A 56,049-nucleotide genomic window follows, 5' to 3' on the forward strand; every position below is an offset into this window, starting at 1 on the left:
TGAGGCCGCGCGCCTGGTACGGGGCGAGATGCGGATTGGGCGCGGCCGGGGTGGTATTGGCGTCAGGCATGGATGTGGACTCCGCTCACTGTCAGAGGAGCGCGGGCTGTGGACCTCCGCGCACCCCGCCGGTGGAAGGCGGGGTCGGCGGGTATTGCTCACCTTGCCGGCGAAATCAAGGCGGCCACGCGCGGCGGGATGCTAATCACTTCTATCCTGAGATGGCGAAGGCGTATGGCGTGAGGTCAATGTTTTGGCCCGCCTTTGGCAGGTTGAGCGCGACCTGATCGCCGCTGTTTTGCAGCTTGATGTGCCAATAGTGCCTATCCTCCAATTCCGTCTTGTTTAAACCATCGAGATGGGTCTCGACGAATGCGAGCGGAAGCGCATAAGCCACATCTTGGTCAACGCAGCCCAAAATGACATATCCGTTTTTGCCGCCCCTTAGAAACTCCAGGCTATGGGGGTGCAACGCGTACCAGTAAGGAAGGCTTGGTCGCGACTTATACCGCTTGGAGATCATGCAGACTGCTCGGAGGCCTGTGGCGGCGTCCTCAAACGCAGATCTCGTGACGGCCTCGACATTGCTGCCGCGGTCAGTAAAGAATCGTTTGATGATTGCTGACCTTTTGCCTTCAAGCTCTTCCTTCGCGGTAAATTGCGGAATGAACTTGCGCCCGTCGGCGGGCTTGCTCTTGGCGCCGGGGACTTCGTCTATTTCTTGAAGGGACTGGGCCTTCTGATCCGTTTCCTGCTGGGTCTCGAAAACAAGATCAATGATTTCATCAACCCGCGTATATTCGATTGGCAGTAAGACCTGCTTTATCTTTGCGTGCAACTGATCATCGTCGAGCTCTTCTTTGACGTACATCAGCTTCACTAACGCATCGACGCTTACTAGCCGGACGTTCCAAGCATATCGGCTACCGCGAACCTGCGCTTCCAGATCCCCGGTGTCCTGTCTTCCCACCACAATCAACGTGAATAGACGTGCCGGAGGAAGATTTCGCTCGGCTTGAAGCTTTCTTGAATAGCCAGCGGGCGTCTCAAGGCTAATGCGGTAGGTGTCTGTCGTCTTTACTTCAATCACCAACCAATTTTGGCCATCGCTCCATAGGCCATCAAACCCGATGTCCTTTGTCGTACCAGAATACCGTCCGCTCTCTACCTGATAGCCGAGGCGCCGGCCAATTTCGTTGATGACGTCTTGTAAGACCTGTCCGCTCTTATCGAATTTGTTTTCAAGGCAATACGTAGCAAACTCGTCCAGCTTCGTGCTGCTCTGGTCCTTCAAAAAGGTGCGCAATTGATCAGAGCATTCGCTGTTATCTCGAAGTTTCCCGTCGCCAAAGAACGAAACCAATTGGTCGATGGTCTTGGTCGCGAGCACCTCCGGCGTAAGACTTAGCGTGACTGATCCTCCCATCGAAATCGCTCCCCCGACACTCTCGATAACTATGGCATGACCGTTCCAAGGGGTCGATGGACCCGGATTAGCGGCGGTGCAGTCAGCGATGCGTTGGCTTCCGTGACTTCTAACTAGGCCTTGCTCTGATCGCGATAACGACAAGCATCAAGTTCCGTTGCTTGATCAGTGACTTAGCCCGGATTGATACCGGTGTGGGCCCCAGATGCTGTCGACCGGCGTCGCGAAGGCGGTCTGGGCCAGCGGCGGGAGGCCGTACATGGCGAGGATGGTCCGAAGCACGCTGTAGTGATCGATCCGCTGGTGGTAGCGGCCGGGCACCACGCCGTCGCCGGCAAAGATCGTGGCGATGCGGTTTCTCGCACGGTCGTTGTCCTCATCGAACGTCAGGATGAACAGGCTGTTGTGCGACCGGCTCCATTCGACGTAGCGACCGAGGTTGTCGCGCAGCCAGCGGTCGCCCTGGCCGATCGAGCCGTCGTGCATGTCGTCCCGCTCATCGGGAACGACGAAACTCACCGTCGGCAGCTGGTCGAAGTCGCGCGGGAATTCGCGGAAGCTCCGCTCCACGTCGGCCGAGCGGCGGAACGATTCCCACGGATTGTGCTTTCTCGGCGATCCGTCCTCGACATAGCCGGCAAAACTCTTGCCCCGCTCCTTCAGCCTGTCGGCAAGGGTGACGGCGTCGAACTCGTGATCCTGGTCGTCGGTGACGCCCTGAGTCGAGCCGCTGAACAGCGCGAGGTAGTTCGGCTGGCTCGGATGCATGAGCGCGAAGCTGCGGGTGAACAGCGCGCCGCGCCGGGCGAGGTCGTGGATGAACGGCGCTTCCGCGCCGTCCATGATCTGCGGGTAGCTGTGGTTCTCGAGCACGGCGAGCACGATGTGATCGGGCGTCGCCGCCGGAGCCAGCGGACGGGCGAGCGTGCGCGGCGACAGCACGACCGCTGTGACCGTCGCGACCGCCACCAGACCGCCCAGCCAGCTCAGTAGGAAAAAGGGCATCCCCAATCCGGCGCCGACAAATCGGCGATATCGGGGCAGTGGTATCCGCTCAGAACCGCAGCCTCTTGCCCACGGCGAGCGGCACCAGCCGGGCGTCCCCGAATTCCGTGCACAGCGCGGCCATGGCGCGCCAGCCGGTGCAGTGGCCGGCGGCAATGACCTCGAGACCGAAGCCGTGCAGCGCCTTCACGGTCTGCGGAATGATGCGCTCGTTGATGCCGCTCAGATGCAGGCCGCCCAACACGGCATGCAGTTTCACGTCGGGGAAGCATTTGCGCGCGTGGGTCAGGACATTGACGACGCCGGCATGGCTGCAGGCCGTCAGCACGACCACTCCCTTGCCGCGCACATTGACGGCGAGAAAGCGCTCGTCCATTTGCAGCTCGTCCGGCTCCCAACCAGTGCCCTCCGCGGTGCGGCGGTGCTGACCGGGCAAGCCAGGCTCGAAGCCGCTCACGCGCGCGATTTCGCCGCTCACGAACGCCGTCTCGCCGGCGATCGTCTGCGCCTCGCGCGAGCACACGACGCGGCCGCCATTCGCCTCGAGCGCGGCCGCCGAAGGCACGTCCTCCATGAGCAGGAACGAACCGTTCGGCAGCTTCAGGGCGCGGCTGCGGAACATGTCGGGGTGCATGTAGCATGGAATCTCTCGGCCACCGTTGCGGTCGCGCACGAGTTGCAAGGCGCGCAGCATGGCGCCGGCATGATCCCAGTGGCCGTGGCTCAGCACCATGGCTTCGACCGGCCCGAGGTCGACGCCGAGCCGCGAGACATTCTGCTCGAACACGCGATCCTCGGGTCCGGTGTCGAACAGAACAGTGTGTACCTCGTCGCCGCTGCGAATCGTGAGCAGGCAGGAGAGGCCGTGCGCCGCGCAACAGAGGCACGCACCACCCAGAACCCAGGCAGCACCGCGCCGCCGCCCGAGCCCGGCGAGTTCGGTCTCGACGAAAGAGGGCACTGACGAGAGCGAGTCGGTGACGTTGTCGACCAGGACATGAATGTCGACCGACTCGACGGCGGCGAGGGTGGTCATGAGGTCGTCTCCCGATGGCACCGACGACGCTAGAGCCGCTCGCACGAGCAGGCAATGCGCGTCGCACGTTTCGAGACTGGCGATCCCATCGCCCTTGGCCTAGCGTGCGTTTCCCTCTGCCCGTAATGGTCGCCATCGCATGTCCGAGCTCCCGCCGATCGAATTCACCTTTCCTGAGCTGCGCCGGTGGGAGAAGGGCATCGCACCTTATGTCCACATCTTCGAGAGCGGCAAGCCCGGGCCGACGGTGATGGTGGCCGCGCTCACGCATGGCAACGAGGTGTCCGGCGCGGTAGTGGTCGATACCCTGCTGGAGAAGGGGTTGCGGCCGCGCAACGGCGCCCTGATCTTCTCCTTCAACAATATCGAGGCCTATCTGGGTTTCGATCCGCGCACACCCTTCAAGTCGCGCATGATCGACGAGGACTTCAACCGCACCTGGGGCCGGCTCGATCAGCCAGCCACCACGGTCGAGACGCGCCGGGCGCACGTGCTGAAGCCGTTCGTCGAGCGCGCCGACTTCCTGCTCGACCTCCATTCGATGCATGACGATGGCGTGCCGCTGATGCTGGCCGGCGCCCTCGACAAGGGCGTGGCCTTCGCAAGGAAGATCGGCGCGCCGGTCGATATCATCCGCGATGCCGGGCATGCGGCCGGCATGCGCATGCGCGATTACGGCGCGTTCGGCGATCCGGCCAGCCCGAAGAATGCACTGCTGATCGAGACCGGGCAGCATTGGCGCGCCTCGTCGGTCGTCGTCGCCAAGGATGTGACCGCCCGGTTCCTGGCCGAGACGGGGATCGTGGAGGCAGGCGACCTGCCGGCAGGCTGGCGGCAGCCTTCGCCGGCCGAGCAGCGCGTCGTCGAGGTGACGCATGCAATCGCGACAAGGCGCGGCAACTACAGGCCGGTGCGGCACTTCGAAGGCCAGGAGATGATCGCCAAAGCCGGCACGGTGCTTGGCCACGATGACGACCAGCCTGTCACGACACCCTACGACAACTGTGTGCTGGTGATGCCCTCGTCCAATCGCCCGCTGCGCGCCGGGGTCACCGTCGTCAGGCTGGGTCGGCTGGCGGCGTAGCGCTGTTCGGCTGCCGGCGCAGGAAGCGCAGATCGGCAAGATTGAGCACGCCCAGCAGCACGGCCAGGCCGCCATGGACCGCGGCTCCCAGCACACAAAGTCCAAGGAGCGCGGCGAAGCCCGTCAGATCCGGACGAGAAAGTGCGGGCTTGAGGGCGATCAGCGCGATCCAGAGCGTGGCGCCCATGCCGGCAGTGGCGGCGAGCGTGCGGAGGGACCGCGAGAGCAGCCGCCTGTCCGGCACCCACTGGCGCCGGCGCAGCAGGACGATCGCCAGCAGGACGGCGTTGAGCCATCCCGACAGCGACGAGGCCAGGGCGATGCCGACCTGGGCGAGTGCCGTGCCGTAGATGAAGGCCGCATTCATCGCCACGTTGGCGACGATGCACGCAATCGCGATGTAGAGCGGCGTGCGCGTATCCTCGCGCGCGAAGAAGCCGGGGGTCAGCGCCTTCACCAGCACGAACGGCGGAAGGCCGATGGCGTAGGCGGCGAGCGCCCCCGCTGCCCGCGACGTGTCAGCCGGCCCGAAGCGGCCATGCTCGAACAGCACGCGGATCATCGGCTCGGCCAACTGCCAGAGGGCGAGGGCCGAGGGCAGGCTGAACAACAGGCCGAACTCGATGGCGCGGTTCTGGTTGGCCATCGCCGCCTCGTTCTGGCCGGCGCGCAGCTGGCGCGCGAGCAGCGGCAGGAGCGCCGTGCCGATGGCGATGCCCACCACGCCGAGCGGAAGCTGGGCGATGCGGTCGGCATAATAGAGCGCCGCGATCGAGCCCGCGGGCAGCAGTGAGGCCCACACCACGTCCAGCATGACGCTGATCTGCTGCGCGCCGCCGCCGATCGCCACAGGCGTGGCGAGCTTCACCAGTTGGGCCACGCGCCGGGTGTAGCGCGGGCGCACGAACTTCATGCCGACACCATCGCGGCGGCAGGAGATCAGCAACCACAGCCACTGGAGGAAGCCGCCCAGGGCGACGCCGATCGAGGCGGCATAGCCGCTGTTGGGCAGAAACGGCGTCAGGCCGAGTACGGTACCGATCAGTGCAATGTTGAGCAGCACGGGAGTCACCGCGACCTCGGCGAAGCGGTCGATGCCGTTCAGCATCCCGCCATAGAGTGAGGCCAGCGAGATGAAGATCAGATAGGGGAAGGTGATGCGGCCGAACTGGACGGCAAGATCGAAGGTGAACGGATCGCCCGACAGGCCCGGCGCCAGCAGGGAGATGACTCCCGGCATGGCGAGGATCAAGAGCACCGAGAAGGGGACCAGGATGAGCAGCAGGCAGGCATGAGCCTGGCGGGCAAAGACGACCGCTTCCTCGCGCCCATGGCCCTGCAGCTCGCGCGCGAACAAGGGCACGAAGGCAGCCGAGAAGGCACCCTCGGCGAACAGGCGGCGAAACAGGTTCGGCAGCTTGAAGGCGACGATGAAGGCGTCCGCCACCGGACCCGATCCCAGCACGGCCGACAGGACGATGTCGCGCACGAAGCCCATGATGCGGCTCAGCAGCGTGAACCCGCCGACCGTGGTGATGGAGCGGCCCAGGCTCATGGAAGCGGGCCCTCGAAGGTTACTGCCACAATGCCGTCATCGTTCGCTGGCATGGTTCCTTTCGGTGGCGGCCGGCGATGTGATGGCCGGTTTAAACCGCTGCCACGGCCGGTCCCGAAGAGGGGCCGGTTTTTCGTTTCCGCTCCCCCTATGCCCTTGCCGCAGCGAGCTTCAACAGGGTCTCGCGATCCTGGGAGGCGAGCTTCTTGTAGTCGGCGACGATCTGCTCGAGTTCGGCTGCCGGCAACACGGCTTCGAGATCCGAAAAGCCCCGTGGCGCGCGTTGCTCGACGATGTCGAGCATGATGTCGATGCCCTTGCGCCGGTTGCTCTCGACGATGCGCGCCATGGGCGGCAGGCGACGCGCCTCGTAACGCCGAAGCGCTTGCTCGGGATCGTCGCCGGCCGCGAGTTCCTGGGCGATCGCCTCGCCGTCGATGATGGCCTGCGAGGCGCCGTTGGATCCGATCGGATACATGGGATGAGCGGCGTCGCCGAGGAGCGTGATCCGGCCGTGACTCCATCGTGGCAGCGGATCGCGGTCGACCATCGGAAACTCGTAGATCGCGTGCGCGGCCCGGATCACCTCGGGCACATCGAGCCATTCGAACTTCCAGTCGTCGAACCGCGGCAGGAAATCCTCGAGCTTGCCGGGTCGATTCCAGTCCTCCCGCGGCAGCATGGCCTGGTCGCCCATATGCAGATCGCAGATCCAGTTGATCAGGGATTCGTCGCGCGCGGCGTGCTTGCGACTGATCGGATAGCAGACGAATTTCTGCGTATGGTGGCCCGCCTGCACCATCGTGGCGCCGCCGAGAAAGGGCTTGCCCACGGTGACGCCGCGCCACATCAGGATGCCCTGCCACTTGGGCGGACCCTCGTCGGGATAGAAATGTGCGCGCACGGCGGAGTGGATGCCATCGGCGCCGATCAGGATGTCTGCCGCGGGCCGCTCGACCGTCTTGCCGTCGCGATCGACGAAGCGCGCAACCACCGTCTTGCCGGTTTGCTCGAAACCCGCGAGCCGGCGACCGAACCTGATCCGTTCGTCGCCCAGCATTCGCCGGCCAGCATCGAACAGGATCATCTGCAGCTCGCCGCGATGGATGGAGAATTGCGGCCATGGCAGGCCGGCATGACGTCCGCGCGGGTCGGCCCAGATCGTCTGGCCGTGGCGGTTCGCATAGCGCAGCTCGCGGGTTTCGATGCCGGTCGCGGCCAGTGCCGGTTCGAGCCCGAGGTCCGCAAGGATGCGCACTGCCCCGGCCTGAATGTTGATGCCGACGCCCAGCGGCCGAAGCTTGCTCACTGCTTCCAACACCTCGACCTCGAACCCGGCGCGATGCAGGCACATCGCTGCCGTCAGTCCGCCGATGCCGGCGCCCGCGACGATGATCTTCATGCGCCTTTAGGGGTCGCGGCTCAGGCCGCGATGGAGCAGCGCCGCCTGGTACTCGGCCCAGCGCTCCGCCTGGGTTTCGCCGAGTTCGTGCAGATACGACCAGCTATAGATGCCGGTATCGTGCTTGTCGTCGAACACGATGCGGATGGCATAGTTGCCGACCGGCTCGACGGCCGCAATCTTCACGTGGCGGCAACCGGAAACGATCTTCCTGGTCGCAGGGCCGCCATGGCCCATCACCTCCGCCGAGGGGCTCTCGACACGCAGATATTCGGCCGGCAGCGCATAGGACTTGCCATCGGAAAAATCGATCTCGAGACGGCCCTCGCCCCTGAACACACGCAGCTCGTCCGGCCAGGGCGCGCCGTCCGACTCGTAGGAGCCCTCGTCGGGTACCGACTTGGGGAACCGGTCGGCGTTCATGCGCCGTCCTTCAGGTGCCGCGCCTCGCTCACCAGCATGATCGGAATGCCATCGCGGATCGGATAGGCGAGGCCCGCCTTGCGGCTGATCAGCTCGCCGGCCTCGGCGTCGTATTCCAGCGGCCCATGGGTCGCCGGGCAGACGAGAATCTCCAGGAGCTTCGGGTCGACCCCGCTGCGGCGGGACGCAGATGGGCTCTCGGTCGTCATGATGCCTTCTTATACCACGCCATCAGTTGGCGCGCTGCGGCGTGGTTTCGGGCGGCTGCCCGAAGGCACCCATCTCGAGGAAGGCGACCAGAAGCTTGGCCCGCGCCGTCGTATCCGCCGCCTCCAGGAGCGCCTGCTTCTCGACCGGCCCGAACGGCAGAACCATGGAGAGCGACGTCACGAGATTGCGGTCGGCCGCCTGCTTCACGGCATCCCAGTCGGTCGAGAGATTGCGGCTGCGGAAGAACGCCGCCAAGGCTGCCATCAGCCGCTCGCGGTCGAGCTCGACCAGTTCATCGGCATGATCGAGATCGGCGCGGTAGGGCGCGAAGAGCGAGGAGACCCGGCGATACCCGCTCTGCGTCGGGTCGAGCTCGCGGCCGATCTCGAAGCGGCACACACCCGAGAGTGCCAGCAGCAGCCGGCCATCCTCGGTCTCGCTGAAGCTCGTGATGCGTCCGGCGCAGCCGATGCGATGGACCTTGGGTCGGCTGCCGTCGTCGGTCGGCAGGCCGTCGCCGGCGAAACCACCGGGCCGCGTAGGCTGCACCATGCCGATCAGGCGATGGCCGGCCAGCGCATCGAACACCATCGCCAGATAGCGCGGCTCGAAGACGTTGAGCGGCAGCTTGCCACCCGGCAAGAGCAGCACCCCGGAAAGCGGAAAGATCGGCAGCGTCTCGGGGAGCTGCTCGAAGCTTGGCTCGAACGGACTGCGGCCCGGCATCCGGTCGGAAGGGCGGTCGGTCATTTGCGCACCGGCCGCGCGTGCCCTACGAGAAAAGGATCGATGACAGCCGCTTGCGGCCGTCGACCGCCAGCGGATCGGTAAAGCCCAGCGCTTCGAAGAACTTCAGGAGCTGCTGGCGTGCCGCGCCCTCGTTCCAGTTGCGATCGAGCTTGATCATCGACAGGAGCTCGTCGACCGCTTCCTGCTTCTGGCCGCCGGCCCAATAAGCCATGGCCAGGTCGAGGCGGGCCTGGAAGTCCTTCGGATCAGCGGACACTTTGATCTTTAGATCGCCAATTGGACCCGCCTCCTTGGCTTTCTCGGCAAGATCGACGGCGGCCTGCACGGCGACGACGTCGGCACCTGTCCGCTCCTTGGCCGGAATCTGCGCCAGCAGCTCCTTGGCCTGGTCGGGATCACCGATCTGGATCTGGTAACGTGCCATGCCGGCGAGCGCAGCGACGTTGCCCGGCTCGGCGCCCAGAACTTCGCTGTAGATGCGAGCGGCGAGCTCGAAGTCGTTCTGCGCGATCGCGGCCTTGGCGTGATCGAGGAGCTCGGCGATCTCGTTGCCGCCGCCTTCGCCGGGCGCGCCGCCGGCCGCCTGGACGAGGCGATCGACGAACTGCTTCACCTGGCTCTCCGGCACCGCGCCCATGAAGCCATCGACGGGCCGGCCGCCGAAGAAGGCGTAGACCGCCGGAATCGACTGGATGCGAAGCTGCTGGGCCAGCATCTGATTCTGGTCGATGTTGATCTTGACCAGCTTGACCGCGCCGTTGGCTTCTTTCACCACCTTCTCGATGGCGGGCTGCAGCTGCTTGCACGGCCCGCACCAGGGTGCCCAGAAGTCGACGATGACCGGGACGGTGCGCGACGCCTCGAGCACATCCTTGGCGAATTTCGTCTGGTCGCTGTCCTTGATGAGGTCGGCGGGGGCAGCCTGCGGCGCGGCGCCCTTCAGCATCGTTTCCATGGGTTTCCTTGCGGCTCTACGGCGGGATTTTGCTATTCGGCCAGCAATGTGGCCCCCGCCCCCAATCGACGCAAGGGGCGCCTGGAGCCCCGGATTTTCAGCAGTCGTCCGCCTCGGCGACGATGCCGGCGACCTCGGCAGGTGTGAAGGCGAACGCCGCGCACGACCCGTTGCACCGCGGCGTCAGCTTCGGATTTGATACTTCATCAATTCGTGGCCGAGCCGGCCAGAAAGGAACAGGCCACACATCCGGTAGTCGCTCACGAGCGACCATAGCGGGGCCTGGAAGGTCGCAGGCTTGTTCTTCTCGATGAAGAAATGGCCGAACCAGGCTGGCCCGTAGCCGAAGAGCGGTACCGCGAGAAGCCACCACCAGTGGGCAGTCGCAACCGCCACGACCAATGCGGCGGCGGAAACAAGCGTCCCGAAGTAGTGGACCGCGCGCGTCGCGGGCCGCGCGTGCTCTCGCAGATAGAACGGCCAGAACTCGGCATAGGTCCGGAAATCGGCCATGGCGGATGTTATCCCAACGCTCCGGTTTTTTTGAGGGCAGCGATCTCGGCGTCGCTGTAGGCGAGCTCGCGCAGGATTTCGGCCGAATGCTGACCGACCGAAGGAGGCGGACCAGCGGTGCGAGGCGTGGCGAAGCCGAGCCGAATGGGATTGTTGACCGTGCGCGGCACCTCGGGGTTGGTGGTGTCGGAAAAGATTCCGGCATGGCGTGCCTGCTCGTCCTCGACCACATCGCCCAGCCGCTCGATCACGCCGAAGGGAATGCCCGTCCCGGCGAACACGCGCTCCCACTCGGCATAGGTTCTCAAGGCGAAGATCGGCGCGAGCTCTTTGAAGAGTTCAGCGGCCCGGCTTTTGCGCTCTTCACGATCGGCGAAGCGCGGATCGGCCAGCAAGTCCTCGCGCCCGATCAGCCTGCAGAACGGCGCCCACAGCCGGTCGTCGCGCACCATCAGGAGCTGCAGCCATCGATCGTCCCTGGTGCGGTAGAGATTGGTCAGCGCATTGCGCGGCTTGTCCGGTGACTGGCGCGGCGGCAGCCTGGCCCCGACCAGCGCACCGGCAGCCGACGTGCCGTTGGCCCAGACGCCATTGGCGTAAAGCGACGTGCCGACCCAGCCGCCCTTTCCGGTGCGGTCGCGTCGCCGCAGCCCGAGCAGGATCGCCGCCACCAGCGTCATCGCCGTCGCGCGATCACCCTGTGCCGGCAACGACAAGCCCGGCGGCCCGCCCTCGTAGCGGGCGGCGTCGAGGATGCCGGAGCGGCCGAAGTAGGCCGAGACATCGAAGCCCGGCCGGTCGCGGTCTGGCCCGCTCTCGCCGTAGCCCGTGAGCGAACAATAGACCAGCCGCGGGTTGATCGGCTCGATGTCCTCCCAGCGCAGGTTCAACCGCTCCCGGGCAGGCGTCGGGAAATTGACGATCATCACGTCGGCCCGCCCGACCAGACGCTTGAATACCGCACGCGCACTTTCGTTCTTGAGGTCGAGCGCGAGCGAACGCTTCAGCCTTCCGTCGAGCTGCCAGGGGAAATTCACCTGCTTCTCGGCGCGCGGATAGTTCGGACTCCGGTAGTTCTGGCGATGCGGATCGCCCTCGCCGGGCGGCTCGATCTTGATGACGTCGGCGCCGAAATCGGCCAGCGTTACCGCCGCTGCGGGTCCGGCGATGAACGAGCTGACATCGAGCACCATCAGTCCCGCAAGCGGCAGCGGCTCCGGTGCCTCGGAGGGTTGGTTCATCGGATCGCTCCGCTTGCCCGCAACTCGGCAATATCGTGCGCCGAGAACCCGGCCTCACGCAGGATCTCCTCGCTGTGCTGGCCGAGCGCAGGCGCGGGACGAGCGACTCGCTGCTCGGCGAAGCTGAGACGAACCGGATTGCTGAGCGTGCGCGGCATGCCGGGGATCGCGGTTTCGACGATGGCGCCGCAGGCCGTGGCCTGCGGATCGTCGGGCACGTCCTGGGGGCGGCTGATGACGCCGAACGTGATTTCCTGGGCGGCGAGCGCCTTCGACCAGTAGGCACAATCGCGCGCAGCGAAGGCTTCGCGCAGGATCGCGGCCAGCGGCGCCGAGTTCGTGCGCCGCTCTTGCAGCCCGGCGAAGCGTGGATCGTCCACGAGGTCTGGCCGGCCGAGTGCGGCGCAAAGCGAGCCCCAGACCTTGTCCTCGCGCACAATGGTGAGCTGCAGCCACCGATCGTCGGAGGTGCGATAGATGTTGCCGAGCGCCGAGCGCGGCCGGTCCGGCGGCGGTCGCGGCGGCAGGAAGGCACCGACCAGTGCCGCCTGCGCGATGACCCCGCACGACCAGAGCCCGTTGCCCAGGAGGGAAGTGCCGACCCACGATCCTTCCCCGGTCTTCATGCGATGGACGAGCGCTATCAGGATCGACGATACGAGCGTCATCGCGGTTGCACGGTCGCCCTGTGCCGGCCCCGGCACACCGGGCGGCCCGCCTTCGTAACGCTGCGCATCGAGCAGCCCGGAGCGCGCGAAGTAGGCCGTGGCATCGAAGCCGGGCCGGTCACGGTCGGGACCCGTCTCGCCGTAGCCGGTGAGCGAGGCGTAAATCAACCCGGGATTGACCGCCTTCACTGCCTCATAGGTGAGCCTTAGCTTGTCGCGCACCGGCGGCGGGAAGTTGCAGATCAGGATATCCGACGTCGTGATCAGCCTGTCGAGAGCGGCTCGCGCCTGCGACTTCTTGAGATCGAGGACCAGCGAGCGCTTGTTGCGTGAATCCATTTGCCATGGGTAGTTGACCTCGGCTTTCGGGTAGTTGCCGGAGTCGTTCATGATGGTCCGATTGGGGTCGCCGTCGGGGCCTTCGATCTTGATGACGTCGGCGCCCCAGTCGCCGAGGACGACGGCCGCCGCGGGCGCCGCGATGAAGGAGCTGACGTCCAGCACACGCAGACCCGCCAGCGGCAGGGATGACTCGGCCATTATCGATCCTCGAAACCGTTGGACTCCATGCCGCCGAGCCTCGACGCGGCGTCTGCGGTGGTCAAGCGCGGGTTGCCAAGGCGGAAGGCGACGCCTATCTCCTGCAGTTCTTCCAGTCAGGGGAATGCGCGTCGTCGCGCATGGTGCCATGGGTTTCAGAGTCGCCGTCGTCGGCGCGACCGGCAATGTCGGTCGCGAAATGCTGCAGATCCTGGCCGAGCGGAACTTCCCGGCCGACGATGTCGTGCCGCTCGCCTCGGCGCGGTCGGCCGGCCGTCAGGTGTCGTTTGGCGAGAACTCGGTGCTGAAGGTCCAGGACCTTGCGAGGTTCGACTTCAAGGGCATCGATATCGCCCTCAGCTCGCCGGGGGCCAAGGTCTCCGCCGAGCATAGCCCACGTGCCGCCAAGGCGGGCGCGGTCGTGATCGACAACACCTCCCATTGGCGGATGGATCCGGACGTGCCGCTGGTGGTGCCCGAGGTCAATCGCAGCGCCATTGCCGGTTACAAGCGCCGCGGCATCATCGCCAACCCGAACTGCTCCACCATCCAGTTGGTAACGGCGCTGAAGCCGATCCACGATGCGGCCAGGATCAAGCGCGTGGTGGTGGCCACCTATCAATCCACCTCCGGCGCCGGCAAGGAGGCGATGGACGAGCTGCTCAATCAGACCAAGAGCTTCTTCGTCAATCAGGACCTCGAGCCGAGGAAGTTCGCCAAGAACATCGCCTTCAACGTCATTCCCCAGATCGACGTCTTCATGGAAGACGGGTCGACCAAGGAGGAGTGGAAGATGGTGGTCGAGACCAAGAAGATCCTCGACCCCCGGATCAAGGTTCATGCCACCTGCGTGCGCGTGCCCACCTTCATCGGCCACGCCGAAGCCGTGAATATCGAGCTCGAGAACCCGCTCGACGACGTCGAGGCACGCCGCATCCTGGCGGCATCGCCGGGTGTGCTGGTGGTCGATCGCCGCGAAGCCGGCGGGTACGTATCGCCCAAGGAAGTCACCGGCCAGGACGCTGTGTTCGTGAGCCGCGTGCGGGTCGATCCGACGGTCGAGAACGGGCTGTCGCTCTGGTGCGTGAGCGACAACCTTCGCAAGGGCGCGGCGCTGAATGCCGTCCAGATCGCAGAGGAACTGATCAAGGGCTACATCTAGTAGTAGCGAAGTATCTTTCTCACTATAGGAAGTCTTCCAAATTTCGCCTTAAATATCAGATGCTTAACAATGGTGCTTGAGATACGATTGGAACGAATAGTTTCCGTTCGAGCAAGTGCCCGTGAGCGATCTATCGACCATCCATCCGTTGCGGCACGAATCCCGCGCCTCGACGATGCCGACCCCTTTGTTCGGCCGGGCGGTCGATACGTTTGTCCAGCAATTGCGTCTCGCCGGCCAGGCGCTTCGCGCCGGGCGGCTCGACGAGGCGATCTCCTCCTACTTCCGCTTGCTGGCGCTGCGTCCCTACCACGCCGAACTGCACAACAGCCTGGGCGTGGCATTGCGCCAGGCAGGCAAGCTCGAGGCAGCGGTCTCGCATCATCGCCTGTCGCTTGCCGGAGATCCGCAAAATCCGGCGCTTCACTCCAATCTCGGCAACGCGTTGCGGGCCGTGAACCGGCCGGAAGAGGCGGTGAAGCATCATTTCCGGTCAATCGCGCTCAATCGCGACTACGCCGACGGTTTCTTTAATCTGGCGCTTTGCCTGCGCGACCTCGGCCGGATCGAGGAGGCGGTCGGCTGCTTCACGCGGGCGCTTGCGCTCAACCCCGACAGCAAGCGCGCGCGCAGCGAGCTGGCGATCGCCTTGCTGATGCGCGGTGATCTGCGCGAAGGGTTCGCCACCTACGAGGCGCGCAAGCGTCTGCCCGAGACGCCGACGCCGGACTTCGCGCAACCTGCGTGGGACGGCGGTCCGATCCAGGGCAAGCGGATCCTGCTTTACGCCGAGCAGGGCCTGAGCGACGTGCTGCTGTTCGTGCGCTTTGCGCGTGAGCTCAAGCGCCGCGGCGCGAAGGTGTTCGCGCTGTGCCAGGTGCCGCTCAAGGACCTGCTCGCCAACGCCGACTATATCGACGATGTCGTCGCCGAAGGCGAGAACCTGCCTCCGTTCGACGTGCATGCCTCGATGGTGTCGTTGCCGCATCTCTGCGAGCCCGATTTCAACGCCGTGTCGCAGCCTTATCTCACCGCACCGTCGGACCGGCTCATCAAGCTCGGGCGGCTCGACAAGGCGCGGCTGCGCGTCGGCATCTACTGGGCGGCGAATGGTCTGAAGCCGCAGGACCAGTTGCGCTCGGTGCCGTTCGCGCAATTCCTCGCCTTCACCGGCGACCCGGAATTGCTCGTCTTCAGCCTGCAGGGGGGCGCCCGCCAGAAGGACATCCAGCAGTTCGGCGCCGGCGGCCTGATCCATGATGTCGGCCGCGGCATCTTCGACTTCGCCGAGGCGGCGAGCGCGCTGTCGCAGCTCGATCTCTTGATCTCGATCGATGCGCCGATCGCGCATCTTGCCGCGGCGATGGGACTCAAGACCTGGGTCCTGCTGCCGGCGCATCCGGATTGGCGCTGGCAACTCGGCGGGACTCGGGCGCCGTGGTATCCGACGGCCCGGCTGTTCCGCCAGCCAAGGGTCGGCGACTGGGAATCGGTGTTTGCCGTCGTGCGCGACGAAGTCGAGCTCCTGAAGCTGCAGATGCCGCTCGCGACGTCCGCCCGGTAACGCTTACGATCTGTCGGCTCGACCTCGCGTCGACCCTTGGTTAGGGTCCGCGCCATCCTTCTTCGCCGGATGCCAGGGGGCCGAATGATCGACGACCGATCGCTCGATACGCTTTTTCGCAATGCCCGCACGCACAACGGCTGGCAGCCCAGGCCGGTCTCGGACGACCAGCTCCGCGCGATCTACGATCTCATGAAATGGGGGCCGACATCGGCCAATTCGTCGCCGGCGCGCATTGTTTTCGTGCGCACCAGGGAAGGCAAGGAGAGGCTGCGCCCCGCGCTCAGCGCCGGCAACACGGAGAAGACGATGAGCGCTCCGGTAACGGCGATCGTCGCCTACGATACGCGCTTCTACGAACATCTGCCCAGGCTCTTCCCGCACAACCAGGCGGCGCCGAGCTGGTTCAGCGGTCCGCAGAACAAGGCGGTCGCCGAGACGACGGCGTTCCGCAACGGCTCGCTCCAAGGCGCCTATCTGATCATCGCGGCACGGACCCTCGGCCTCGACGTGGGCGCCATGAGCGGGTTCGACAACGCGAAGGTCGACGAGGCCTTCTTTCCCGACCGGCGCTTCAGGAGCAACTTCCTTTGCAATATCGGCTACGGCGATCCCACGAAGCTGTTCGACCGCAGCCCGCGGCTCTCCTTCGAGGAGGCCTGCGCGCTCGCCTGAACACTAAAGCCCGAGCGCATCCGCAATCTGCCGCCACGGCAGCGGCAGGAGCGAGACAAGCGCCACCACGCCGAACGCCAGGATGATGCCGCCGGAGACGCGGTTGAGCCACAACATGCCCGAGCGGCTGAACTGCGTGCGCAGAGACGCCGCGACCGAGCAGAGTATCGCCCACCAGGCGAGCGCGCCCGAAAAGACGCCCGCCACCAGCAACCCCGCGTCCGGAAGGCTGGAGCCGACGCCCGCCAGATTGCGGCCGGCGAATGCGGCGCCGAACGCCATCACCGTGAGCGGATTGAAGACCGTGATGAAGAAGCTCGAGCTGGTGTAGTGGAAGTGCGTGGCGATCCGATGCTCCAGGTCGTCGGCCACCGGATCGCCCACCGTGCGCGTGCGATGACGCATCGTCAGCAGGCCCATCACCACGAGGATGACGCCGCCGATACCGCGCAGCCAAACTTCGTGCCGTGCCACGAAGGTCTCGACGAAGGAGAGGCCGAAGGCCGCGACCGCGCCGAAGACGGCATCGCCCAGCGCCGCGCCGACGCCGGTGAGATAGCCTGCCACGGCGCCGACCGTGATCGCCCGGCGGATGCAAAGGGCGGCGGCCGGCCCGACCGGCAAGGCGATGACGAAACCAATCACCGCTCCCTCGATCGCAAGCGAGACGGGGTCGAAGGCGAAGCCGGGCACATGCATCGCGGGCTAGAGCTTCTCGGCCGTGAAGCGCCGCAGCGGTGCGACCATGCGATCCTGCGCCGCGACAAGCTGCAGCTCGCGCTCGCCCATCTCGCGCGTCGCCTCGAGCACGGCATAGACGGACGATGCTGCGCATCCCAGTGCCCCGGCGATATCGTCATTTGCCAGCCAATGCGCGGCGAACAAGGCCGAGACCATGTCGCCGGTGCCGTTGGGCATGACGTCGAAGCCGATCAGCGGCGTCACGACGCGCCATGCGGTATCGACAGTCACGGCGACCATCTCGATCTGATCGGGCGGCCCGTCCGCCCGGCGCAGGCTGGTGATGAGTGCAAGCCGCGGTCCCTTCAGCAGGCTGCGCGCGGCGGCAAGCGCCTCGACCATCGTGCCCACCTTGCGCCGAGTGAGATGCTCCAGCTCGAAATGGTTGGGCGTCACCAGATCGGCGGCAGGAATGGCGCGCTCGCGGAAGAAGACGTCGATGCCGGGCTTTACGTAGATGCCGGTATCGACGTCGCCCACTACCGGGTCGCAGCACCATATCGCCTTCGGATTGGCCGCGCGCACCCTCGCTGCCGTGTCGAGCACCACGTCGGCGAGTGCGGCATCGCCGACATACCCGGTCAGCAAGGCGTCGCACCGCGGCAGCAGCCCCAGGGCCTCGATGCCGTGCACGATGTCGGCGACCTGTTCGGCAGGCGCGGTGCGGCCACGCCAGGCGCCGTACCCCGTGTGGTTGGAGAACTCGACCGTGTTCACCGCCCAGACCTCGTGGCCCAATCGTTGCAGAGGGAAAGTTGCTGCCCGATTGCCGACATAGCCGTAGGCGACATGGCTCTGAAGCGAGAGAAAGCGCATGGCCAACGCCACCTTGCCACAAGGAGACCCCTCATTATAGTCCGCCGCGTCCACGAGGGGTCCTGAGATGTCGAGCACCGTTCGTCCGCGCCGCAGCGTGCTTTATATGCCGGGCGCGAACACCCGCGCGCTGGAAAAAGCGCGCACGCTGTCTGCCGATGCGCTGATCTTCGATCTCGAAGATGCCGTGGCGCCCGACGCGAAAGATGCGGCGCGCGCCAACGTGGTCGCGGCGGCGAAGAGCAGGACCTATGGCAAACGCGAGATCGCGATTCGCTGCAACGGGCTCACGACGCCCTGGGGCAAGACCGACGTGGCCGCAAGCGCCACCTCCGGCGCCGACGCGGTCCTGGTGCCGAAGGTCGAAAGTGCAGCCGATGTCGCAAGCATCGTCTCGCTGCTCGATGCATCCGGCGCGCCGCCATCGATGGCCGTGTGGGCGATGATGGAAACCCCCAGGGGCATCCTGCGGGCCGAGGAGATCGCGGGTTCCCACAAGCGGCTTCAGCTCTTCGTCATGGGCACCAACGATCTCGTCAAGGATATGCGCGCACGCCATACGCCAATGCGCCTGCCGATCGTAACGGCCCTCGGGCTCGGCATGCTGGCCGCGCGCGCCCACGGCCTCACCATTCTCGATGGCGTTTACAACGACATCCCGGACGCAGAGGGCTTCAGGGAGGCATGTCGGCAGGGGCTGGAGATGGGCTTCGACGGCAAGACGCTGATCCATCCGAGCCAGATCGAACCGTGCAACGAGATCTTTGCGCCATCGACCGCCGAGCTCGAGACGGCAAGGAGGATCGTCGCCGCCTTCAGGGCGGCGCAGGCCGAAGGAAAGGGCGTCGTCACCGTTGACGGCCGCATGATCGAGAACCTCCATGTCGAGCAGGCCGAGCGCGCGCTCGCGCTTGCCGCCGCCATCAAGGCACTGCAGGCAGCATGAGCAAGAGCAAGACCGAGGCGGGCAATTTCTTCGAGGACTTCAAGGTCGGGCAGGAGATCCGGCATGCGACGCCGCGCACGCTGACCGAGGGCGATGCCGCGCTGAATGTCGCGCTCTATGGTTCTCGCTTCGCCATCAACTCGTCCGATGAATTTGCGCGCGGCCTGGGGCTGCCGCGCGCACCGCTCGACGACATGCTCGTGTTCCATGTCGTCATCGGCAAGACGGTGCCCGACATTTCTGTGAATGCCGTCGCCAACCTGGGATATGCCGAGTTCCGCTGGGGCGTGCCGGTCTATCCTGGCGATACGCTGTCGGTGACCTCCAGGGTGCTGGGCTTGCGCGAAAACTCCAACCGCGCGAGTGGCGTGGTGTGGGTGCGATCGACCGGCGCCAATCAGCGCGGCGAGAGGGTGCTGGACTACATTCGCTGGGTGATGGTCCACAAGCGCGATCCCGCGGCTGCCGTGGCCGGGCCGGCCGTGCCGAAGACGGCGACCTCCGTCGCGCCGGCAGCTCTCGTCGTGCCGGCCGGGCTTTCGATCAAGGGGTACGACGACGTCGCGGCAGGCTCGTCGCATCGCTGGGAGGACTATGCGGTTGGCGAGCGCATCGATCATGTGAGCGGCATCACGCTCGAGGAGTCCGATCACATGCTGTCGACGCGGCTCTATCAGAACACCGCTCGCGTCCATTTCGATGCCGTCGCCGGCAAGAACACGCGCTTCGGCCGAAGGCTGGTCTATGGCGGCCACGTGATCTCGCTGGCGCGGGCGCTTTCGTTCAACGGCCTCGCCAACGGCTTTCGCGTCGCCGCCATCAATGCCGGCAGCCACGTCGCGCCGACCTTCGGCGGCGACACGATCTATGCCTGGTCCGAGATCCTTGAGCCTGCGGCGGTGCCTGGCCGTTCGGACGTCGGCGCGCTTCGGGTGCGCACCATCGCCGCCAGGGACTGTCCGTGCGATGGCTGGCCGGGCAAAGGCAGCGACGGCAAATATCACCCCGCCGTCGTGCTCGATCTCGACTACTGGCTGCTGATGCCGCGACGTCTTGCCTGAGCCTGCTCGGCCTGCGAATTTCGCTGGAGAATCCGGGGCTTACCGACCGCGCAAGGCTGACTTTCGTTGACTTGGGGGCGGCGGGCGTTAAAAAAGTTCCGCTGCCTGCCCAGATGAACGGGACAATAGAGGTTTTCACGCGATGAGCGTCGCCAATCGGCCGTCCAACCGTCCGCTCTCCCCCCATCTGCAGGTCTACCGTCTGCAGCTCACCTCGGGCCTGTCGATCCTGCATCGCGCCACAGGAATCGCGCTGTCGGTAGGCGCGCTCTATCTGGCGACCTGGGTGATCTATGCCGCTGGCAGTCCGCGCGGCTACGAGGTGTTTCAGGGGTTCAATGCCTCGATCATGGGCCGCATCCTGCTGGGAGGCTGGCTGTTCAGCGGCTTCTACCACCTGTGCAATGGCATCCGGCATCTGTTCTGGGATGCAGGCTACGGCTTCGAGCTCAGGGACACCTATCGCAGCGGCTGGACCGTTGTCGTCGTCTCGCTGATCGCCACGGTCCTGTCGTGGATCGTTGGCCTGCGGCTGGTCTGAGGGAGACACCGATGGACGATCGCAGAACGCCCCTCGCCCGCGCCCGCGGCCTCGGTTCGGCCAAGGACGGTCTCGGCCATTGGTGGGCGCAGCGGCTCACCGCCATCGCGCTCATTCCGCTGGTCGTGTGGTTCGCGGTTTCGCTCGTCATGCTGAGCGGCGCCGACTACGCCACGGCGCGCGCCTGGATCGGCTCGCCGCTGGTCATGGTGCTGCTGATCCTGACCATCGGCATCGGCCTGCATCATGGCCAGCTCGGCGTGCAGGTTGTGCTCGAGGACTATACCGACGGCGCCTGGCGGGTCGCCTTGATCGTGCTGGCGAAGTTCATCGCTGCGGTTTTTGGCCTCGCCGCGATCGTGGCCATCCTGCGTATCGGATTCGGAGGCTGAACATGGCCGAGAAGAGCAACGGCGCGGCGCCGGGCACAGTCAATATCGGCGATCGCGCCTATACCATCATCGATCACGAATACGACGTGGTGGTAGTCGGCGCCGGCGGCTCCGGCCTGCGCGCAACCTTCGGCATGGCATCGAAGGGTCTGAAAACCGCCTGCATCACCAAGGTTTTCCCCACCCGCAGCCATACCGTCTCGGCGCAGGGCGGCATCTCGGCCGCGCTCGGCAACATGGGCCCGGATGATTGGCGCTGGCACATGTACGACACCGTCAAGGGTTCGGACTGGCTGGGCGATCAGGACGCCATCGAATACATGTGTCGCGACGGCATTCCCGCGATCATCGAGCTCGAGCATTTCGGCGTGCCGTTCAGCCGCACGCTCGAGGGCAAGATCTACCAGCGGCCGTTCGGCGGCATGACGACGGAATATGGCAAGGGCATCGCCCAGCGTACCTGTGCGGCGGCCGACCGGACCGGCCATGCGATGCTGCACACGCTCTATCAGCAATCGCTCCGCAACCATGCCGAGTTCTTCGTCGAATACTTCGCGCTCGACCTCATCATGGACGAGGGCGTGTGCCGCGGCGTGATGGCCTGGAATCTCGACGATGGCACGATCCATCGCTTCCGCGCCCACCGGACCGTGCTCGCAACGGGCGGTTACGGCCGCGCCTATTTTACCGCCACCTCGGCCCATACCTGCACGGGGGATGGCGGCGCCATGGTGCTGCGCGCCGGGCTGCCGACGCAGGACATGGAGTTCGTGCAGTTCCATCCCACCGGGATCTATGGCGCGGGCTGCCTGATCACCGAGGGCGTGCGCGGCGAGGGCGGCTATGTGACCAACGGCAATGGCGAGCGCTTCATGGAACGCTATGCGCCCTCGGCCAAGGACCTCGCCTCGCGCGACGTTGTTTCACGATCGATGACCATCGAGATCCGCGAGGGTCGGGGCTGCGGCCCCAACAAGGACTATATCGAGCTGCATGTCGAGCATCTCGATCCGAAGGTGATCCATGAGCGCCTGCCGGGCATCGCCGAGACCGCGCGTATCTTTGCCGGCGTCGACGTGACGCGTCAGCCGATCCCGATCCTGCCGACATGCCACTACAACATGGGCGGCATTCCGACGAACTTTCACTGCGAGGTCATGACGGTGAGGGACGGTGATCCGAACACCGTGGTCCACGGCCTCATGGCGCTCGGTGAGGCGGCGTCGGTCAGCGTGCATGGGGCCAATCGCCTGGGTTCCAACTCGTTGCTCGAGCTTGTGGTCTTCGGCCGTTCCGCCGCCAATCGTGTCGCCGAAATGCTGACGCCGGGCCAGTCGCACAAGCAGCTGCCGCACGCCGGTGAGGAAGCGATCGCCCGCCTCGACAAGCTGCGCCACGCCTCGGGCGAGTGCGGCACGGCACAGCTTCGCACCCAGATGCAGCGCACGATGCAAAACGATTGTGCCGTGTTCCGCACCCAGCAAAGTCTCGACGAAGGCTGCGCCAACCTCGACAAGGTGTTCGCGGCAAAGTCCGACGTCCGCGTCAAGGACCGTTCGCTGATCTGGAACTCCGATCTCATGGAGACGCTTGAATTCGAGAACCTGATCCTGCTGGCCCAGGCGACCATCCGCTCGGCGGCCAACCGCAAGGAAAGCCGCGGTGCGCACGCCCGCGAGGATTACCCCGAACGCGACGACCAGAACTGGCTGAAGCACACCGCCGTCTGGGTCGATCCCGAGACCGGCAAGACAAGGATCGACTACCGGCCCGTGAAGCTGCAACCGATGAGCAATGACGTTCAGTCCTTCCCGCCCAAGGCGCGAGTGTACTGAGCCCGAGGACTGTTCGAGAGGAAGCGATGGCTGAGTTTGCACTCCCCGCCAATTCGAAGATCGGCGTGGGCGAAACCTACAGGGCGGCGGCGGGTACCAAGAACATCAGGACCTTCAAGGTCTATCGCTGGACTCCGGACGACGGGCAAAAGCCCAGGATCGACACCTACGAGGTCGACATGGACAGCTGCGGTCCGATGGTCCTCGATGCGCTGATCAAGATCAAGAACGAGACTGACAGTTCGCTTACCTTCCGACGCTCCTGCCGCGAGGGCGTGTGCGGCTCCTGCGCGATGAACATCGACGGCACCAATACGCTCGCTTGCACCAGGTACATTTCCGACGTGAAGGGCGACATCAAGATCTACCCGCTGCCGCACATGCCGGTGGTGAAGGACCTGGTGCCCGACCTCGAAGTCCCCTATGCCCAGCTCGCCTCGATCGAGCCGTGGCTGAAAACGACCACGCAGCCGCCGACGCGCGAGCGCCTGCAGTCGCCGGAAGAGCGGGCCAAGCTCGACGGCCTGTGGGAGTGCATCCTCTGCTTCTGCTGCACGACCGCGTGCCCCAGCTACTGGTGGAGCGGCGACCGCTATCTCGGCCCGGCGATCCTGCTGCAGGCCTATCGCTGGCTGGCCGACAGTCGCGACGAGGCCAAGGGCGAGCGGCTCGACAATCTGCAGGATCCGTTCCGGCTCTACCGCTGCCACACGATCATGAACTGCACCAAGACCTGTCCCAAGAGCCTCAACCCGGCCAAGGCGATCGCCGAAATCAAGAAGATGCTCGTCGAGCGGACGATTTGACCGTTCGCAGCAGAATTTGGCCAGGTAGGCCAAATTCCAATGACCAAGATGTTCAATCTTTGCGAGGCGAAAAACCAGCTTTCGTCGCTGGTGGATCGGGCAGCCTCCGGCGAAGAGATCATTGTCGCCAAGCATGGGCGGCCGTTGGCCAAGCTCGTGCCGCGTCGGCCGCGAGGAAGGGGCCGCGCAAGCCCGCGGGCGCCCTCAAGGTGACCCATATGGCCGATGATTTCGATGCGCCTTTGCCACCCGAACTCCTCAAGCTGTTCGGCTACGACCCGTAACCTGGATCTGCTGCTCGATACTTACGCCTTCCTATGGTGGGACCTGCGTCGATGCCGCTGATCGGCCGCGGGGCGCCAGCGGCGACCAGCGGCCCGCCGACATGGCCCACGATGCCGTCGCCCTGTCGCTCGATTTCGGCATGGAGGTCGGTGAAGCCCGGGTTGCTCGCCCTTGCAAAGCGGGCAGGCTAGTTTTTGCGCGAACACGGGAGGAACGCATGGAAAGCCGCTTCGTCGAGATCGAGAAGGGGCTGGGCCCCGAAGGTCGTATCGCCGTCGTGCGCTTCGATCGCGGCGACGACATCAACGCGCTCAGCCAGCAGGCGATGCGTGAGCTGCGCGACGTGCCGCGCGAATTCGAGGACGATCTCACGACGTCGGTGGTGATACTCGCGGGCTCCGCCAAGGCCTTTTCCGCCGGGTTCGATCTCAAGGATCCTGAAGCCTGGCAGGGCACGCCCCTGCCGATCGGCGCGCGCATACACCGCCAGCGTCTCGGCCCCCGCATGTGCAAGGCCTGGCAGGACATGGACCAGGTCACGATTGCCGCCATCGAAGGCCACTGCATCGGCGGCGGCGCCGCGCTGGTCGTGGCGCTGGATTTCCGGTTCTGCGGCAAGGGCGCGCATTTTCGCATTCCCGAGATCGAGCTCGGCATGAACATGAGCTGGGGCTCGATCCCGCGCCTGCTCGCGCTGACAGGGCCGGCGCGCACCAAGCAGGCGGTAATGCTGGCTTCGGACCGCATCAGCGCGGCCGAGGCCCTCGACTGGCGGCTGGTCGAGAAAGTGGTCGAGGACGGTCAGGCGCTCGCGGCCGCCGTGGCCTTCGCCGAACGCATCGCGCGCCAGCCGCCGATTCCAGTGCGCATGACCAAGCTCTCGGTGAACCGACTTGCCCATGCGCTCGACGATCTCGCGGCCCATATGGATGCCGACCAGAATGTGTTGACCGGGCTCACGGAAGATTACAAGGAGGGCACGTCTGCCTTCCGCGAGAAGCGCCGGCCGCGCTTCAAGGGACGTTAGGACGTCCGCTTCGGGATCTCGTCAAGGATCTTGCGCCTTTCGGCGTCGTCCATGATCACCCAGCGGCCGATCTCGTCGATCGTGCGCTTGCAGCCGATGCAGTAGGGATTGCCAGGCTCGATCGTGCACACGCCGATGCATGGCGACATCACCCTCGGCGGCCGGGGCGGCGGCGCGATCCTGCGCATCCCGCGTCAGGATTTCTTGCTGAGTTCCGCGAGCTGGCTCTGCAGCTCATCGAGCTTGCGCTTCAGATCATCAATGGCTTCGACATTGTCGCCTTGCGCCGCCGCCGGCTCCGCCTTGGAGCCTGTACCGTTGGCGGTTGCCGACGATGCGCCCTGCCCGGCGCCGAACGGGTTGAACATGCGCATCGCCTGCTCGAACATCGCCATGTTCTGCTTGCCCATCGACTCAAACTGCTGGAACGGATTGAAGCCGAAGGCATTCTGCATGTAGCGCCGCATCTGTTCCTGGTTGCGCGCGAACTGGGTCATCGACATTTCGAGATATTGCGGGACGACGCCCTGCAGGCTGTCGCCGTAGAAGGAGATGAGCTGGCGCAGGAAGGGGATCGGCAGCAGCGTCTGGCCGCCTTTGCTCTCTTCTTCGAAGATGATCTGCGTCAGGACCGAGCGGGTGATGTCCTCGCCCGTCTTGGCGTCGTAGACGACGAAATCGGTCTTGTCCTTGACCATCTGGGACAGATGGTCGAGCGTGACATAGGCCGAGGTCGCGGTGTTGTAGAGCCGCCGGTTGGCGTATTTCTTGATGACGACGGGAGCTGGCTTGGGGCCGCTCTCCGGTGCTGCTGCCTGATCGGCCATACGCTGCACTCCTTTGCCGTACGCTGAACGCTCGTTCACTCCCAGTTCCGCGACCTTAGCGCCGATACCGCAGTGCGACAAGTAAGCTGAGCGCGTGCGAAAGAAGCGCCGCTGCGGCAATGCCGCTATAGTGAGACCATGAGCTCGGACAAGGACGACCTGTCGGGCGAGTTCGACCAATTGGCCCGGCGTTACCTCGATTTGTGGCAAAGCCAGCTTTCCGGCCTGGCGACTGATCAGGCCCTCACCGAGCAGATCGCGCGTCTGTTCGCGACCGCGAACGCGCAGGTTGCGTCCGTCATACAGGCCGCTCAATCTGGCGCGCATGCCGCCGCCGCCCCTTCGAGCCCCCCGACTGGGACCGCGCCCGCTGCCGCTGCATCTCGGCACGGCGCTGATGAGCTGGGCGAGTTGCGAGAGCGCATGGCAGCTCTGGAAGCGCGGATCGCCGGGCTCGAGGCGAGACTCCGGTCCTTCTGAACAGCTCGCTCTCCTGATGGCCGAGGCGGCGGCCCTGGAGAGGCAGGCTGGCGGCGGTCGGTTTGAGGCATCACTTCGCCGCGAGATCGGCCGACGGATGGCACGGCTGGCCGACGGCGTGCTCGCCTACCGTCGCCATCCCGTCCATCGCACCCTGGAAGATCCACCGGCCATCTGGCGTGAGGGCAACACGCGCGTGCTGGATTTCGGCAGGACGCACGCTGCGGCGCGCGAGAAAGGCACGCGCGCCGTCCTGGTCGTGCCGTCCTTGATCAATCGATGGGAGGTCTTGGACCTCACTGCGGAGAAGAGCCTGCTGCGCGCCATGGCGGCGGAGGGGTTGCGGCCCTACCTGGTCGATTGGGGGACGCCCGATGGCGAGGAACGGCGCTTCGATCTTGCCGCCTATGTCGCGCGTCTCGACCGCGCGCTTGCCGTCGTCGCCAGGCGCGCCCGTCGACGCCCAGCGGTGATGGGCTATTGCATGGGCGGCACGCTCGCCGTGGCGTTGGCGGCGTTGCGCCCGCGCCGCCTGGCCGGCCTCGCCCTGCTGGCCGCGCCGTGGGACTTCCATGCCGACAAGACAGGCCACGCCTTCCTGCTGTCGACCGGCCCGCTGCTGGCCAGGGTCGCGGACGAGACGGGCGAACTGCCGCTCGACATCCTGCAGACGCTGTTCTGGTCGCTCGATCCCTGGCTGGCGATGAAGAAGTTCAGTCGCTTTCTCGGGCTCGACCAGCAAGGCGAGCCGGCGCGGGAATTCGTCCTCCTGGAGGACTGGCTGAACGGAGGCGCACCGCTGGCCGGCCCGGTTGCTCGCGACTGCCTGATCGGCTGGTATGGCGACAACCTGCCAGGCACCGGTGGATGGGTCGTGGATGGCCACGCGATCGTGCCGGCGAACATCAAGACTCCCTCCCTGGTGATGATCCCGTCGGGCGACCGCATCGTGCCGCCACTGTCGGCCGCCGCGCTCGCCGACCCCGCCCGGGGCCTGAAGGATGCGACACGTCTCGATGTGCCGCTCGGCCATATCGGCATGGTGGTGAGCAGTCGCGCCCGCGCTCTCTGCTGGACGCCGCTGATCGACTGGCTGAAGGCGAGATGATGGTCGAGTCAAAACCCCCGGTCGACTTGCGTGTGCCTGTCATCTGGATCGTGCTGCTCACGATTTCCGTGTTCGCCCACGCCTATGTCGAGGTGGCCGACACAGGATACCGGGTCACCCTGGCGAAGGCTGTTGCGCAGGAGGTGACAAGCCATCTCATGATCGCGGCGATGCTGCCGGCGCTCTATTGGCTCCATCGTCATCGACCGATTTCGGCGGGGCCGCTCAATCTCGCCATTCATGTCGCGGCCGTCGTGCCGTTCAGCGTCATCCGCACGGTCGGGATGACCGGCCTTCGGTTGCTGTGGTTCGTCGGCATTCTGGGCGAGCGCTATTCCTTTCCGCTCACGGCAAACCGGCTATTCTACGAGTTCACCAAGGACATCGTGAACTACGCCATGCTGAGCGCGGCGGTCATCGCCATCCGCTACCTGCTCGAGCGCGCCGACAGTCTGAAATCGCTGCCGCCGTCCGCCGCCGCCGAGGCAGCTCTGCCTGCCGTCGAAGTTGTCCGGCCGGAGCGTTTTGCGGTCCGCCGGCGCGGCGGCAAGGAGGTCGTGGTGGAAGTGGCGGATATCGACTGGGTCGAGGCGTCGGGCAACTATGCCATCCTCCATGTCGGCGGCGAGAGGTTCGAGATCCGTTCCTCGCTCAGCAAGCTCGAAGGCGACCTCGATCCCAAACGGTTCGTGCGCGTGCACAAGTCCCATCTCGTCAATATCAGTCGCGTTGCCGAAGTGACTCCCTGGATCAGCGGCGACTGGCGCATCCGCCTGCAGGATGGCGCCGAGGTGAACCTGAGCCGCCGCTACCGCCAGCGCTTCGAGGCGCTGGCCCCGGTGCGAAGCTGACCGCTCGTCCTCAGCCGCTCGCCGGTCGTCCCAAGCACGCCGCCAGTCATCACAAATCGACCCGATATCAAGCAGTTGGGGCCTAACACCAGCAAACAGCGAACCAACTCAGGGGGCAACGATGATGCGACGCGACTTGTTCAGGCTGGCCGGCGGTCTGTCCCTGATGGCGAGAGGCGCGAGCGCGCAGACGCGCCGGGAAGCCTTTCGGAGGGTCCGTCCGGGCGAAGCCGGATGGCCGTCCAAAGGCCAATGGCAGGAGCTCGACGACCGGGTCGGAGGCAGGCTGATGGCGGTGAAGTCGCCGCTCGACGCCTGCCGCAACGGCGGCGATCAGGCGGCCTGTGACGCCGTCTTTAAGGGCTTCAAGAATCCCTATTTCATCCGGGACAATGTCGCGCTGACACAGACCACGGGCTGGGCCGATGCCTGGGTTTCTCAGCCCAGCGCCTACGCCGTGGCCGCGCGCAATGCCGCCGACGTCGCGGCCGCGGTCAACTTCGCACGCGACAACAAGCTGCGCCTGGTCGTGCGCGGCGGCGGGCACAGCTATCTCGGAGCCTCGAACGCGCCCGATTCGCTGCTGGTCTGGACGCGGCCGATGGAATCGATCGTCATGCACGATGCGTTCGTGCCCCAGGGCTGCAACACCGCGCCGCAAGCCGCCGTTTCCGTCGGCGCCGGCAATGTCTGGCTGAAAGTCTATTCCGCCGTGACCAAGGCCGGGCGCTATGTCCAGGGCGGCGGCTGCTGCACGGTCGGCGTACCGGGTTTGGTTCAGGGCGGCGGCTTTGGCAGCTTCTCCAAGCGCTTTGGCCTCGCCGCCGCAAGCCTGCTCGAAGCGGAAATCGTCACTGCCGACGGGCAGGTGCGTGTCGCCAACGCCTGCAGCCATCCCGATCTGCTGTGGGCCCTGAAGGGCGGAGGGGGCGGCAGCTTCGGCGTCGTCACCCGGGTTACGCTCAAGACCCACGAACTGCCGAATTTCCTTGGCGGTGCGTTTGGCGCAATCAAGGCAAGTTCGTCCGAGGCCTACAAGCGCTTGATCGCGCGGTTCATGGACTTCTACCAGACGACGCTGTTCAACCCGACCTGGGGTGAGTCGGTGAGATTCCAGCCCAACAACGTGCTGGAGATCAAGATGGTCTTCCAGGGCGTCGACCAGGCTACGGCGGCGGCAACCTGGAAGCCGTTCATCGATTGGGTAGGAGCGTCTTCGCAAGACTACACCATTGCCACGCCGCTGCGCGTCCTGGCGGCTCCCGCGCACTTCTTTTGGGACGCGGCCTTCCTCAAACAGAACCTGCCCCAGGTGATCCTGGCGGACAGTCGGCCCGGGGCACCGGACGACGCGGTTTTCTGGGCAGGCAATCTGGGCGAGGCCGGCTGGTACATCCACAACTACGAATCGACGTGGTTGCCGCGCGCGCTGCTCGCCGATAGCAGGCGCCAGGCGCTGGTCGAGGCGCTGTTCGCTGGGTCGCGGCGTCGAGCCTTCGAACTGCACTTCAACAAGGGGCTTGCCGGCGCCCCTGCCGACGTCATCGGCGCATCGCGCGAAACGTCCATGAACCCGGCGGTGCTCGACGCGTTCGCGCTGGTCATCGGCGCGGCCGCCGGACCGCCCGCCTTTGTCGGAATCTCAGGGCACGAGCCCGACATGAGCAGGGCGCGTCGCGAGGCCGCCGACGTGAGCGCATCGCTGATGGAGATACGCAAGGTGGCGCCCGACGCTGGGACCTATGTCGCCGAATCGAGCTACTTCGAGAAGGACTGGCAGCGCGCCTATTGGGGTGGCAACTACGCGCGTCTGCAGGAGGTGAAGAAGAAGTACGATCCAGACGGATTGTTCTTCGCCCATCACGGCGTGGGCAGCGAGGAGTGGAGCGCCGACGGCTTTACCCGGCTCTAACCCGCGATACTCGACGTCATGCGAAGACGATTCCTGCTCGCGGGGCTTGCGGCGCTCGCCGCCGCTGGTCGCGCCGACGCGGCCCCGGCGACACCAAAGCTCTCCCGGGTCCGTCCGGGTCAGCCCGGATGGCCTTCAGACGCGGCATGGGACGACCTGCGCAAGAGCGTCAACGACCGGCTTCTCAAGGTCCGACCGTCCCTCGATGTGTGCCGCGCCGAACCCGCTGCAGCGGCTTGTCGCGACCTCTTCCGGGAGCTCAAGAATCCCTACTTCATCGGCGACGATGTCAGCCTGACCCAGACGCTGGGCTGGCTCGATGCCTGGACATCGCAGCCCAGCGCCTATGCCGTCGTTGCGGCCCGGACCGAGGATGTCGTCGCCGCCGTCAACTTTTCGCGGCGGCACCGGCTTCGGCTGGTCGTGAAGGGCGGCGGGCACAGCTATCTCGGCACTTCCAACGCGCCCGACTCGCTGATGATCTGGACGCATCCCATGAACGAGATCGTGTTGCACGACTCGTTCGCTGCTCATGGCTGCGCAGGGCAGCAGCCGGCGCAACCCGCCGTCTCGATCGGCGCGGGCGTGCTTTGGATGCAGGCCTATAATGCCGTGACCACCCGCGGCGGCCGCTACGTGCAGGGCGGCGGATGCGGCACGGTCGGCGTGGCCGGCCTCGTCCAGGGCGGCGGCTTCGGCAGCTACTCGAAGAACTACGGCATTGCGGCGGCGAGTCTCCTCGAGGCGGAGATCGTGACGGCCGACGGCGCCGTGCGTCTGGCCAACGCCTGCACCCATCCCGACCTGTTCTGGGCCTTGAAGGGCGGCGGCGGCGGCACGTTTGGTGTCGTGACGCGCGTCACCCTGCGCACGCATGAGTTGCCGTCCTTTTTCGGCGGCGTTTCGGTTTCGATCAAGGCAGCGTCCGACGCGGCGTTTCGCAAGCTGATCGACCGCTTCGTTGCCTTCTATGCGAAAGACCTCGCCAATCGCCACTGGGGCGAGATCGCCAACGTCCGGCCAGGCAATCGACTCGACATACAGATGGCGTTCCAGGGGCTGACCTTGGAAGAAGCGGAAGCGGCGTGGCAGCCGTTCCTCGAGGGCGTAAGGGCCGCATCTCGAGACTTCATCTTCGAGAGGCCGGTGCGGATTCGGGTCGCGCCGGCGCGTCACCGCTGGGATCCCGCGTTTCTGAGAAGCTTCGCGCCGGCTGCTGTCCGGACCGACGACCGGCCCGCCGCTCCGGCGGACAACATCTTCTGGACGGCCAATGTCAGCGAGGCTGGACATTTCATCGAAGATTTCGAATCGGCGTGGCTACCGGCATCGCTGCTGCAGGCCGACCGCCGCGCGGCACTGGTCGATGCGCTGGTGGCGGCGGCACACCATTCGACGGTGGAGATCCATTTCCAGAAGGGGTTGGCGGGCGCCGCCGAGGAGGCGATCGCCGCCGCGCGCGAAACCGCGATGAACCCGGCGGTGGCCGATGCCTTTGCACTTGCCATCGTGGCCAGCGAGGGACCGCCAGCCTATCCCGGCCTCAACGGCCACCAGCCGGATCTTGCGCGGGCGCGCCGCAACGCCGCGCAGGTTCGCAAGGCCGCGGCCGAGCTCCGCAAGGTGGCTCCTGCAGCGGGCGCCTATGTCGCAGAGAGCAGCTTCTTCGAGAGCGAGTGGCAAGCGGCCTACTGGGGTCCGCATTATCCGCGGCTGCTGGCCGTCAAGCGCAAGTACGATCCCGACGGCCTCTTCTTCGTCCATCACGGCGTGGGCAGCGAGGAGTGGAGCGCCGACGGTTTCACCCGGCTCACCTAGCGGTCGGGCGCTCCTTGCAGGCCGCGTCATCCGGTCTATAACATGGACTGCAAGGGCGGCCTGCAAGGAGGGACTCATGGCAACCGACATCGTCATCGCGAGCGCGGCGCGCACGCCCATCGGCTCTTTCAACGGCGCGTTCAGCGCTGTCCCGGCTCACGATCTCGGCAAGGTCGCGATCAAAAGCGCGCTCGAGCGCGCCAAGGTGAAGCCCGACGAGGTCGACGAGGTCATCATGGGCCAGATCCTGAGCGCCGGCCAGGGCCAGAATCCGGCGCGTCAGGCCGCGGTCAACTCGGGCATCCCGGTCGAGAAGACCGCTCTCGGCATCAATCAGCTCTGCGGCTCGGGCCTGCGCGCCGTCGCCTTCGGCTGGCAGGCGATCCGCAACGGCGACGCCTCGATCATGGTGGTCGGTGGCCAGGAGAGCATGAGCCAGGCGCCGCACGTCGCCCATCTGCGCGACGGCGTGAAGATGGGCGAGATGAAGATGATCGATTCCATGCTCAAGGACGGCCTGTGGGACGCCTTCAACGGCTATCACATGGGCAACACCGCCGAGAACGTGGCACAGAAGTACCAGATCACCCGTGCCGAGCAGGACGCCTTCGCGGCTTCGTCGCAGAACAAGGCCGAGGCCGCGCAGAAGAGCGGGCGCTTCAAGGACGAAATCGTTCCGGTCACGGTCAAGACCCGCAAGGGCGAGGTCGTCGTCGACAGCGACGAGTTTCCGCGCCATGGCACGACCGTCGAAGCCTTGGCCAAGCTGCGGCCGGCCTTCACCAAGGAAGGCGGCTCGGTCACCGCCGGCAACGCCTCGGGCATCAACGACGGCGCTGCGGCGCTGGTGCTGATGACGGCCGACGAGGCCAGGAAGCGCGGCCTGAAGCCGCTGGCCAAGATTGTGTCGTGGGCCACCACGGGCGTTGATCCCTCGGTCATGGGCATCGGACCCGTCACCGCCTCGCAGGCCGCGCTGAAGAAGGCGGGCTGGACGGTGAAGGATCTCGATCTCGTCGAGGCCAATGAAGCCTTCGCCGCGCAGGCGGTCGCCGTCGGCAAAGAGCTTGGCCTCGACCCGGCGAAGCTCAACGTCAATGGCGGCGCGATCGCGCTCGGTCATCCGATCGGCGCTTCCGGCGCACGCGTGCTGACGACGCTGCTCTACGAGATGCAGAAGCGCGACGCCAAGAAGGGACTCGCCACACTCTGCATCGGCGGCGGCATGGGCATCGCCATGTGTGTCCAGCGCGACTGAATTTCGTCGGGCCCAAGAGCAATACGCCGCCGCTTGCGGATAGAGAGGCCAGGCGCGGGTTCCTAGGTTCGTGCACAGCGAACCAAGGAGCCCGCAATGTCTTCCGCAAATACCGAATCGCTGCCCGCGACGTTCAACCGGCTGGCGTGGTCGAACCTCGCGGCGCAGTCGGCCGAGCAGGTGGCACTGGCAGCGGCGCCGATCGTGGCCGTGCTGTTGCTGGGCGCAGGCGAAGGCGAGACAGGCGCGCTGCAGACCGCGCTCACCCTGCCGTTCGTCCTGTTTGCCATCCCTGCCGGCCTGCTGGCCGATCGCCTGTCGCGGCGCTGGCTCATGGCCGGCGCCGAAGCGCTGCGGGCGGCGTCACTTCTTGCCATACTCGCTGCCCTCTGGTTCGGCGTTCTCGGCCTGCCGCTGCTGGCCGTGCTGGGCTTCATCGCGGTCTGCGGCACGGTGGTCTACAGCGTCGCCGCGCCGGCGCTCGTGCCCTCACTGGTTTCTCCGGCGGCGTTGCCGGCGGCGAATGCGCGCATCGAGCTTGCCCGGACCGTCGCCTTCGCCGGCGGTCCCGCTCTGGGTGGCCTCCTCGTCGGTTGGATCGGCGCGGCACCGGCCTTCGGCTGCGCCGCGTCGCTCTCGATCGTAGCCGTCGTCCTGCTGGCGGGCCTGTTCGAGCCGGCACGCGCGCCCGTTCCGCGCCGGCATCCACTCCACGACATCAGGGAAGGCGCCGCTTTCGTCTTCAGGCACGATCTGCTGCGACCGGTGTTCGTCACCCAGTTCATCTTCAACACCGCGTTCTTCCTGATCCTGGCCGTGTTCGTGCCTTACGCCGTGCATCGTCTCGGGCTCTCCGCGTCCGGTGTCGGCGTCGTACTCGGCATGTATGGCGCCGGCATGATCGCCGGAGCGTTGCTGGCGACGCGCGTCATGCGCCGGCTGCCTTTCGGCAGCGTGATCGGCCTTGGTCCTGTCACCGGCGTGGTGGCCTCGGGCGTGATGGCGCTCACGGCCGTCTTTCCCACGCCCATCCTCGCGGGCCTCAGCTTCTTCCTGCTGGGCGCGGGTCCCATCATCTGGGTCATCAGCACGACGACGCTTCGCCAGTCGGTGACGCCGCCGCGCTTGCTCGGTCGCGTCTCGGCCATCAATATCATGGCTTACGGCGCACGGCCGCTGGGTGCCGCGCTGGGCGCGGCGGTCGGCGGTACCTTTGGCGCCGAGGCTTGCCTCTATCTCGCCGTGGCAGGCTTTGCCGCGCAAGCGCTCGTCATCCTCATGTCACAAGCCGTGGCGCTCTCGCAGCAGCCGGAAATGGCCGGCGATTGATCGCATTGCTTGCCTCTGCCCCCGTGACTCCGGCTACAGTATCGGCGATTGAGTCAGGGAGGAAACGATGGCTGGACGAGTGGCATTGGTTACCGGCGGCACGCGTGGAATCGGCGCGGCCATTTCCAGGATGCTGAAGCTTCGAGGGTATCTGGTTGCCGCCAACTACGCCGGCAATGACGTGGCTGCCGCCGCCTTCAAGGAGGAAACCGGCATTCCCGTCTACAAGTTCGATGTCGGCGACTATGCCGCTGTCAAAGAGGCGGTGTCACAGATCGAAAAGGACCTGGGACCGATCGAGATTATCGTGAACAATGCGGGCATCACGCGCGATGCGACCATGCGCAAGCTCGATCGCAGCATGTGGGACGCCGTGATCGACACCAACCTCGGCTCCTGCTTCAACGTCAGCAAGGCGGTTTGGGACAGCATGAACCAGCGCGGTTTTGGCCGCATCGTCAATATCGGCTCGATCAACGGTCAGGGTGGCCAGTATGGGCAGGTCAACTATGCCGCCGCCAAGTCGGGCATTCACGGCTTCACCAAGGCGCTGGCGCAGGAGGGCGCCGCCAAGGGCATTACCGTGAATGCGATCGCGCCCGGCTACACCGACACGGACATGGTCTCCGCCGTGCCGCCGAACGTGCTGGAGAAGATCATCGCCAAGATTCCCGTCGGGCGGCTCGGCAAGGCCGATGAAATCGCCCGCGGCGTACTGTTCCTGATCGCCGACGATGCCGGCTTCATCACCGGCTCGACGCTGTCGATCAATGGCGGCCAGCACATGTACTGACGCTGCCGGATCTTCGCGGATAAGATGAGGGCCGGCCCGTCGCCGGCCCTTTTCGTTCGGGAGCATTCATGTCGAAGTTGATCGAGTACAAGGATATGGATCCGCGCGCCAGGGCCGTGGTCGATGGCATCGCCAAGGCACGCGGCATCGATCCGGCCAACATCAACAACGTCTGGAAGGCATTGGCGCGCCATCCTGCGGTGATGGAGCGCTTCGCGGCCGAGATGAAGGCCGCCTTCGCGCCGGGCAAGATCGATCCCCTCACCAAGGAATTAGTTTATCTCGCGGTCAGCATCACCAATCAGTGCGACTATTGCATCGCCTCGCACGGAACGATGGCGCGCCGGAGGGGCATGACCGAGGAAATGCACGAGGAGTTCATGGCCGTGGTGCTGGCCGCGCAGAAAGGCAACAAGATCGCCATGGCCTATCGCGTCCCCGTCGACCCGGTATTCGAGGAGAAATGATCGTGGCTCGGCCGGCCTCGACCGTCTGGGACGCCAGTCTCTATCTCAGGTTCGCCGATGCCCGCATGCGGCCGGCGCTCGATCTGATGGGCCGGCTCGATCCCGCGAACGGCGCGCGACCGGGGCATGCGATCTACGATCTGGGCTGCGGCGCCGGCAATATCTCGCGCATTCTGGCCGAGCGATTCGCCGACAGCAGGGTGATAGGCATCGATTCTTCTGACGAAATGTTGGCCAAGGCGCGATCGCAGACACCCGACGCGCGCGTGACCTTCGCCAAGGGTGACTTGTCCGAGTTCAAGCCCGAGGTCGCGCCGTCCATTCTCTACAGCAATGCCGCCTATCAGTGGCTCCCCGGCCACGTCGACATGTTCCCCGCGTTGATGAAGCTGCTGCCGCCAGGCGGCCAGCTCGCGATCCAGATGCCGCGCAATCACGACGCGCCCTCGCATGCGCTCATGCGCAAGGCGGCCGAGGCCGGGCCATGGCGCGACAAGCTGGCCGGCGTGGGCGGCATCGCGCGGGTGCACGAGCCGGCACGCTACTACGACGTGCTGAAGCCCCTTTCCGCCGAGCTCGAGGTCTGGGAGACGATCTACCAGCAGGTGCTCACCGGCGAGAATCCGGTGGCGCAGTACACGAGTTCGACGGGGCTGCGGCCATTCCTCGAGGTGCTGGACCCGGCCGAGCGCGCGGCCTTCTATGATACCTACGCCGGAATGACGGCCGAGGCCTATCCCATGCGGGCCGACGGTATCACGCTCTTTCCCTTCCGGCGGCTGTTCATCGTCGCCCGCCGCGCATGATCGCACGATGGCAGTTGCTCGCGGCGCTGGCCCTCTGGGCGGCAGGCGTCCCGGCGTTTTCCGCCTTGGCACAGCAGCCGACACCGCCAAAGGCGATGATCGCGGCGGCCCATCCGCTGGCGGTCGAGGCCGGGCTCGAGACGCTGCGCCAGGGCGGCAACGTCATCGACGCCGCCGTCACGGTGCAGATGGCGCTGGGAGTCGTGGAGCCGCAATCGTCCGGCATCGGCGGCGGCGGCTTCCTGCTCTACTACGACGCCGGTTCGCGTGCGATTACGGTCTATGATGGACGCGAGACGGCGCCAGCCGGCGCCGCGCCGGACATGTTCCTGCTGCCGACGACGGCGGGCCGGCAACGAATGCCGTTTGGCGAGGCCGTCGCCTCGGGGCTGTCCGTCGGCGTGCCCGGGGCCGTGGCCTTGCTCGACCTGGCACACAGGGAGCACGGCAAGCTCGCGTGGAAGGACTTGTTCACGCCCGCCATCGAGCTCGCGCGCAATGGCTATCCGGTTTCGCCGCGGCTTGCCGACTGGCTGAAGACGATCAAGACCTTCCGCGACGATCCGGAGGCGCGCGAGATCTACTACAACGTCGATGGCTCACCGAAGGCAGTGGGCGATCGTGTGGTCAATCCGGCCCTTGGCGACATGATGCGCCTGCTGGCCGACGAAGGGACGAAAGCACTCTACGAAGGGCCGGTGGCCGAGGAGATCGCCTCACGCGTGCAGGGCAACAAGCGGCCGGGGACCCTGTCGACGACCGATCTTGCCGCCTATCGCGCGATCAAGCGCGACGCAGTGTGCGGGCCCTATCGCGTCTGGATCGTTTGCGGCATGCCGCCTCCGTCATCGGGCGGTATCGCGGTATTGCAGGCACTGGAATTGCTGGAGCCGTTCCAACTTGCGCAGGACAAACCCAATGCGCTGCGTTCGCTGCATCTCATCGCCGAGGCGAGCCGTCTCGCCTTCGCCGATCGGGACCGCTACATCGGCGATCCGGCGTTCGTCGATGTGCCCGCCGGCAAACTCCTGTCGGCTGCCTACATCGCGCGGCGCCGCAAGCTGATCTCGCCCGACAAGAGCATGGGCAAGACCGCGCCGGGCGATCCCAGCTATCCCGAGCATGGCACCAGCCACATGACCATTGTCGATCACTGGGGCAACGCCATCTCTTTCACCACGACCATCGAGCAGGCCTTCGGTGCGCAGATGATGGTGCGCGGCTTCATCCTGAACAACGAGCTCACGGATTTTTCCGCTATGCCGGAGATCGATGGTCGGCCGGTAGCCAATCGCGTGCAGCCTGGCAAACGGCCGCGCTCTTCGATGTCGCCGACGCTCGTCCTCGACCAGCACCGAGATCTCGTGCTGGCGGCGGGATCGGCGGGCGGCGCGCGCATCATTGGCGATACGCTGCAGGCACTGATCGGCATGCTGGACTGGAATCTTCCGCCACAGCAGGCCCTCGCCCTGCCGCGCATCCTCAACATGAACGGGCCGACCATCCTGGAGGACGTGCCGTCGCTCAGGGCGCAGGCGGATGCCTTGCGCGCCCTTGGCCACGAGGTACAAGTCAGCCGTCTCGAAGGCGGTCTCACGGCCATTCGCCGCAGCGGCGACGGCTGGGAAGGGGCCGCCGATCCACGGCGCGACGGCGTCGCCAAGGGAGAGTAGGGTTGGCCAGCAAATTGCCCAGCGTGTTGCTGCGCGCCGGCGAGGATCGCCGTGTTCGCGCCGGCCGCCCTTGGGCCTTCTCCAACGAGATCCTGATGGATGCCGAAACCAAGGCATTGCCGGCGGGATCGCTCTCGATTCTGCGCGCGGCTGGCGGCCAGGCGCTCGGTCTCGCGACCTTCAATCCGCACTCCCTGATCGCGGCCCGGCTGCTGACGTCGAATCCTGAAGCGGCCGTCGACGCGCTATTCTTCGGCCGGCGGCTCGCCCGAGCGGTAGCCCTGCGCAATCGGCTGATCGGCGTTCCGTACTATCGGCTGGTCCATGCCGAGGCCGACGGTTTGCCCGGCATGGTCGTCGATCGCTTCGACGACGTGCTGGTCGTCCAAATCAACAGCGCCGGCATGGATGCCCTGACATCGGTGCTGCTGGAGGCGCTGGAAGCCGAGCTTTCGCCCAGAACGATCGTGCTCAAGAACGATTCCCCGGTACGCGAGCTCGAGGGCCTGAAGCGCGAGGTGGTGGTCGCCAAGGGCGAGCTGACCGGCGTCATCGAGCTGATCGAGAACGGTGCGAGGTTCGTGGCCGACCTCTCGGGCGGCCAGAAGACCGGCTGGTTCTACGATCAGCGCGATAATCGGCGTTTTGTGGCAGGTCTCGCAAAGGACGCGCGCGTGCTCGACGTCTATAGTTATTCCGGCGGTTTCGGGGTGCTGGCGGCGAAGCAAGGCGCGCGGTTGGTGCTTTGCATCGATCGCTCTGCAACGGCGCTCGATGTGGCGCGGGAAGCTGCGAAGCTCAACGGCGTCGAACAGGCGATGACATTCCAGAAAGGTGAGGCGTTCGAGGCTCTGGAACGGCTCAGCGGAACGTCGGCCCGCAAGTTCGATGTGGTGATCTGCGATCCGCCGGCCTTCGTGAAGAGCCGCAAGGATCTCAAGACCGGCGCGCAAGGCTATCGCAAGCTGGTACGGCTGGCGGCGCCGCTGGTGGCGCGCGGCGGCTTCTTCTTCGTCGCCTCGTGCTCCCATCTTGTGGAGTCGGCAGTCTTCGCCGACCAGGTACGCCACGGGCTGCGCGATGCCGAGCGAACTGGCCGCATCCTGCTGAGTTCTGGCGCCGCCCTTGACCATCCGGTCCATCCCAGTCTGCCCGAAACCGCCTACTTGAAGGCGCTTACCTTCCAGCTCGACTGATGCTGCGAGCAGGACCGCGCAATCTGATCACCGACGTGGACGGCCTGCTCGTGGGCAACGTCGAGGACGAGACGCTGCGCTCGGGGGTGAGCGTCGTCCTGTGCGAAACGCCCTCTGTCGCCTCGGTCGATGTGCGCGGCGGCGCACCGGGCACCCGCGAAACGGATTTGCTCGATCCGTCGTGCCGCGTCGACCGGATCGACGCGGTCTGTCTTTCCGGCGGCTCGGCCTTTGGTCTTTCGGCTGCCGACGGCGTGATGCGCTGGTTGCGTGAACGGGGTCGGGGCGTTGCCATCGGCGAAATCGTGGTGCCGATCGTGCCGACCGCCATCCTGTTCGATTTGTTGAACGGCGGAAACAAGCAGTGGGACTGGCCGCCCTATCGTGAGCTCGGCTACCAGGCAAGCGGCCGCGCTGCCCGCGACTTCGCGCTTGGCAATGCGGGTGCGGGCATGGGAGCCAAGGCCGGCCACCTCAAAGGTGGACTCGGCAGTGCCTCGGCCGTCGATCCGCAGAGCGGTCTGCAGATCGGTGCCCTGGTTGCGGTCAATGCGCGCGGCTACGCGACCATGGGTGACATGCCGCATTTCTGGGCATGGGCGCTGGAACAGGAGGGCGAGTTCGGAGGCCTCGGCCCGCCGCCGCACGGTGTCGGGCTTACGGTGTCGCATGCGCGGACGGATCCCAGCCACGATCCGGCCGATGCGACACGCGATGACCCGCGTGCCAACACCACGATTGCCGTCGTGGCCACCAATGCGCGCCTCGACAAATCTGCGGCGCAGCGTCTCGCGATCATGGCCCAGGACGGATTGGCGCGCTCGATTCGGCCTGTTCACACCCCGCAGGACGGCGATACAGTGTTCGCCATCGCAACTGGCCGCCATGACCTTGGCGTCGATCCGCTGGCGCTGGGCGAGATCGGGACGTTGGCAGCCGACTGTCTGGCCCGCGCTGTCGCGCGCGGTGTGTATCGTGCGAGGACGCTTGGCACCGCGCGAAGCTGGAACGAGGTCTTCGGTCGCTGAATTTGCGCATCCAGTCCACACGTTACGCGTTAGGCTGCATACTGTTGCCATGCTCGCCGGCCTAACGAGGAAGATCATGCGACGGCGAACCGGAGTCCTCTGGATCGGCCGGCTGTTCGCCGCCTTGGCGGCGTTGCTACTGGCGTGCGGCGCCGCTGGCGCGCGCACAGGCCAGATTTCGCTGACCGTCGTCGGGGACAAGGAAATGGCGGAAGAGCTGAAGCAGCTCTCGGAGGACCTGGACAAGGATCAGCCGCTGTCCGGGGACGCCCTGTCGTTGCTGCAGGCCGCGCAGACGCGTCGTGCCCGAATCGCGTCCGCGCTGCGCTCGCGCGGCTACTACGATTCGCGGGTGGTCGCCACGGTCGGCAATCAGCCGGTCGACGAAGCAAGCGCGCTCGACGCCATCGACAGCCAGCCGGAGACGGCGAAGATCGATTTCCAGATCAATGTCGCGACCGGGCCGGTCTACCGTGTGGTCGACCTGGAAATCGACGGTCCGAAGGACGTCGTGGACTATCCGGGGCTCGATCGCAGCAAGCTGGCCCTGAAACCTGGTCAGCCGGCCGATGCGGCCACCATCATCAACACCGAGAACCAGATACTCGATCAGGTCCGCAATCATGGCTATGCGCTCGCGAAGGTCGCACGGCGCGAGGTCGTGATCGACCATGCCACCCGCGAAGCACGCGTCACTTACCATTTGCAGACGGGGCCGACGGCGACCATGGGGCCAGTCCGTTTCTCCGGCACCGACAAGGTCGACACGACCTATCTGCAGAAGCGCGTGCCGTTCAAGCAGGGCGAGCCCTATACGCCGGACAAGGTGAGCGCGTTGCGCGACAAGCTGACGGCGCTCGGCGTGTTCAGCGCGGTGCGGATAAAGCCGGCGACGCAGCTCGACGCCCAGGGCGAGCTGCCGATCGACGTCAGTCTCGAGGACAGGCCCTCTCACAGTATTGGCTTCGGCGCCGCCTACGAGACCATTCTCGGCTTCAGTGCGAATGCCTATTGGCTGCACCGTAACCTGTTCGGCGAGGCCGAGAGCCTGCGCCTGTCCGCGATCGTGAACCATATTGGCCAAGGCGCCATCCCGGGCGACCTCGGTTACGGCTTCAGGGCAGATTTCCTGAAGCCCGACTGGTGGGTGGCCGGCCAGGACGCCGTGGCCTCGGCCCAGGCACTGCGTGAGGTTTATCCCGCATATACGCGCAAGGCGGTCCTGTTTGGCGCCGGACTGAACCGCATCCTCACGCCGCACCTGCGTGTGTCCGGCGGGCTCAGCTACGAAGCCTCCCAGATCGAACAATCCGGCACCACCGCCTACTATCAGCTCTTCGGCGTGCCGCTGTCGGCGACCTTGAACGAGGCAAACAACGATCTCGAGCCGACACGCGGCTACAAGTTCGTGCTCAACCTGACGCCCTACGCCGACCTCGAGCACGGTAACGCTCTGTTCACCATAGCCAAGCTTGTCGGCACGACCTACCTCGACGTGAGCGGCGATGGCCGCAGCGTGATCGCCGGCCGGGCCGCTTTCGGTTCCATTCCCGGCGGCACCAACGCCGGGGTCCCCCCCGACAAGCTGTTCTATGCCGGCGGCGGCGGGTCCATCCGCGGCTTCACGTATCAATCTGCCGGTCCCCGTGATGCCTTCAACAACCCGGTCGGCGGCGCGAGCCTCGTCGAGGCCAGCCTCGAATTCCGCCAGCGCATCGGCGAGTCCTTCGGTGCGGTTGTCTTCGTCGATGCCGGCGGCGCCTACTCGGAGACCTTGCCGAACTTCGCCGAAATGACGCCGCGTGTCGGCACCGGCGTCGGGGTGCGCTATTATACGAGCTTCGGACCGGCGCGCCTCGATGTCGGGTTTCCGCTCAACAAGCGGGCGGGAGATGCGCCGTTCGGCATTTACGTCAGCATTGGACAGGCCTTCTGATGCGCTGGTTGCGACTCACGGCTTGGATAGCGGGCGGCATCATCGGCATTGTCGTTCTGCTGTTCGCGGCGTTGCAGACGGTGCCCGGCAAGCGTGCGCTGGCGGGCCTGGTCTCGTCGATGGCGTCCTCGCCCGGCAGTCGACTCGAGATATCGGAGATCAGCGGATTTATCCCGACCGACCTTCGAATTGCGAAGATCGCGCTGTCCGATGCCCAGGGTGCATGGCTGAACATCGAACAGGCACATCTTTCCTGGTCGTTCACCTCTCTTTTTGCCGGCCAGCTCGAGGTCGACGAACTCACCGCACAAAAGATCGAGGTGCTGCGGCCGCCTCTTCCGACCAACGAGGCCTCCTCGCCACCATCGTCGGGTGGAACTCGTCTCCCGTTCGGCATCGATCTCGATCGGCTCGCCATCGGCGACCTCCACGTCGGTGCACCCCTTGGCGGCGTGGACTCCCACTGGAAACTCCAGGGCGATGGCTCGGTGGCGGCTCGTGGTCAGAGCCACCTCAAGCTCGACATGATCCGAACGGACGGACCGACGGCGCACGTGACGGCGGATCTCGGCTTCAATCTCGATCGCTTCACGGTCGACGGGCAAATCCTCGCCGAGGAATCGAGCAAGGGCGGAGTCGTCGCCGCCCTGATCGGCCGACCCGATCTCGAACAGGTTGCCTTCAGGCTGACCGCCAAGGGCGACAGCGCCGACGGAGACGCCCGTCTCGAGGCTTCGGCAGGTGATGCAATTCGCTCCGACGGTACGGCCCATTGGCATCGCGATGGCGGTTCCACCGTACTGACGATGGACCTGTCGGCCGTTGCACCGGGGCTGCCCGACAGCCCGATTGCGCGGTTGTTGCGTACGCCGGCAACGCTCAAGGGTGAGGCGACGCTCGATGCCTCCGGAACGCTGACCGTGCAGTCGCTCGCTCTTGTCGCCGGGCCGGCGCGCGTCGATGTGACCGGGCGTTACGAGACGCAGAGCGATCGGCTGCAGGCAACGGTCAAGATGCAGACCGGAGAGGCAGGTCCGCTGGCTGACCTCGCAGGAGGTCTGGATTGGCGTAACCTGCATGCCGAATTGACGGCCGAGCTCGTGAATCTGGCCAGGCAACCGCAGGGCACGGCGACGTTCTCTGCGTCCGCCGACGATGTCGTCGCAAAGAACCTCGGCGCGCGCGCGCCGCCGCCGCAACGCCTGGAGCTGTCGGCCAAGCTCGTCGTGCAGCCGGACGGCCGCCTGGTGGTGCAGTCGCTCGATGCCTCTTCGCCGCTGTTGGGCATCAGGGGCAATGCCGGGTATCTGCCATCGACCAAGGCCGGTGAAGGCAAGATTTCCATCGATTTTTCGAACTTCGCGCCGCTGTCGGGTGTGGTCGGCATGCCGCTGGGTGGCCGCGGCCACCTTGAACTCGACCTCTCGACCAGGACCCAGGGATCGCGCGTTGCCTGGCGCGGAACTCTGGACGATCTCAGCCTGCCGAACATGCCGCCCGCCCTGCAGCGTCAGACGCTGCAGCTCAGCGGCGCTGCGGCGCTGCAAAGGGATCAGGCCTGGCAGCTCGACGGCGTGCGGTTGGCGACCGACGGCCTGACGCTCAATCTCTCGGGCAAAGGCCGGGATCGAACGGGTGAGCTCAATCTCTCGCTCGATGCGGCGCGCCTCGGCCTTCTGCAGGAAGGCATGGGCGGCGGCGCCTCGGCCAACGGCAAGGTAACGCTGAAGCCCGACGGCGGCGATCTCCATCTGACGGTCGATCTCAGCAACTTGAGCCGCGGCGATCTCAGCTCGCAGCACCTCGCCCTCCTGCTCGATACCTCGGTCGAGGGACAGGCAGCGCGAGGGCGGGTGACGGCCGAGGGGGATCTCGCCCGTCAGCCTCTCTCCCTGTCGGGCAACTTTTCACGCAGTGCGGATGGCGGCTTGCATGTGCCGACGCTTCAGGGAAGCTGGGCCAGCGCGTCGGTCGATGTCAAAGACCTCGCGATCGCGCCCGGAGGCGCGACGGGCAGCGGCCATGTGAAGATGACGCGGCTCGAGGATCTCGCGCCGTTGATCGGCACGCCGGTGGCAGGCTCGATCGAGCTCGATATCGCCACCGCCTCCGACAATCCGGCCGGCAAGGTGACCGTCGATTTGCGTGGTAACGGTTTGCGCGCGGCCAGTATCGGCGTGGGCAGCCTGCGGCTCGACGCCTCGGTCACCGATCCGTTCGGCACGGCCAACACCGATGCGACGATCAAGGCCGCCGGTCTGGCGGGCGTGGCAGACATTGGCGGAGCGACAGCGACGGTGAAGGGCGACCGCAGTGCTTTCGACATGACGCTGCAAGTCGCAGGCCGCGCCACGAACGCCAACCTGGCAGCCAGGGTCGAACCAAACCCCGCTGCCATCCGGATCGCCCTGCAGCGGCTCGAGGCCCGCTATCAGGGAATTCCCCTTGCGCTGAGTGCGCCGACGCAGGTGACGGTCGCCGGCTCGCGCGTCACCATCCAGGCGGCATCGCTGCGGCTGGGCGGGGGACGGCTCGGTGTCGGCGGCACGGTCGATGAAACGGCCAGCGACCTGTCTGTCGATATCGCCGCCCTGCCGCTGTCTCTGGCCGAGGCGTTCGCGCCGGGCACCGCGCTCGAAGGTACGCTGCAGGCCAAGCTGCGTCTCACTGGCGCCTTGGCCAATCCCCGAATCGAAGCGAGCTATTCGGCCGACGGCTTGCGTGTCAAGCGGCCCGAGACGGCGCTTCTACCGGCATTGGCCTTCCGCGGCACCGCCTCGGTCGTCGAACGACAGGCGGCATTCGACGCGACCGTGACGGCCGGCAGCGGCACGCGTCTCGGCCTGAAAGGCAAGTCCTCGGTCCCGCAGGGAAATGCGCCGCTTGCGGCGACTGTGGCTGTCACGGGTGCCATCGATATCGCGCCGTTTGCACCGGCGCTCGGCGACAGCATTCGCAATGTCACCGGCACGGTTACCCCGAACCTCACTCTCACCGTGAACGGCAACGCCATGAGCGGTACGGGTACGGTCGCACTCAGCAATGCCAGCTTCTATCTGCCGGCGAGCGGCCTCAGGCTCACGGGCGGTCGGGCCAACATCGCCGTCCAGGGCGATACCCTGCAGCTCCAGACGCTTGCCTTCCAGACGGCACGCAACGGGACCATCTCTGGTACAGGCACCGTACGGCTCGATCCGGCGCAGGGCTTCCCGGTCGATCTCGCCATCACCGCGCGCAACGCGCTGGTCGCGAACCGGCCCGACATGATCGCGGCCGCATCGAGCGACATCAAGATCAGGGGATCGACGCTCAGCGGCTTCGACGTTACCGGACCGGTCACCATCGATCGGGCCGAGATCAATATCGGCGGGACGCAGGTGGCGAACTATCCGACGATTGCGGTCACCGAGATCAACGGCGGCAATGCGGCCAAACCGGCCGCTCCCAAGTCGCCGCCGGTGCCTGCGGAAAAGGTGGCGCCCAAGCCGCCACAGGCCAACGGCGTGCGGCTCGCACTCGACATCAATGCGCCGCAGGCGGTGTTCGTGCGCGGCCGCGGCCTCGATGCCGAGGTTGGCGGGAAGTTCACCGTGACGGGCGACCCGTCGGCGCCGGCCGTGTTGGGTAACCTTTCGCTGCGACGCGGCACCTTCAACCTGGCCGGCCATCAGCTCAACTTCACGCGCGGCAACGTCGCGCTGATGAATGCCAACGAGATCGATCCCGAACTCGACTTCGCCGCGACGACGACTGTCAATTCGGTGGTCATCGAAGTCGACATCACCGGCAGCTCGCGAGCACCCAAGATCGCACTCACGTCGACGCCGCCGTTACCGCAGGACGAGGCCATGGCGATGCTGCTGTTCGGCAAGCCGTCGTCGGGGCTCAGCCCGTTCGAGATCCTGAGTGCGGCGCAGGCGCTGGCCGAGCTGACGGGCCAGGCTTCGGCCGGGGGCACCGGGCTCCTCGGCAAGCTTCGCAAGGGCCTTGGCCTCGACCAGCTTTCGATCAACTCGTCGTCGAGCAATGCGGCGAACGCGTCGGCGGGCAGCACGACAGCGATCCAGGGCGGCCGCTATGTGGCGCCCGGCGTTTATGTCGGAGCGCAACAGGGCGCGAGCGGCGACTCCAGCCGCGGCGTGGTCGAGATCGAGGTCCTGCCGCACACCAAGCTCGAAGGCTCGTTCGGCACCGACTCGAACGACAAGGTCGGCGCCAAGATGGAATGGGACTACTGACCGCCGCGTCGCGTTTCCGTCTTGCCGCGGCGAACTTGCCGGCCTATCTGGATGCTCTACCGGAGGAGGTTCCTTTGGCCGCCGATCTACCCCGCCGTTTGCTCATCGCCGCCGCGGGCATCGGCACGGTTTCCGCAAGTGCCAGGGCCGAGCCGTCACTCGAGCTGGGCCCAATCCTGGACAAGTACGCCGACGCGCTTCGCGCCGGAGATGCCGAGGCCGCGGTCCGACTGTTTGCGATCAACGGCTCGTATATGGCGCCGGGCAGCAGGGCCGCGGTCGGCTCCGAGGCCCTGCGCGCCGCCCACCAGCGCCTGCTCGCGACGATCAAGATCGATCTCGAATACGACATCCGCGAGGCCGCGAAGTATGCCGAAACAGGGTGGTTGCGCTCGACCGCCCGGGCGCGCCTCAAAGTGCTTTCGAGCGGCGTCGAAAGCACGAGCTTTTCCAATCAGCTTGTCGTGTTTGCACCAGAGGATGGGGTCTGGAAAATCCGCAGCTATCTTTCCGCTCCCGCGCCAGCCGAGGCAGCGAGGTAGTCAGCGTGCGATCAACAGCGCCGGCGTTCGCAGGGCATGCAGCAGGCCGGCGGTTCGCGGGCCGAGAAACTTGGTCTCGCCCTGACGCAACGAGGTACCGAGCACCACGAGATCGAAATTGCCGCCGCGCAAGGCGCGCCGGATCTCGCTCTCCGGCTTGATGTTCGTCGCCGTCATGCCCTTGACCGTTACGCCGGCGCGCTTGCCTGAGCGATGGATGTCGACCAGCACCGACATGCCGAGGCGCCGCATGCGACCGCGCAACAATGCCACATCCTCCTGCGGGTCGAAGACATGCAGCGCCGTCACCGTTCCCTTGCTTGCCTGGCCGAGCGCGAGCGCGACCTCGGTCGCGAGCCGGGCATCCTGGGTGCCGGCGGCCGGCAACAGGATGTCGAGCGGCACATCTGCCGGCCCTGCCGCGCCGGCACCGTTCACGGCGACGGCGATCGGCCCGTGGAATTGCGTGACCAGCCGCTGCAACTGTGGGTCGAAGTGGGCATCGGAGACCGGCCGGTCGATGCCGACGAACACGATGTCGTAGCCGCGCTCGATCTCCTTCTCGAGCGCATCTTTGCGGGCCGGCGGACGTTCCGTCACCAGTTGCTTCGCCGTGCCGGATTTCGGTTCCAACAGCGAACTCGTCGCGTTCGCGGCCTCCGCCACGTGCTTGCGCGCCGCCGCTTCCTCCGGGCCGCGCTCCTCGGCTGCCTCCGGCTCCAGCACCGTGGCCAGAACCTGCTGGCGAGCCGCGAACAGCCCTGCCAGCCGCGCCGCTAGCCGGCCGTTGGGACTGTCGTCGACGTAGACCAGCGCGCGCTCCATCTTGGGCAGGTGCTCGGCCTGTTCGGCGTCTTCCTTCTCCAGGCGCCTGGCCTCCTCCTCGCCGAGCGGCACGCGCGCCATCATCCAGCGCAACATGGGCGGCATGGCCATGGTGGTGATCACCGCCATGGCCACGATCATCGTATAGAGCTGGTTGCCGAGCGCGCCCATCGACAGGCCGATGCTGGCGATGATGACTTCGGTGGACCCACGCCCGTTCAGGCCGACCGCCAGCGCCAACGACTCGCGCGTGGTCAGTCCGCCCAGCCGTCCACCGATCAGCGCGCCGGAGAATTTGCCGAGGCTCGCCGCCAGCACGACGGCCAGGGTGAACAGGGCAAGGGTGGGATCGAGCAAGGTGCGCAAATCCATTCCGAGGCCGGCCACGGCGAAGAACACCGGGCTGAAGAAGGCCATGATGAAGCCGCGCAACTGGCCTTCGATATGCTCAGTGAGGATCGGTGATCGGCCGATCAGGATGCCGGCGATGAAGGCGCCCAGTGCGGTGTGCACGCCGATCAGCTCGGTGGTGAGCGCCATGGCCAGCATGACGATCAGGATCGTGGTGATCACCGGCACCTCGATGGTGAGGTTGTCGTTCGCCCAGACGATCAGCGCGGTCACCAGACGCCGGCCGATGGTGAAGCTGAAGGCGAGGAACAGGGCCGTCCCGGCGAGGCTGGCGCCGATGCTCGCGATATCGATCGTGCCGTGCGCGGCGATTCCCGAGATGACCGCGATGATGATCCAGGCGATCGTGTCGTCGAGGATCGCCGTGGCGAGGATGAGCTGGCCGAGGTCGCGCCGTATCGCCCCGATCTCCATCAACACCATGGCGACGATCTTGACCGCCGAGATCGAGAGCGCCGTGCCGAGAAAGAGTGCCGTCACGAGGCGGTTCTGATGGCCCGGGATCGCATCTCCCGGCAGCGCGTAGGCAAGGGCCACACCGCAGGCGAACGGGACGGCGATGCCGAAGAGAGATGAAGAAACGACGGCCCTGCGGCGGCGCTGGATCAGCGCCAGATTGGTCTCCATGCCGGTGAGCAGCAGCAGGAGGAGGATGCCGGTCTGCGCGATCGCATCGATCATGCTCTTCATCGTCTGCGAATCGGGGAAAAGCGCCCGCCGCAGTTCGGGAAAGGCCGCGCCGAAGATCGAGGGCCCGAGCAGGATGCCGGCCAGAAGCTGGCCGAAGAGCGCTGGCTGGCCGAGGCGGCTCATGCCTTCTCCCAGAAGGCGGCCTGCCAGCAGGAGAAGGATCAGCTCCGCGGCGAAGGTCGCCAGCGTGTGATTGAAGATCAAGAAGACCCCCTGCGAATCGTCCGATGGACGGACCGACGCGATTCGTGCTGACCTCAACAACGGGCGGAAGTCGGGAGGGATGCACGCATGGACAAGGAAATTGTCGAGCTGTTGGCGCGCCGCGCGGGGCTGGACAAGACCCTGGCAGAATTTCGCGAGGACGTGTTCGTTGCCGCGCAACAGGCGGCGACCGTCGCTCAGAAGCTGGCCGCGCCCGTCGATGTACGCGTCGAAACGTGGCCGCCGATGCGCCCGGGAGCCGGGCTGTGAACGCGGGTCTCGGTCTCGTTGACGGGCCGCTTCATTTCCTGTCGGCCGCGGCTGCCGCTCATGCCATCGCGGCGCGCGAACTCTCGCCCGTCGAGCTGATGGAGGCACACCTCGACCGCATCGCGAGACTCGATCCCACGCTCAATGTCTTCATCAATCTCGATGCGGACGCGGCGTTGGCCGCCGCGCGCACGGCCGAGGCGGAGGCGGCCGCCGGTCGCCTCCGCGGCACGCTGCATGGCGTGCCGGTGGGCATCAAGGACATCATCGATGTCGCCGGGCTCGCCACGACCTGCCATTCCAGGATCCTGGCCGACAACATAGCGACATCGGACGCCGTCTGCGTGAGCAAGCTGCGCCAGGCCGGCGCCATCGTGATGGGCAAGCTGTCGACGCACGAATTCGCCATCGGCGGGCCGAGCTTCGACCTGCCCTGGCCGCCAGCGCGCAATCCCTGGAATCGCGACCATCATCCGGGTGGCTCGTCGTCGGGATCCGGCTCCGGCGTCGCCGCCGGCCTCTTTCCCATGGCCCTCGGGACCGATACCGGCGGCAGCGTACGCAATCCGGCAAGCTGCTGCGGTATCGTCGGCCTCAAGCCGACCTATGGGCTGGTCTCGCGGCGCGGCGTCTTTCCCCTTTCCTTCTCGCTCGACCATGTCGGCCCGATGACGCGCACCGTCGCGGACAATGCGCTGATGCTCGAGGCCATCGCCGGCCACGATCCACGCGATCCCGGCAGCGCCGCGGCCGGCAATGGCCATTACGCGGCGGCCATGGATCGCGGCGTGCGCGGCCTGCGCCTGGGCTTCGTCCGGCATTTCCATGAAACCGACCTGCCGGCGGAGCCCGAAGTGACGGCCGCGCTCGAGCATGTCGCGCGCACCTTGCAGATGATGGGCGCCGACGTGCGCGCTATCCGTCTGCCGTCGCTCGGGGAATTCGCGTCTGTGAACCGGGTCATCCTGCAGAGCGAGGCCTGGTCGGTGCACGCGCGCTGGCTGCGCGAGCGACCCGGCGATTACGGCCGGCTGGCGCGGCGGCGGCTTCTCGCCGGCGCCTTTCTGAGCGCGGGCGACTATGTCGCCGCCAATCGACGCCGCGGCGAGATGATCGCCGCCGTCAATTCGGCACTCGCCGAGGTCGACGTGCTGCTCTGTGCCAGCTCGATGGATCCGGCGTGCCGCATCGATCGGCCGGCCGACGTCGATCGCACCTACACCCGCCAGGCGCGCACGCCGTTCAACGTCACCGGCCATCCTGCGCTCGCGATGATGTCCGGCCTCTCCTCGACCGGTCTGCCGCTCTCGGTGCAGTTCGTTGCCCGCTATTTCGACGAGGCGATGCTGTTTCGCGTCGCCGGCGCCTGGGAGAAGGCATCGGGCATGGACAGGAAACATCCGCCGATCGGCTAAGCACGGAATGTCAGCAAGGCGGTGATCCATGAAGGACTTTCCCGCTGCCTACCAGTCGACGGCAGGCTCGGCGCTGGCCGTCGACAGGACCTTCTATCGGCGCATTGCCGAGAACCCTGGACGCCGGCTTGTCGAGAAGTTCGTCATTCCGATCCGCGCCGGCCGGGCCTGGAAGGTGCCGGCCGGTCATGTGTTCCGGATCGTCACGGTCGAGGGCCCGCAGGTCGGCGACCTCAATCTCTGGAACCTCCACAATCCGCGCGAGCGCCTGTGGGCGTCGCGTACGCGCCAGCTCCAGGCGTCGCACGTGACGACATTCGATCGCCTGTGGTCGACGTTGCCCTATCTGCGGCCCATTGCGACGATAACGTCGGATAGCCTCGCGAGCTATGGCGTCGACGAGTTCGGCGGCCGCATCCACGATCTGCTCGGCACGCGCTGCGACCCCTATGTCAATCGCATGCTCACGGGCGAGGATTTCGACTTCTGCTGCCATTCCAACCTCGTGCGGGCGGTCGCGCCGTACGGTTTGACCGAGCTCGACGTCCACGATGTCCTGAATGTGTTCCAGTGCACCGGCCTGAACCGCGAGGACAAATATTTCATGCGGGCGAGCCCGGCGCGCACAGGCGACCATCTCGAATTCTTCGCCGAGATCGACCTCCTGTGCGCACTGTCGACCTGTCCGGGCGGGGACTTGTCGGTGCCTCTCTGGGGGCCGGAGGCGCGTGATCCGCTCACCGTCTGCCGACCGCTTGGCGTCGAAGTGCATGCGCTCGCCCCTGAGCTGCTGCAGGACTGGGCATCGCCGAAGATCGCCGCTTATGGCGGCGGGCACGGGCTTGGCCTCAAGACACCGCCTTGGGCCGCTTGATGCATGACGCGACGGCCGACCTTTAGTGCCTGATGTGAAAATTTCTTGGGGCCAGGGCCTGGTTGACAGCACGCCGCGGTCTACATAAAGCTTAACCATAGAGTTAAGTGTTGAGAGAGCCCGTCGATGCTCAAGATCCTCGTCGCCCTCGTCATGGCCGTCGTGATCACGATAGGCGGCATCCTCGTCTACGCCGCAACCAAACCCGATTCCTTCCGGGTCGAACGCTCCGCCACCATCAAGGCGCCGCCCGACAAGATCTTCGGGCTGATCGCGGATCTGCGGGGCTGGGCGGTGTGGTCGCCCTATGAAAGGAAGGACCCGAACATGAAACGGACCTTCAGCGGACCAGCCAGCGGCAAAGGCGCCGTGTACGAATGGGACGGCAACAAGGATGTTGGCCGGGGCCGCATGGAAATCGTCGAAGCGACACCGCCGTCGAAGATCGCGATCAAGCTCGATTTCCTGAAGCCGTTCGAAGGTCACAACACGGCCGAATTCACGATGGTGCCGGCCGGCGACAACACGGCCGTCACATGGGCGATGTATGGTCCGAGCCCCTATATCGCCAAAGTCATGGGTACGGTTTTCGATATGGACAAGATGATCGGCAACGACTTCGAAGCAGGCCTCGCCGCTCTCAAGGCCGTTGCCGAGAAGTGATATCGGGAGGAATCGATGGACACGGCTCTCCAGTCCGTTCAGCAGGAGTTGTTTCTCACGCGCGACCTCAAGGCGTCGCGTGATCGCGTATTCGCTGCGTGGACCGATCCACGTCAGGCGGAACTCTGGTGGGCTCCCCGAGACTGCACGCCGCTGTCTTGCGAGATGGACGTGCGCCCCGGCGGTATCTGGCGGCGGCGCATGCGGGTCCCCGACGGCACCGTGATCACCAAGCACGGTATCTATCGCGAGGTCATGGCCCCCGAGCGTCTGATCTTCACCTACGTCACGGAATATGCCGACGGGAGCGTCGATCCCGAGACGCTGGTGACGGTGACATTTACCGACCTGGGCGACCGCACCCGGCTCACGCTGCGCCATTCGGCCTTCCGGACCGAGGCTTCGCGCGTCGGTCACGAGGGCGGCTGGGTGAGCTGCCTCGACCGCTTCGCGGCGTTCGTCCTTCCTGCGTAAGGGGAAGTCATGTCAAGCGGAGGCCTGTCTGACACGAGGCTGACGCGCCTGCATGCGGCGCTGGCGGCGCACGTCGCCGTGGGCGACATGCCCGGTCTGGTGGCGCTGGTGAGTCGCGGCGAGTCGGTGGTCGTCGAGGCGATCGGTGCGCAATCGTTCGGCGGCCTGCCGATGAAGCGTGACACGATCTTCCGCATCGCTTCGATGACCAAGCCGGTGATCGCGGCGGCAACGCTCTTGCTGGTCGAGGAATGCAGGCTCCGCCTCGACGATCCGGTCGATGCCTTCCTGCCCGAGCTCTCCGACCGCAAGGTGCTGAAGAGCCTGGAGAGCGAGGTCGACGATACGGTGCCGGCGCGCCGCGCGATCAGCGCGCGCGATCTGCTTACCTTCACCCTGGGCATGGGCGCGGTGATGGTGTGGCCGCCCAGATATCCGATCCAGAAGGCCGCGGCCGAGCTCGGCCTCGCGCCCGGACCGAACCAGCTCGATATCGACGCCGACGAATTCATGCGGCGGCTGGGGACGCTACCCTTGATGTACCAGCCTGGCGAGCGCTGGCTCTATCACACGGGATCCGATGTGCTCGGCGTGCTTATTGCCCGGGTAAGCGGCCAGCCGCTCGAAACCTTCCTGCAGGAGCGCCTGTTCGCCCCGCTCGGCATGCGTGATACCGGTTTTCAGGTCCCGGCCGCCAAGCTCGATCGCCTTGCCGGTGCCTACATGCTGGAGCCGGCGAAGAAAACGCTCACTTTCTTCGATGACGCGAGCAACAGCCGCTGGAGCAGGCCGCCGCCGTTTGCCGCGGGTGGATCCGGCCTCGTCTCCACGGTCGACGATTTCCATGCCTTCTATCGCATGCTGCTGAACAAGGGCCGGCACGGCCGCGAACGCATCCTCGCGCGGCCGACCGTGGAATTGATGACGTCCGATCAGCTCACGGCCTCGCAGAAGCAGGGTGCCGAGCTGTTCTTCGGTCACGGGGCGAGCTGGGGAATGGGTGGTGCGGTGGTGACGCGCCGTACCGACGTCTTCGCCACACCCGGCCGCTTCGGTTGGGACGGCGGCTATGGCACGTCGGCCCATCTCGATCCCGCCGAGCGGATGATCGGCATTTTGATGACTCAGCGCATGATGGACTCGCCGGTGCCGCCGCGGGTTTTTCGCGACTTCTGGACCTCGGCCTATCAGGCGATTGACGACTGACCAGCAGAAGGAGAATGACGATGAACGTTCAATCCTACCTGTCCTTCGAGGGCCGCGCCGAAGAAGCGATCGAGTTCTACAAGAATGCAGTCGGTGCAAAAGTCGACATGATGATGCGCTTCAAGGAGGCACCGGCCGACCAGCAGGCAATGATCAGCCCGGAGTCCAAGGACAAGGTGATGCATGCCGCGATCAAGATCGGCGACACGCAGGTCCTTCTCTCCGACGGCCGCTGCACCGGCAAGCCGACGTTCTCCGGCATGTCGCTCGCGGTCAGTGCCGACAGCGCCGCCGACGCCGACAAGTTGTTCAATGCGCTCAGCAAGGGAGGTCAGGTGACGATGCCCATGACCGAAACCTTCTTTGCCAACCGCTTCGGCATGTGCGCGGACAAGTTCGGCGTCGCCTGGATGGTGCTCAACCCGAAGGCGATGGGCTGAGTGTCGATATCTGCTCGTTCGACAACGTATATGTCATCCGAGCGATAGCGAGGGATCTTTGGCAAATGACTGATCGAAGATCCTTCGGCTTCGCCTTGGGTTGACACCAGTTTGTTCAGCAGGAAAGCCTATCGGTTGTCCACATTGGCGCTGCGCAGGGGGACGCCGAACTCGCGCCGGCAGACCTCGGCCAGAACCTCGACGCCCTTGCGGATCGTCTCGGCTTCGGGATTGGCGAAGCAGAGACGCAGCCGGCATTTGGCATAGTTCTTGTCGGTCGACCATTCGGCGCCGGGATTGAGCGAAACGCCCGCGGCCAGCGCTGCCTGAGCAAGCCTCACCGTGTCGACATTGTCGGGCAGCTTGATCCACAGATAAATGCCGCCCGGCGGATCGCCGAACTCGGCGACGGTGCCGAACTGCTCGGCCAGCGCTTCGCGCAGGACTTGAAGCTTGGCGTGCAGCGCCTTGCTGAGCCGGGGAACATGGTCGGCGAAATGCCTGGTGCAGAATTCCGCCAACACCATCTGCTCCAGCGCGCCCGAGCCGGCGTCCTGCTTGAGGGCGAGGATGCGCGACAGCACCTCCCATTTGGCGACGATGTAGCCCACCCGCAACGCGGGCGCGATCGACTTGGAGAAGGAGCCGACATGGATCACGCCTTCGCCGTTGGCGAGCGCGTAAAGCGACTTCGGTCGTTTGCCGTTCCACACCAGATCCGAATAGCATTCGTCCTCGAAGATCATCACGCCGTGATCGGCCGCAAGCTCGATCAAGTCCTTGCGCCGCGCCTCGCCCATGATGGCGCCGGTTGGATTCTGCACTGTCGGAATGGTGTAGATGTATTTCGGCTTGATGCCCTTGTGCCGTAGCTCCCCGAGCTTCTGCCTCAGCACGTCGAGCCGCAGCCCTTCGGCGTCGAGCGGGATGCCGACCACATTGACGCCGATCCTGGCGAGCTTGGTGAGTGCGCCGCCATAGGTCTCCTGCTCGATCAGCACCGTGTCGCCCTTTGCCACCAGCAGGCTGTTGACCAGCTCCAGTCCCTGCATCGAGCCCGACGTGATCAGGATCTCGTCCGGTGAGCACGCGATCCCGGCATGCCCCTTGAGCTTTCCGGCCAGGAACTCGCGCAGCGGCCGGTAGCCGAGCGGCCCGCTGTTCAGCCCGTAGGTGGCGAGCGTGGCGCCCTCGCGCTTCAGCACTGTCGTTGCCGCCTCGATCAGCGCATCTACCGGCACGTGCCTGGCGTCGTTGTGGCCGCCGATAAAATTGTATCTCGGGAATCCGTTCCATTTGACGGCCGGCGCGGGCGTGCCGGGCGCTAGCAATGGCGCGAAATCGAATGGTGCGGTCATGGCAGTTCCCCGAGCGTGCTGGGCTTTCGCATTGCTGAGGCAAGACCACACGATTCGCAACTTTTTTGGCCGGTTGGAGCCACGGCGCGGAACGAACGTGCGCTCTGTCCTCGACTCATTTGGGCCGAGGATCCTTCACCCGCGCATCGGGCTGCTCGAGTTCACCGCGGCGCAGGAGCTTGACGGCTTGCACCAGGGCGCGCGCCGCATTGCGCGCTTCCTCCTGCAAGGCCGTGTCGCGATCGAGTGCCAGGTGGCTGCTGGCATAAGGCTCGTAGTAGCCGATATAGCGGTCGAT

53 protein-coding genes (1 of these 53 only partly in view) are annotated in these 56,049 nt (G+C 65.8%); 34 read left to right on the plus strand and 19 right to left on the minus strand.

Annotated features, from left to right (window positions below; genetic code table 11):
- Positions 1-211: 211 nt before the first annotated feature.
- The 3 genes from VH499_RS12700 to VH499_RS12710 all read right to left on the minus strand — a co-directional run bounded on the left by VH499_RS12700 (position 212) and on the right by VH499_RS12710 (position 3,467).
- A complete protein-coding gene (locus tag VH499_RS12700) occupies positions 212-1,426 on the minus strand; it encodes a hypothetical protein (RefSeq protein WP_332053107.1) in 1,215 nt (404 codons plus the stop codon).
- Between the two features lie 165 nt (positions 1,427-1,591).
- Positions 1,592-2,431, minus strand: coding sequence for an alkaline phosphatase family protein (locus tag VH499_RS12705; RefSeq protein ID WP_332053108.1), 840 nt, complete (start codon positions 2,429-2,431; stop codon positions 1,592-1,594).
- A gap of 49 nt (positions 2,432-2,480) precedes the next feature.
- Positions 2,481-3,467: an MBL fold metallo-hydrolase gene (locus VH499_RS12710; protein ID WP_332053109.1), complete on the minus strand. Its 987-nt coding sequence runs from the start codon at positions 3,465-3,467 to the stop codon at positions 2,481-2,483.
- A gap of 139 nt (positions 3,468-3,606) precedes the next feature.
- Here VH499_RS12710 and VH499_RS12715 point away from each other — a divergent pair, with 139 nt between their 5' ends.
- Complete coding sequence (locus tag VH499_RS12715; RefSeq protein WP_332053110.1) at positions 3,607-4,551, plus strand: succinylglutamate desuccinylase/aspartoacylase domain-containing protein; 945 nt, start codon at positions 3,607-3,609, stop codon at positions 4,549-4,551.
- On the opposite strand, the gene murJ is transcribed toward VH499_RS12715, so the two are convergent.
- From murJ to VH499_RS12760, 9 genes are all read right to left on the minus strand, one after another.
- Positions 4,526-6,106, minus strand: a complete 1,581-nt coding sequence (gene murJ / locus VH499_RS12720; protein WP_332053111.1) for a murein biosynthesis integral membrane protein MurJ — start codon at positions 6,104-6,106, stop codon at positions 4,526-4,528. The two genes, VH499_RS12715 and murJ, sit on opposite strands and share 26 nt — an antisense overlap.
- 148 nt (positions 6,107-6,254) lie before the next feature.
- Entirely contained in the window at positions 6,255-7,508 is a 1,254-nt protein-coding gene (locus tag VH499_RS12725) for a flavin-dependent oxidoreductase (RefSeq protein ID WP_332053112.1), read from the minus strand.
- Between the two features lie 6 nt (positions 7,509-7,514).
- Entirely contained in the window at positions 7,515-7,931 is a 417-nt protein-coding gene (locus tag VH499_RS12730; RefSeq protein ID WP_332053113.1) for a DUF971 domain-containing protein, read from the minus strand.
- Positions 7,928-8,140 (minus strand): Trm112 family protein, encoded by a 213-nt coding sequence (locus tag VH499_RS12735; RefSeq protein WP_332053114.1) that lies wholly within the window; start codon positions 8,138-8,140, stop codon positions 7,928-7,930. The genes VH499_RS12730 and VH499_RS12735 overlap by 4 nt, the downstream gene beginning before the upstream one ends.
- Before the next feature lie 22 nt (positions 8,141-8,162).
- Positions 8,163-8,891, minus strand: a complete 729-nt coding sequence (locus tag VH499_RS12740) for an LON peptidase substrate-binding domain-containing protein (RefSeq protein WP_332053115.1) — start codon at positions 8,889-8,891, stop codon at positions 8,163-8,165.
- Positions 8,892-8,913: 22 nt separating this feature from the next.
- Positions 8,914-9,846 carry a thioredoxin gene (gene trxA / locus VH499_RS12745; protein WP_332053116.1) on the minus strand — a complete coding sequence of 311 codons (933 nt, stop codon included), beginning with the start codon at positions 9,844-9,846 and terminating at the stop codon, positions 8,914-8,916.
- Between the two features lie 183 nt (positions 9,847-10,029).
- Positions 10,030-10,359, minus strand: coding sequence for a DUF962 domain-containing protein (locus VH499_RS12750; RefSeq protein ID WP_332053117.1), 330 nt, complete (start codon positions 10,357-10,359; stop codon positions 10,030-10,032).
- Positions 10,360-10,367: 8 nt separating this feature from the next.
- Positions 10,368-11,600: a CaiB/BaiF CoA-transferase family protein gene (locus VH499_RS12755; protein ID WP_332053118.1), complete on the minus strand. Its 1,233-nt coding sequence runs from the start codon at positions 11,598-11,600 to the stop codon at positions 10,368-10,370.
- Entirely contained in the window at positions 11,597-12,808 is a 1,212-nt protein-coding gene (locus tag VH499_RS12760; protein ID WP_332053119.1) for a CoA transferase, read from the minus strand. The genes VH499_RS12755 and VH499_RS12760 overlap by 4 nt, the downstream gene beginning before the upstream one ends.
- A 148-nt stretch (positions 12,809-12,956) precedes the next feature.
- Between VH499_RS12760 and VH499_RS12765 the strand changes: the two genes are divergently transcribed.
- The 3 genes from VH499_RS12765 to VH499_RS12775 all read left to right on the plus strand — a co-directional run bounded on the left by VH499_RS12765 (position 12,957) and on the right by VH499_RS12775 (position 16,209).
- On the plus strand, positions 12,957-13,970 hold the full coding sequence (locus VH499_RS12765; RefSeq protein WP_332053120.1) for an aspartate-semialdehyde dehydrogenase: 1,014 nt from the start codon (positions 12,957-12,959) through the stop codon (positions 13,968-13,970).
- 121 nt (positions 13,971-14,091) lie between these two features.
- On the plus strand, positions 14,092-15,534 hold the full coding sequence (locus tag VH499_RS12770; protein WP_332053121.1) for a tetratricopeptide repeat protein: 1,443 nt from the start codon (positions 14,092-14,094) through the stop codon (positions 15,532-15,534).
- Positions 15,535-15,618: 84 nt separating this feature from the next.
- Complete coding sequence (locus tag VH499_RS12775) at positions 15,619-16,209, plus strand: malonic semialdehyde reductase (RefSeq protein WP_414709780.1); 591 nt, start codon at positions 15,619-15,621, stop codon at positions 16,207-16,209.
- Positions 16,210-16,212: 3 nt separating this feature from the next.
- Here VH499_RS12775 and VH499_RS12780 read toward each other — a convergent pair whose 3' ends face one another.
- Both VH499_RS12780 and pdxY read right to left on the minus strand, forming a co-directional pair.
- Positions 16,213-16,908, minus strand: a complete 696-nt coding sequence (locus VH499_RS12780; protein WP_332053123.1) for a LysE family translocator — start codon at positions 16,906-16,908, stop codon at positions 16,213-16,215.
- Positions 16,909-16,914: 6 nt separating this feature from the next.
- Positions 16,915-17,766 carry a pyridoxal kinase PdxY gene (pdxY, locus tag VH499_RS12785; RefSeq protein ID WP_332053124.1) on the minus strand — a complete coding sequence of 284 codons (852 nt, stop codon included), beginning with the start codon at positions 17,764-17,766 and terminating at the stop codon, positions 16,915-16,917.
- 67 nt (positions 17,767-17,833) lie between these two features.
- Between pdxY and VH499_RS12790 the strand changes: the two genes are divergently transcribed.
- From VH499_RS12790 to VH499_RS12820, 8 genes are all read left to right on the plus strand, one after another.
- A complete protein-coding gene (locus VH499_RS12790; RefSeq protein WP_332053125.1) occupies positions 17,834-18,712 on the plus strand; it encodes a CoA ester lyase in 879 nt (292 codons plus the stop codon).
- Positions 18,709-19,773, plus strand: coding sequence for a MaoC family dehydratase (locus VH499_RS12795; RefSeq protein ID WP_332053126.1), 1,065 nt, complete (start codon positions 18,709-18,711; stop codon positions 19,771-19,773). Before VH499_RS12790 ends, VH499_RS12795 begins: the two co-directional genes overlap by 4 nt.
- Positions 19,774-19,915: 142 nt before the next feature.
- Positions 19,916-20,314, plus strand: coding sequence for a succinate dehydrogenase, cytochrome b556 subunit (gene sdhC, locus VH499_RS12800; protein WP_332053127.1), 399 nt, complete (start codon positions 19,916-19,918; stop codon positions 20,312-20,314).
- 11 nt (positions 20,315-20,325) lie between these two features.
- Positions 20,326-20,706 (plus strand): succinate dehydrogenase, hydrophobic membrane anchor protein, encoded by a 381-nt coding sequence (gene sdhD / locus VH499_RS12805; protein ID WP_332053128.1) that lies wholly within the window; start codon positions 20,326-20,328, stop codon positions 20,704-20,706.
- Positions 20,707-20,708: 2 nt separating this feature from the next.
- On the plus strand, positions 20,709-22,541 hold the full coding sequence (gene sdhA / locus VH499_RS12810; protein ID WP_332053129.1) for a succinate dehydrogenase flavoprotein subunit: 1,833 nt from the start codon (positions 20,709-20,711) through the stop codon (positions 22,539-22,541).
- Between the two features lie 26 nt (positions 22,542-22,567).
- Positions 22,568-23,347: a succinate dehydrogenase iron-sulfur subunit gene (locus VH499_RS12815; RefSeq protein WP_332053130.1), complete on the plus strand. Its 780-nt coding sequence runs from the start codon at positions 22,568-22,570 to the stop codon at positions 23,345-23,347.
- A gap of 48 nt (positions 23,348-23,395) precedes the next feature.
- Positions 23,396-23,560 carry a type II toxin-antitoxin system Phd/YefM family antitoxin gene (locus VH499_RS26150; RefSeq protein WP_414709781.1) on the plus strand — a complete coding sequence of 55 codons (165 nt, stop codon included), beginning with the start codon at positions 23,396-23,398 and terminating at the stop codon, positions 23,558-23,560.
- A gap of 289 nt (positions 23,561-23,849) precedes the next feature.
- A complete protein-coding gene (locus tag VH499_RS12820; protein ID WP_332053131.1) occupies positions 23,850-24,659 on the plus strand; it encodes an enoyl-CoA hydratase/isomerase family protein in 810 nt (269 codons plus the stop codon).
- Here VH499_RS12820 and VH499_RS12825 read toward each other — a convergent pair.
- The gene (locus VH499_RS12825; RefSeq protein ID WP_332053132.1) at positions 24,656-24,847 is read right to left on the minus strand and encodes a DUF1289 domain-containing protein; all 192 of its coding nucleotides are present in this window, start codon (positions 24,845-24,847) and stop codon (positions 24,656-24,658) included. The genes VH499_RS12820 and VH499_RS12825 overlap by 4 nt on opposite strands.
- A 6-nt stretch (positions 24,848-24,853) precedes the next feature.
- Positions 24,854-25,813: a polyhydroxyalkanoate synthesis repressor PhaR gene (gene phaR / locus VH499_RS12830; protein WP_332053133.1), complete on the minus strand. Its 960-nt coding sequence runs from the start codon at positions 25,811-25,813 to the stop codon at positions 24,854-24,856.
- Positions 25,814-26,063: 250 nt separating this feature from the next.
- On the opposite strand from phaR, the gene VH499_RS12835 reads away from it, so the two are divergent.
- The 15 genes from VH499_RS12835 to VH499_RS12905 all read left to right on the plus strand — a co-directional run bounded on the left by VH499_RS12835 (position 26,064) and on the right by VH499_RS12905 (position 46,921).
- Positions 26,064-27,074 carry a hypothetical protein gene (locus tag VH499_RS12835; RefSeq protein WP_332053134.1) on the plus strand — a complete coding sequence of 337 codons (1,011 nt, stop codon included), beginning with the start codon at positions 26,064-26,066 and terminating at the stop codon, positions 27,072-27,074.
- Positions 27,074-27,925, plus strand: coding sequence for a LytTR family DNA-binding domain-containing protein (locus tag VH499_RS12840; protein WP_332053135.1), 852 nt, complete (start codon positions 27,074-27,076; stop codon positions 27,923-27,925). Before VH499_RS12835 ends, VH499_RS12840 begins: the two co-directional genes overlap by 1 nt.
- A gap of 121 nt (positions 27,926-28,046) precedes the next feature.
- The gene (locus VH499_RS12845) at positions 28,047-29,837 is read left to right on the plus strand and encodes an FAD-binding oxidoreductase (protein WP_332053136.1); all 1,791 of its coding nucleotides are present in this window, start codon (positions 28,047-28,049) and stop codon (positions 29,835-29,837) included.
- A gap of 18 nt (positions 29,838-29,855) precedes the next feature.
- A complete protein-coding gene (locus VH499_RS12850) occupies positions 29,856-31,655 on the plus strand; it encodes an FAD-binding protein (protein ID WP_332053137.1) in 1,800 nt (599 codons plus the stop codon).
- A gap of 76 nt (positions 31,656-31,731) precedes the next feature.
- Complete coding sequence (locus tag VH499_RS12855; protein WP_332053138.1) at positions 31,732-32,913, plus strand: acetyl-CoA C-acetyltransferase; 1,182 nt, start codon at positions 31,732-31,734, stop codon at positions 32,911-32,913.
- A gap of 96 nt (positions 32,914-33,009) precedes the next feature.
- Positions 33,010-34,242, plus strand: a complete 1,233-nt coding sequence (locus tag VH499_RS12860; RefSeq protein ID WP_332053139.1) for an MFS transporter — start codon at positions 33,010-33,012, stop codon at positions 34,240-34,242.
- Positions 34,243-34,309: 67 nt separating this feature from the next.
- On the plus strand, positions 34,310-35,035 hold the full coding sequence (gene phbB, locus VH499_RS12865) for an acetoacetyl-CoA reductase (RefSeq protein ID WP_332053140.1): 726 nt from the start codon (positions 34,310-34,312) through the stop codon (positions 35,033-35,035).
- A gap of 68 nt (positions 35,036-35,103) precedes the next feature.
- On the plus strand, positions 35,104-35,502 hold the full coding sequence (locus VH499_RS12870; protein ID WP_332053141.1) for a carboxymuconolactone decarboxylase family protein: 399 nt from the start codon (positions 35,104-35,106) through the stop codon (positions 35,500-35,502).
- A gap of 2 nt (positions 35,503-35,504) precedes the next feature.
- Positions 35,505-36,308, plus strand: a complete 804-nt coding sequence (locus VH499_RS12875; protein ID WP_332053142.1) for a methyltransferase domain-containing protein — start codon at positions 35,505-35,507, stop codon at positions 36,306-36,308.
- Positions 36,305-37,981 carry a gamma-glutamyltransferase gene (gene ggt / locus VH499_RS12880; RefSeq protein ID WP_332053143.1) on the plus strand — a complete coding sequence of 559 codons (1,677 nt, stop codon included), beginning with the start codon at positions 36,305-36,307 and terminating at the stop codon, positions 37,979-37,981. The genes VH499_RS12875 and ggt overlap by 4 nt, the downstream gene beginning before the upstream one ends.
- 2 nt (positions 37,982-37,983) lie before the next feature.
- On the plus strand, positions 37,984-39,177 hold the full coding sequence (locus tag VH499_RS12885; protein WP_332053144.1) for a class I SAM-dependent rRNA methyltransferase: 1,194 nt from the start codon (positions 37,984-37,986) through the stop codon (positions 39,175-39,177).
- The gene (locus VH499_RS12890) at positions 39,177-40,205 is read left to right on the plus strand and encodes a P1 family peptidase (RefSeq protein WP_332053145.1); all 1,029 of its coding nucleotides are present in this window, start codon (positions 39,177-39,179) and stop codon (positions 40,203-40,205) included. Before VH499_RS12885 ends, VH499_RS12890 begins: the two co-directional genes overlap by 1 nt.
- A 76-nt stretch (positions 40,206-40,281) precedes the next feature.
- Positions 40,282-42,141: an autotransporter assembly complex family protein gene (locus VH499_RS12895; protein ID WP_332053146.1), complete on the plus strand. Its 1,860-nt coding sequence runs from the start codon at positions 40,282-40,284 to the stop codon at positions 42,139-42,141.
- Positions 42,141-46,379, plus strand: coding sequence for a translocation/assembly module TamB domain-containing protein (locus tag VH499_RS12900; RefSeq protein ID WP_332053147.1), 4,239 nt, complete (start codon positions 42,141-42,143; stop codon positions 46,377-46,379). The genes VH499_RS12895 and VH499_RS12900 overlap by 1 nt, the downstream gene beginning before the upstream one ends.
- The gene (locus tag VH499_RS12905; protein ID WP_332053148.1) at positions 46,367-46,921 is read left to right on the plus strand and encodes a YybH family protein; all 555 of its coding nucleotides are present in this window, start codon (positions 46,367-46,369) and stop codon (positions 46,919-46,921) included. The genes VH499_RS12900 and VH499_RS12905 overlap by 13 nt, the downstream gene beginning before the upstream one ends.
- On the opposite strand, the gene VH499_RS12910 is transcribed toward VH499_RS12905, so the two are convergent.
- Positions 46,922-49,051: a cation:proton antiporter gene (locus VH499_RS12910; RefSeq protein WP_332053149.1), complete on the minus strand. Its 2,130-nt coding sequence runs from the start codon at positions 49,049-49,051 to the stop codon at positions 46,922-46,924.
- 87 nt (positions 49,052-49,138) lie between these two features.
- Between VH499_RS12910 and VH499_RS12915 the strand changes: the two genes are divergently transcribed.
- The 7 genes from VH499_RS12915 to VH499_RS12945 all read left to right on the plus strand — a co-directional run bounded on the left by VH499_RS12915 (position 49,139) and on the right by VH499_RS12945 (position 54,393).
- The gene (locus VH499_RS12915) at positions 49,139-49,321 is read left to right on the plus strand and encodes a hypothetical protein (RefSeq protein ID WP_332053150.1); all 183 of its coding nucleotides are present in this window, start codon (positions 49,139-49,141) and stop codon (positions 49,319-49,321) included.
- Positions 49,318-50,736, plus strand: a complete 1,419-nt coding sequence (locus VH499_RS12920) for an amidase (protein WP_332053151.1) — start codon at positions 49,318-49,320, stop codon at positions 50,734-50,736. Before VH499_RS12915 ends, VH499_RS12920 begins: the two co-directional genes overlap by 4 nt.
- 28 nt (positions 50,737-50,764) lie before the next feature.
- Positions 50,765-51,610: an urea carboxylase-associated family protein gene (locus VH499_RS12925; RefSeq protein ID WP_332053152.1), complete on the plus strand. Its 846-nt coding sequence runs from the start codon at positions 50,765-50,767 to the stop codon at positions 51,608-51,610.
- Between the two features lie 126 nt (positions 51,611-51,736).
- On the plus strand, positions 51,737-52,273 hold the full coding sequence (locus tag VH499_RS12930; RefSeq protein ID WP_332053153.1) for an SRPBCC family protein: 537 nt from the start codon (positions 51,737-51,739) through the stop codon (positions 52,271-52,273).
- Positions 52,274-52,288: 15 nt separating this feature from the next.
- The gene (locus tag VH499_RS12935) at positions 52,289-52,747 is read left to right on the plus strand and encodes an SRPBCC domain-containing protein (RefSeq protein ID WP_332053154.1); all 459 of its coding nucleotides are present in this window, start codon (positions 52,289-52,291) and stop codon (positions 52,745-52,747) included.
- 9 nt (positions 52,748-52,756) lie between these two features.
- Entirely contained in the window at positions 52,757-53,953 is a 1,197-nt protein-coding gene (locus tag VH499_RS12940; RefSeq protein WP_332053155.1) for a serine hydrolase domain-containing protein, read from the plus strand.
- A gap of 20 nt (positions 53,954-53,973) precedes the next feature.
- A complete protein-coding gene (locus VH499_RS12945) occupies positions 53,974-54,393 on the plus strand; it encodes a VOC family protein (protein WP_332053156.1) in 420 nt (139 codons plus the stop codon).
- Between the two features lie 128 nt (positions 54,394-54,521).
- Here VH499_RS12945 and VH499_RS12950 read toward each other — a convergent pair whose 3' ends face one another.
- Positions 54,522-55,751, minus strand: a complete 1,230-nt coding sequence (locus VH499_RS12950) for a PLP-dependent aminotransferase family protein (protein ID WP_332053157.1) — start codon at positions 55,749-55,751, stop codon at positions 54,522-54,524.
- A gap of 115 nt (positions 55,752-55,866) precedes the next feature.
- A protein-coding gene (locus VH499_RS12955) for a flavodoxin family protein (protein WP_332053158.1) crosses the window boundary here: on the minus strand, positions 55,867-56,049 show its end. The gene runs 897 nt beyond the window's last position; 183 of the gene's 1,080 nt are visible here — the last part of the coding sequence; the start codon falls outside the window, past its right edge; its stop codon occupies positions 55,867-55,869.

The organism is Reyranella sp., from assembly GCF_036558665.1.
GTDB lineage: Bacteria > Pseudomonadota > Alphaproteobacteria > Reyranellales > Reyranellaceae > Reyranella.

What these genes read in the sequence shown, in the direction of transcription:
- sdhA (WP_332053129.1), top strand. Translation starts at nt 20,709, where the DNA reads ATGGCCGAGAAGAGCAACGGCGCGGCGCCGGGCACAGTCAATATCGGC.
- VH499_RS12730 (WP_332053113.1), bottom strand. Translation starts at nt 7,931, where the DNA reads ATGAACGCCGACCGGTTCCCCAAGTCGGTACCCGACGAGGGCTCCTAC.
- VH499_RS12850 (WP_332053137.1), top strand. Translation starts at nt 29,856, where the DNA reads ATGCGAAGACGATTCCTGCTCGCGGGGCTTGCGGCGCTCGCCGCCGCT.
- VH499_RS12870 (WP_332053141.1), top strand. Translation starts at nt 35,104, where the DNA reads ATGTCGAAGTTGATCGAGTACAAGGATATGGATCCGCGCGCCAGGGCC.
- VH499_RS12935 (WP_332053154.1), top strand. Translation starts at nt 52,289, where the DNA reads ATGGACACGGCTCTCCAGTCCGTTCAGCAGGAGTTGTTTCTCACGCGC.
- VH499_RS12840 (WP_332053135.1), top strand. Translation starts at nt 27,074, where the DNA reads ATGGTCGAGTCAAAACCCCCGGTCGACTTGCGTGTGCCTGTCATCTGG.
- VH499_RS12735 (WP_332053114.1), bottom strand. Translation starts at nt 8,140, where the DNA reads ATGACGACCGAGAGCCCATCTGCGTCCCGCCGCAGCGGGGTCGACCCG.
- VH499_RS12905 (WP_332053148.1), top strand. Translation starts at nt 46,367, where the DNA reads ATGGGACTACTGACCGCCGCGTCGCGTTTCCGTCTTGCCGCGGCGAAC.
- VH499_RS12780 (WP_332053123.1), bottom strand. Translation starts at nt 16,908, where the DNA reads ATGCATGTGCCCGGCTTCGCCTTCGACCCCGTCTCGCTTGCGATCGAG.
- VH499_RS12820 (WP_332053131.1), top strand. Translation starts at nt 23,850, where the DNA reads ATGGAAAGCCGCTTCGTCGAGATCGAGAAGGGGCTGGGCCCCGAAGGT.
- ggt (WP_332053143.1), top strand. Translation starts at nt 36,305, where the DNA reads ATGATCGCACGATGGCAGTTGCTCGCGGCGCTGGCCCTCTGGGCGGCA.
- VH499_RS12930 (WP_332053153.1), top strand. Translation starts at nt 51,737, where the DNA reads ATGCTCAAGATCCTCGTCGCCCTCGTCATGGCCGTCGTGATCACGATA.
- VH499_RS12845 (WP_332053136.1), top strand. Translation starts at nt 28,047, where the DNA reads ATGATGCGACGCGACTTGTTCAGGCTGGCCGGCGGTCTGTCCCTGATG.
- VH499_RS26150 (WP_414709781.1), top strand. Translation starts at nt 23,396, where the DNA reads ATGTTCAATCTTTGCGAGGCGAAAAACCAGCTTTCGTCGCTGGTGGAT.
- VH499_RS12700 (WP_332053107.1), bottom strand. Translation starts at nt 1,426, where the DNA reads ATGGGAGGATCAGTCACGCTAAGTCTTACGCCGGAGGTGCTCGCGACC.
- VH499_RS12835 (WP_332053134.1), top strand. Translation starts at nt 26,064, where the DNA reads ATGGCACGGCTGGCCGACGGCGTGCTCGCCTACCGTCGCCATCCCGTC.
- VH499_RS12855 (WP_332053138.1), top strand. Translation starts at nt 31,732, where the DNA reads ATGGCAACCGACATCGTCATCGCGAGCGCGGCGCGCACGCCCATCGGC.
- VH499_RS12860 (WP_332053139.1), top strand. Translation starts at nt 33,010, where the DNA reads ATGTCTTCCGCAAATACCGAATCGCTGCCCGCGACGTTCAACCGGCTG.
- VH499_RS12740 (WP_332053115.1), bottom strand. Translation starts at nt 8,891, where the DNA reads ATGACCGACCGCCCTTCCGACCGGATGCCGGGCCGCAGTCCGTTCGAG.
- VH499_RS12925 (WP_332053152.1), top strand. Translation starts at nt 50,765, where the DNA reads ATGAAGGACTTTCCCGCTGCCTACCAGTCGACGGCAGGCTCGGCGCTG.
- VH499_RS12760 (WP_332053119.1), bottom strand. Translation starts at nt 12,808, where the DNA reads ATGGCCGAGTCATCCCTGCCGCTGGCGGGTCTGCGTGTGCTGGACGTC.
- VH499_RS12950 (WP_332053157.1), bottom strand. Translation starts at nt 55,751, where the DNA reads ATGACCGCACCATTCGATTTCGCGCCATTGCTAGCGCCCGGCACGCCC.
- VH499_RS12750 (WP_332053117.1), bottom strand. Translation starts at nt 10,359, where the DNA reads ATGGCCGATTTCCGGACCTATGCCGAGTTCTGGCCGTTCTATCTGCGA.
- VH499_RS12815 (WP_332053130.1), top strand. Translation starts at nt 22,568, where the DNA reads ATGGCTGAGTTTGCACTCCCCGCCAATTCGAAGATCGGCGTGGGCGAA.
- trxA (WP_332053116.1), bottom strand. Translation starts at nt 9,846, where the DNA reads ATGGAAACGATGCTGAAGGGCGCCGCGCCGCAGGCTGCCCCCGCCGAC.
- phaR (WP_332053133.1), bottom strand. Translation starts at nt 25,813, where the DNA reads ATGCGCGCCAGATTGAGCGGCCTGTATGACGGACGCAACCTGCGCGTT.
- VH499_RS12775 (WP_414709780.1), top strand. Translation starts at nt 15,619, where the DNA reads ATGATCGACGACCGATCGCTCGATACGCTTTTTCGCAATGCCCGCACG.
- VH499_RS12725 (WP_332053112.1), bottom strand. Translation starts at nt 7,508, where the DNA reads ATGAAGATCATCGTCGCGGGCGCCGGCATCGGCGGACTGACGGCAGCG.
- sdhD (WP_332053128.1), top strand. Translation starts at nt 20,326, where the DNA reads ATGGACGATCGCAGAACGCCCCTCGCCCGCGCCCGCGGCCTCGGTTCG.
- VH499_RS12940 (WP_332053155.1), top strand. Translation starts at nt 52,757, where the DNA reads ATGTCAAGCGGAGGCCTGTCTGACACGAGGCTGACGCGCCTGCATGCG.
- VH499_RS12710 (WP_332053109.1), bottom strand. Translation starts at nt 3,467, where the DNA reads ATGACCACCCTCGCCGCCGTCGAGTCGGTCGACATTCATGTCCTGGTC.
- VH499_RS12765 (WP_332053120.1), top strand. Translation starts at nt 12,957, where the DNA reads ATGGGTTTCAGAGTCGCCGTCGTCGGCGCGACCGGCAATGTCGGTCGC.
- pdxY (WP_332053124.1), bottom strand. Translation starts at nt 17,766, where the DNA reads ATGCGCTTTCTCTCGCTTCAGAGCCATGTCGCCTACGGCTATGTCGGC.
- VH499_RS12790 (WP_332053125.1), top strand. Translation starts at nt 17,834, where the DNA reads ATGTCGAGCACCGTTCGTCCGCGCCGCAGCGTGCTTTATATGCCGGGC.
- phbB (WP_332053140.1), top strand. Translation starts at nt 34,310, where the DNA reads ATGGCTGGACGAGTGGCATTGGTTACCGGCGGCACGCGTGGAATCGGC.
- VH499_RS12945 (WP_332053156.1), top strand. Translation starts at nt 53,974, where the DNA reads ATGAACGTTCAATCCTACCTGTCCTTCGAGGGCCGCGCCGAAGAAGCG.
- VH499_RS12705 (WP_332053108.1), bottom strand. Translation starts at nt 2,431, where the DNA reads ATGCCCTTTTTCCTACTGAGCTGGCTGGGCGGTCTGGTGGCGGTCGCG.
- VH499_RS12755 (WP_332053118.1), bottom strand. Translation starts at nt 11,600, where the DNA reads ATGAACCAACCCTCCGAGGCACCGGAGCCGCTGCCGCTTGCGGGACTG.
- VH499_RS12890 (WP_332053145.1), top strand. Translation starts at nt 39,177, where the DNA reads ATGCTGCGAGCAGGACCGCGCAATCTGATCACCGACGTGGACGGCCTG.
- VH499_RS12825 (WP_332053132.1), bottom strand. Translation starts at nt 24,847, where the DNA reads ATGCGCAGGATCGCGCCGCCGCCCCGGCCGCCGAGGGTGATGTCGCCA.
- VH499_RS12915 (WP_332053150.1), top strand. Translation starts at nt 49,139, where the DNA reads ATGGACAAGGAAATTGTCGAGCTGTTGGCGCGCCGCGCGGGGCTGGAC.
- VH499_RS12895 (WP_332053146.1), top strand. Translation starts at nt 40,282, where the DNA reads ATGCGACGGCGAACCGGAGTCCTCTGGATCGGCCGGCTGTTCGCCGCC.
- VH499_RS12795 (WP_332053126.1), top strand. Translation starts at nt 18,709, where the DNA reads ATGAGCAAGAGCAAGACCGAGGCGGGCAATTTCTTCGAGGACTTCAAG.
- VH499_RS12715 (WP_332053110.1), top strand. Translation starts at nt 3,607, where the DNA reads ATGTCCGAGCTCCCGCCGATCGAATTCACCTTTCCTGAGCTGCGCCGG.
- sdhC (WP_332053127.1), top strand. Translation starts at nt 19,916, where the DNA reads ATGAGCGTCGCCAATCGGCCGTCCAACCGTCCGCTCTCCCCCCATCTG.
- VH499_RS12900 (WP_332053147.1), top strand. Translation starts at nt 42,141, where the DNA reads ATGCGCTGGTTGCGACTCACGGCTTGGATAGCGGGCGGCATCATCGGC.
- murJ (WP_332053111.1), bottom strand. Translation starts at nt 6,106, where the DNA reads ATGAGCCTGGGCCGCTCCATCACCACGGTCGGCGGGTTCACGCTGCTG.